Source organism: Hydrogenophaga crocea, from assembly GCF_011388215.1.
GTDB lineage: Bacteria > Pseudomonadota > Gammaproteobacteria > Burkholderiales > Burkholderiaceae_C > Hydrogenophaga > Hydrogenophaga crocea.
Genome location: NZ_CP049989.1, coordinates 1110801 through 1165741 on the forward strand (window position 1 = coordinate 1110801; position 54941 = coordinate 1165741).

The 54941-nt window shown below is 66.1% G+C and carries 58 protein-coding genes (2 of these 58 cut by a window edge); 48 read left to right on the forward strand and 10 right to left on the reverse strand.

What is annotated here, in order from left to right:
* The 18 genes from G9Q37_RS05420 to G9Q37_RS05505 all read left to right on the forward strand — a co-directional run.
* A protein-coding gene (locus G9Q37_RS05420) for a portal protein (RefSeq protein WP_166225645.1) crosses the window boundary here: on the forward strand, positions 1–336 show its 3' portion. The gene continues 2043 nt to the left of window position 1, outside the view; the window shows 336 of its 2379 coding nt (coding positions 2044–2379); its start codon lies off the left edge, out of view; it ends in the stop codon at positions 334–336.
* A gap of 10 nt (positions 337–346) precedes the next feature.
* Complete coding sequence (locus G9Q37_RS05425; RefSeq protein ID WP_166225648.1) at positions 347–763, forward strand: hypothetical protein; 417 nt, start codon at positions 347–349, stop codon at positions 761–763.
* Positions 764–774: 11 nt separating this feature from the next.
* Positions 775–2529: an SGNH/GDSL hydrolase family protein gene (locus tag G9Q37_RS05430; RefSeq protein WP_166225651.1), complete on the forward strand. Its 1755-nt coding sequence runs from the start codon at positions 775–777 to the stop codon at positions 2527–2529.
* A gap of 3 nt (positions 2530–2532) precedes the next feature.
* Positions 2533–3609: a hypothetical protein gene (locus G9Q37_RS05435; protein WP_166225654.1), complete on the forward strand. Its 1077-nt coding sequence runs from the start codon at positions 2533–2535 to the stop codon at positions 3607–3609.
* A 71-nt stretch (positions 3610–3680) separates the two neighbouring features.
* The gene (locus tag G9Q37_RS05440; protein WP_166225657.1) at positions 3681–4487 is read left to right on the forward strand and encodes a hypothetical protein; all 807 of its coding nucleotides are present in this window, start codon (positions 3681–3683) and stop codon (positions 4485–4487) included.
* Positions 4488–4564: 77 nt separating this feature from the next.
* On the forward strand, positions 4565–5776 hold the full coding sequence (locus G9Q37_RS05445) for a P22 phage major capsid protein family protein (protein ID WP_166225660.1): 1212 nt from the start codon (positions 4565–4567) through the stop codon (positions 5774–5776).
* A 55-nt stretch (positions 5777–5831) separates the two neighbouring features.
* On the forward strand, positions 5832–6530 hold the full coding sequence (locus G9Q37_RS05450) for a hypothetical protein (protein ID WP_166225663.1): 699 nt from the start codon (positions 5832–5834) through the stop codon (positions 6528–6530).
* On the forward strand, positions 6530–8155 hold the full coding sequence (locus G9Q37_RS05455) for a packaged DNA stabilization protein (RefSeq protein WP_166225666.1): 1626 nt from the start codon (positions 6530–6532) through the stop codon (positions 8153–8155). The genes G9Q37_RS05450 and G9Q37_RS05455 overlap by 1 nt, the downstream gene beginning before the upstream one ends.
* Positions 8152–8406 (forward strand): hypothetical protein, encoded by a 255-nt coding sequence (locus tag G9Q37_RS05460; protein ID WP_166225669.1) that lies wholly within the window; start codon positions 8152–8154, stop codon positions 8404–8406. Before G9Q37_RS05455 ends, G9Q37_RS05460 begins: the two co-directional genes overlap by 4 nt.
* Positions 8403–8723: a cupin domain-containing protein gene (locus tag G9Q37_RS05465; protein WP_166225671.1), complete on the forward strand. Its 321-nt coding sequence runs from the start codon at positions 8403–8405 to the stop codon at positions 8721–8723. The genes G9Q37_RS05460 and G9Q37_RS05465 overlap by 4 nt, the downstream gene beginning before the upstream one ends.
* Position 8724: 1 nt before the next feature.
* Complete coding sequence (locus G9Q37_RS05470; RefSeq protein WP_166225674.1) at positions 8725–9690, forward strand: hypothetical protein; 966 nt, start codon at positions 8725–8727, stop codon at positions 9688–9690.
* 2 nt (positions 9691–9692) lie between these two features.
* Entirely contained in the window at positions 9693–11003 is a 1311-nt protein-coding gene (locus G9Q37_RS05475) for a hypothetical protein (RefSeq protein ID WP_166225677.1), read from the forward strand.
* On the forward strand, positions 11003–12853 hold the full coding sequence (locus tag G9Q37_RS05480) for a hypothetical protein (protein WP_166225680.1): 1851 nt from the start codon (positions 11003–11005) through the stop codon (positions 12851–12853). Before G9Q37_RS05475 ends, G9Q37_RS05480 begins: the two co-directional genes overlap by 1 nt.
* A 183-nt stretch (positions 12854–13036) precedes the next feature.
* On the forward strand, positions 13037–14497 hold the full coding sequence (locus G9Q37_RS05485; protein ID WP_166225683.1) for a hypothetical protein: 1461 nt from the start codon (positions 13037–13039) through the stop codon (positions 14495–14497).
* Positions 14498–14511: 14 nt separating this feature from the next.
* Complete coding sequence (locus G9Q37_RS05490) at positions 14512–14832, forward strand: hypothetical protein (RefSeq protein ID WP_166225686.1); 321 nt, start codon at positions 14512–14514, stop codon at positions 14830–14832.
* Between the two features lies 1 nt (position 14833).
* Entirely contained in the window at positions 14834–15133 is a 300-nt protein-coding gene (locus G9Q37_RS05495; RefSeq protein ID WP_166225689.1) for a hypothetical protein, read from the forward strand.
* On the forward strand, positions 15130–15630 hold the full coding sequence (locus G9Q37_RS05500; protein ID WP_166225692.1) for a hypothetical protein: 501 nt from the start codon (positions 15130–15132) through the stop codon (positions 15628–15630). The genes G9Q37_RS05495 and G9Q37_RS05500 overlap by 4 nt, the downstream gene beginning before the upstream one ends.
* A complete protein-coding gene (locus G9Q37_RS05505; RefSeq protein WP_166225695.1) occupies positions 15627–16196 on the forward strand; it encodes a DUF2514 family protein in 570 nt (189 codons plus the stop codon). Before G9Q37_RS05500 ends, G9Q37_RS05505 begins: the two co-directional genes overlap by 4 nt.
* 124 nt (positions 16197–16320) lie before the next feature.
* Here G9Q37_RS05505 and G9Q37_RS05510 read toward each other — a convergent pair whose 3' ends face one another.
* Positions 16321–16944 (reverse strand): SGNH/GDSL hydrolase family protein, encoded by a 624-nt coding sequence (locus G9Q37_RS05510; protein WP_166225698.1) that lies wholly within the window; start codon positions 16942–16944, stop codon positions 16321–16323.
* Between the two features lie 168 nt (positions 16945–17112).
* On the opposite strand from G9Q37_RS05510, the gene G9Q37_RS05515 reads away from it, so the two are divergent.
* Both G9Q37_RS05515 and G9Q37_RS05520 read left to right on the forward strand, forming a co-directional pair.
* Positions 17113–17736: a DUF6806 family protein gene (locus G9Q37_RS05515; protein ID WP_166225701.1), complete on the forward strand. Its 624-nt coding sequence runs from the start codon at positions 17113–17115 to the stop codon at positions 17734–17736.
* A 76-nt stretch (positions 17737–17812) separates the two neighbouring features.
* Entirely contained in the window at positions 17813–19117 is a 1305-nt protein-coding gene (locus G9Q37_RS05520; RefSeq protein ID WP_166225704.1) for an MFS transporter, read from the forward strand.
* Between the two features lie 4 nt (positions 19118–19121).
* Here G9Q37_RS05520 and murI read toward each other — a convergent pair whose 3' ends face one another.
* The 3 genes from murI to G9Q37_RS05535 are packed head-to-tail and all read right to left on the reverse strand — an operon-like array spanning position 19122 to position 22115.
* Positions 19122–19931 (reverse strand): glutamate racemase, encoded by an 810-nt coding sequence (gene murI, locus G9Q37_RS05525; protein ID WP_205710726.1) that lies wholly within the window; start codon positions 19929–19931, stop codon positions 19122–19124.
* 11 nt (positions 19932–19942) lie between these two features.
* Complete coding sequence (locus G9Q37_RS05530; RefSeq protein ID WP_166225710.1) at positions 19943–21496, reverse strand: fumarate hydratase; 1554 nt, start codon at positions 21494–21496, stop codon at positions 19943–19945.
* Positions 21497–21518: 22 nt separating this feature from the next.
* Positions 21519–22115, reverse strand: coding sequence for a YqhA family protein (locus G9Q37_RS05535; protein WP_166225713.1), 597 nt, complete (start codon positions 22113–22115; stop codon positions 21519–21521).
* Positions 22116–22262: 147 nt separating this feature from the next.
* Here G9Q37_RS05535 and acs point away from each other — a divergent pair, with 147 nt between their 5' ends.
* Entirely contained in the window at positions 22263–24257 is a 1995-nt protein-coding gene (gene acs, locus G9Q37_RS05540) for an acetate--CoA ligase (protein ID WP_166225716.1), read from the forward strand.
* Between the two features lie 66 nt (positions 24258–24323).
* Here the strand turns inward: acs and G9Q37_RS05545 are convergent, their stop codons facing one another.
* Positions 24324–24629 (reverse strand): c-type cytochrome, encoded by a 306-nt coding sequence (locus G9Q37_RS05545; RefSeq protein ID WP_166225719.1) that lies wholly within the window; start codon positions 24627–24629, stop codon positions 24324–24326.
* 119 nt (positions 24630–24748) lie between these two features.
* Between G9Q37_RS05545 and G9Q37_RS05550 the strand changes: the two genes are divergently transcribed.
* The gene (locus tag G9Q37_RS05550) at positions 24749–24991 is read left to right on the forward strand and encodes a TIGR04438 family Trp-rich protein (RefSeq protein ID WP_166225721.1); all 243 of its coding nucleotides are present in this window, start codon (positions 24749–24751) and stop codon (positions 24989–24991) included.
* Between the two features lie 27 nt (positions 24992–25018).
* Here the strand turns inward: G9Q37_RS05550 and ilvD are convergent, their stop codons facing one another.
* Positions 25019–26716: a dihydroxy-acid dehydratase gene (gene ilvD / locus G9Q37_RS05555; RefSeq protein WP_166225724.1), complete on the reverse strand. Its 1698-nt coding sequence runs from the start codon at positions 26714–26716 to the stop codon at positions 25019–25021.
* 104 nt (positions 26717–26820) lie between these two features.
* Here ilvD and G9Q37_RS05560 point away from each other — a divergent pair, with 104 nt between their 5' ends.
* The 7 genes from G9Q37_RS05560 (at position 26821) to G9Q37_RS05590 (ending at position 34080) form a co-directional block, all read left to right on the forward strand.
* Entirely contained in the window at positions 26821–27741 is a 921-nt protein-coding gene (locus tag G9Q37_RS05560; protein WP_166225727.1) for a LysR family transcriptional regulator, read from the forward strand.
* A 6-nt stretch (positions 27742–27747) separates the two neighbouring features.
* On the forward strand, positions 27748–28551 hold the full coding sequence (gene lgt, locus G9Q37_RS05565; protein WP_166225730.1) for a prolipoprotein diacylglyceryl transferase: 804 nt from the start codon (positions 27748–27750) through the stop codon (positions 28549–28551).
* Positions 28552–28643: 92 nt separating this feature from the next.
* Positions 28644–29312, forward strand: a complete 669-nt coding sequence (locus G9Q37_RS05570; RefSeq protein ID WP_166225733.1) for a GntR family transcriptional regulator — start codon at positions 28644–28646, stop codon at positions 29310–29312.
* A gap of 14 nt (positions 29313–29326) precedes the next feature.
* Positions 29327–30679, forward strand: a complete 1353-nt coding sequence (locus G9Q37_RS05575) for a malonyl-CoA decarboxylase (protein WP_166225736.1) — start codon at positions 29327–29329, stop codon at positions 30677–30679.
* Between the two features lie 47 nt (positions 30680–30726).
* Complete coding sequence (locus G9Q37_RS05580; protein ID WP_166225738.1) at positions 30727–31713, forward strand: Bug family tripartite tricarboxylate transporter substrate binding protein; 987 nt, start codon at positions 30727–30729, stop codon at positions 31711–31713.
* 4 nt (positions 31714–31717) lie between these two features.
* On the forward strand, positions 31718–32503 hold the full coding sequence (locus G9Q37_RS05585; RefSeq protein WP_166225740.1) for an enoyl-CoA hydratase/isomerase family protein: 786 nt from the start codon (positions 31718–31720) through the stop codon (positions 32501–32503).
* A gap of 20 nt (positions 32504–32523) precedes the next feature.
* Positions 32524–34080 (forward strand): malonate--CoA ligase, encoded by a 1557-nt coding sequence (locus G9Q37_RS05590; protein ID WP_166225743.1) that lies wholly within the window; start codon positions 32524–32526, stop codon positions 34078–34080.
* On the opposite strand, the gene G9Q37_RS05595 is transcribed toward G9Q37_RS05590, so the two are convergent.
* Positions 34073–34516 (reverse strand): universal stress protein, encoded by a 444-nt coding sequence (locus G9Q37_RS05595; RefSeq protein ID WP_166225746.1) that lies wholly within the window; start codon positions 34514–34516, stop codon positions 34073–34075. The two genes, G9Q37_RS05590 and G9Q37_RS05595, sit on opposite strands and share 8 nt — an antisense overlap.
* A gap of 114 nt (positions 34517–34630) precedes the next feature.
* On the opposite strand from G9Q37_RS05595, the gene G9Q37_RS05600 reads away from it, so the two are divergent.
* The 9 genes from G9Q37_RS05600 (at position 34631) to G9Q37_RS05640 (ending at position 42299) form a co-directional block, all read left to right on the forward strand.
* Positions 34631–36901 carry a heavy metal translocating P-type ATPase gene (locus G9Q37_RS05600; RefSeq protein ID WP_166225749.1) on the forward strand — a complete coding sequence of 757 codons (2271 nt, stop codon included), beginning with the start codon at positions 34631–34633 and terminating at the stop codon, positions 36899–36901.
* A 14-nt stretch (positions 36902–36915) separates the two neighbouring features.
* The gene (gene ccoS, locus G9Q37_RS05605) at positions 36916–37053 is read left to right on the forward strand and encodes a cbb3-type cytochrome oxidase assembly protein CcoS (protein ID WP_166225752.1); all 138 of its coding nucleotides are present in this window, start codon (positions 36916–36918) and stop codon (positions 37051–37053) included.
* 78 nt (positions 37054–37131) lie between these two features.
* On the forward strand, positions 37132–38580 hold the full coding sequence (ccoN, locus tag G9Q37_RS05610) for a cytochrome-c oxidase, cbb3-type subunit I (RefSeq protein WP_166225755.1): 1449 nt from the start codon (positions 37132–37134) through the stop codon (positions 38578–38580).
* Between the two features lie 10 nt (positions 38581–38590).
* Complete coding sequence (gene ccoO / locus G9Q37_RS05615) at positions 38591–39217, forward strand: cytochrome-c oxidase, cbb3-type subunit II (RefSeq protein WP_166225757.1); 627 nt, start codon at positions 38591–38593, stop codon at positions 39215–39217.
* Positions 39218–39228: 11 nt separating this feature from the next.
* On the forward strand, positions 39229–39366 hold the full coding sequence (locus G9Q37_RS05620; protein WP_166225759.1) for a cbb3-type cytochrome oxidase subunit 3: 138 nt from the start codon (positions 39229–39231) through the stop codon (positions 39364–39366).
* Between the two features lie 12 nt (positions 39367–39378).
* Complete coding sequence (gene ccoP / locus G9Q37_RS05625; RefSeq protein WP_166225763.1) at positions 39379–40287, forward strand: cytochrome-c oxidase, cbb3-type subunit III; 909 nt, start codon at positions 39379–39381, stop codon at positions 40285–40287.
* Positions 40288–40294: 7 nt separating this feature from the next.
* Positions 40295–41755 carry a cytochrome c oxidase accessory protein CcoG gene (gene ccoG, locus G9Q37_RS05630; RefSeq protein WP_166225766.1) on the forward strand — a complete coding sequence of 487 codons (1461 nt, stop codon included), beginning with the start codon at positions 40295–40297 and terminating at the stop codon, positions 41753–41755.
* Positions 41756–41772: 17 nt separating this feature from the next.
* The gene (locus G9Q37_RS05635; RefSeq protein WP_166225769.1) at positions 41773–42057 is read left to right on the forward strand and encodes a nitrogen fixation protein FixH; all 285 of its coding nucleotides are present in this window, start codon (positions 41773–41775) and stop codon (positions 42055–42057) included.
* A 2-nt stretch (positions 42058–42059) separates the two neighbouring features.
* On the forward strand, positions 42060–42299 hold the full coding sequence (locus tag G9Q37_RS05640; RefSeq protein ID WP_166225772.1) for a hypothetical protein: 240 nt from the start codon (positions 42060–42062) through the stop codon (positions 42297–42299).
* On the opposite strand, the gene fnr is transcribed toward G9Q37_RS05640, so the two are convergent.
* Positions 42284–43003 (reverse strand): fumarate/nitrate reduction transcriptional regulator Fnr, encoded by a 720-nt coding sequence (gene fnr, locus G9Q37_RS05645; RefSeq protein WP_166225775.1) that lies wholly within the window; start codon positions 43001–43003, stop codon positions 42284–42286. The two genes, G9Q37_RS05640 and fnr, sit on opposite strands and share 16 nt — an antisense overlap.
* Before the next feature lie 137 nt (positions 43004–43140).
* Between fnr and hemN the strand changes: the two genes are divergently transcribed.
* Positions 43141–44520, forward strand: a complete 1380-nt coding sequence (hemN, locus tag G9Q37_RS05650) for an oxygen-independent coproporphyrinogen III oxidase (RefSeq protein ID WP_166225778.1) — start codon at positions 43141–43143, stop codon at positions 44518–44520.
* 2 nt (positions 44521–44522) lie between these two features.
* Entirely contained in the window at positions 44523–45206 is a 684-nt protein-coding gene (locus tag G9Q37_RS05655; protein ID WP_166225781.1) for a sulfite exporter TauE/SafE family protein, read from the forward strand.
* Positions 45207–45209: 3 nt separating this feature from the next.
* On the opposite strand, the gene G9Q37_RS05660 is transcribed toward G9Q37_RS05655, so the two are convergent.
* The gene (locus G9Q37_RS05660; RefSeq protein ID WP_166225784.1) at positions 45210–46148 is read right to left on the reverse strand and encodes a DMT family transporter; all 939 of its coding nucleotides are present in this window, start codon (positions 46146–46148) and stop codon (positions 45210–45212) included.
* Positions 46149–46430: 282 nt separating this feature from the next.
* On the opposite strand from G9Q37_RS05660, the gene aceA reads away from it, so the two are divergent.
* Both aceA and G9Q37_RS05670 read left to right on the forward strand, forming a co-directional pair.
* Positions 46431–47762: an isocitrate lyase gene (gene aceA / locus G9Q37_RS05665; protein WP_166225787.1), complete on the forward strand. Its 1332-nt coding sequence runs from the start codon at positions 46431–46433 to the stop codon at positions 47760–47762.
* Between the two features lie 114 nt (positions 47763–47876).
* Positions 47877–48458, forward strand: a complete 582-nt coding sequence (locus tag G9Q37_RS05670) for a hypothetical protein (protein ID WP_166225790.1) — start codon at positions 47877–47879, stop codon at positions 48456–48458.
* Positions 48459–48482: 24 nt separating this feature from the next.
* Here the strand turns inward: G9Q37_RS05670 and G9Q37_RS05675 are convergent, their stop codons facing one another.
* Positions 48483–49478: a formylglycine-generating enzyme family protein gene (locus G9Q37_RS05675; RefSeq protein WP_166225793.1), complete on the reverse strand. Its 996-nt coding sequence runs from the start codon at positions 49476–49478 to the stop codon at positions 48483–48485.
* Positions 49479–49674: 196 nt separating this feature from the next.
* Here G9Q37_RS05675 and thrS point away from each other — a divergent pair, with 196 nt between their 5' ends.
* The 6 genes from thrS to pheT all read left to right on the forward strand — a co-directional run.
* Entirely contained in the window at positions 49675–51582 is a 1908-nt protein-coding gene (thrS, locus tag G9Q37_RS05680; RefSeq protein ID WP_166225796.1) for a threonine--tRNA ligase, read from the forward strand.
* 182 nt (positions 51583–51764) lie between these two features.
* The gene (gene infC / locus G9Q37_RS05685) at positions 51765–52307 is read left to right on the forward strand and encodes a translation initiation factor IF-3 (protein WP_240936528.1); all 543 of its coding nucleotides are present in this window, start codon (positions 51765–51767) and stop codon (positions 52305–52307) included.
* Between the two features lie 181 nt (positions 52308–52488).
* On the forward strand, positions 52489–52692 hold the full coding sequence (gene rpmI, locus G9Q37_RS05690) for a 50S ribosomal protein L35 (protein WP_009517525.1): 204 nt from the start codon (positions 52489–52491) through the stop codon (positions 52690–52692).
* Positions 52693–52729: 37 nt separating this feature from the next.
* Positions 52730–53092, forward strand: coding sequence for a 50S ribosomal protein L20 (gene rplT, locus G9Q37_RS05695; RefSeq protein ID WP_166225798.1), 363 nt, complete (start codon positions 52730–52732; stop codon positions 53090–53092).
* Between the two features lie 106 nt (positions 53093–53198).
* On the forward strand, positions 53199–54251 hold the full coding sequence (pheS, locus tag G9Q37_RS05700; RefSeq protein WP_166225801.1) for a phenylalanine--tRNA ligase subunit alpha: 1053 nt from the start codon (positions 53199–53201) through the stop codon (positions 54249–54251).
* Between the two features lie 25 nt (positions 54252–54276).
* On the forward strand, positions 54277–54941 hold the 5' end (the start) of the coding sequence (gene pheT / locus G9Q37_RS05705; RefSeq protein ID WP_166225804.1) for a phenylalanine--tRNA ligase subunit beta. Its footprint extends 1756 nt past the window's final position; only the first 665 of its 2421 coding nucleotides appear in the window; the start codon lies at positions 54277–54279; the stop codon falls past the right edge of the window.

Here is a 54941-nt window from a genome sequence, read left to right on the forward strand (position 1 = left end):
CAATCGGCAGAGCAAGAGGCGATGAGCCGCGTTCAGCAGGCCATGACGCCGCCCGAACCTGTTGCGCCGATGGAGCCCGAGAACGAGGCCGAGGAAGCGGCAGAAGCCGAGGCGGAGGCGCAAGAGATGGCAGCACTTCAAGAGCTTGCCGGGATGGTTCAGCAGCTTGCGGGCCAGAACGAGCAGGTGATGCAGGCCGTGCAAGACAGCGCACAAATGACCGTGCAGGCCATTGCGCAGATGCAAGAGGCGCTTGTGAAAGCTCAGACCGCACCGAAGCGTGCGACCTTGAGCAACGGGCGAACGATCGTTATTGAAAGCGGCCAAGTGGCCTGAAAGGTACTGAATGGCAACGTTCAACAAAATCCCCGGCAGCCGAGAGGCGCTTGTTGAGTCGATCAACTGCGGCTCGGATCAGTGGGCAATCGCCCTGACGAACACGGCTCCGACTGGCACGGCGTTCACGGCTGGTACGTCTGACCTCGCAACGGGCGGCGGCTACACCCAAGGCGGGGCCAACGTCACGACGACCAGCTCGACGGAATCGGCTGGCACGTATCGCCTGATTCTTTCCGATCCGCCGACTTGGACTGCATCGGGTGCGAACATCGGTCCTTTCCGATATGCAACGCTTGTTGACAAGACCGTCAACCTGCAAGTTGGCTATTGGGACTACGGTTCAAGCATCACGCTTCTGTCGGCCAACAGTGACACGTTCACGGTTGACCTTGACAACACCAACGGTGTGATTTCGCTCGGCTGATAGGGGTTTGAATGCCTGCAATCACGCAGCGTCGGACCAAGGGTAGCGAGCTAACCTACAACGAGGTCGACGACAACTTCCAGAAGGTTCACCCGGTTCTGCGGTCGATCCTCGACAGCGCCGCGACTTCGTTCTGGAACAACACGCGCACGCGCGGCGGGATGGCTTCGCCGCCGACGATCACTGTGGGCACATCGACGGCACCCGCAGGGTTCACGCGGTCGTTCGTGTTCGGCGCTGCGGGTGCGCCGTTTATCAGCGGCGGCGGCGTGCCGTCAACCACCTCGGGCATCACCACGTTCCCGGTGTGCACGGTATCCGGCAGCACGAAGGAGCAGGTGTACTGGCGCGTCGAGACGATCCTCGACGGCGACGAGATTGCGTTCCTGTTGAGTTCGGTGACGTCCAACGGCTACCGCTTTCTGGTGGACGGCCAGTACGTCAGCCTCACCGGAACGACCTCGGCGGCTGGCTCGGAACGCTACTACACGCTGACCTTCCCGACCCGCGCGCGCCGTCGCATCGCGGTCGAGGGTCAGGGGGCCATGGTGTTCGGCCAGGCCCGGGTGAAGTTCACCGACACGCTCACGAAGCCAGCCGAAGGTCCGACCATCTACGTGGTTGGCGACAGCAACTGGACAGCCAGCGGTGAGGCTTACGAGGGTGACGGCGCAGGCGCTGTGATCTGGGACCACCTCGGTGTCCGCGTGGACTCTGGCGGCGCGTTTGGCACGGGCTTCATTGCCAACGACAGCGGCACGAAGAACAACTACGCAGCTCGGCGCACGGATTGGACGACCACCAGCCCTGACGTGGTGGTTTTCAATATGTCGATCAACGACTTTCAGTCGCTCCCTTCTAATGCGACGATCAAATCGGCCGTCGCTACAGAGTTGATCGCGGCACGAAGTGCGCTGGGCCCGCAGGTGCCGATCATCGTGTTCGCCGAGTCGATCCAGAGCCGCGAGAGCTGGGTGGGCGCAGGCCTACTTACGAATGTCCAAGGATGGGAAACGGCCGCAGCCGAGGCCGTGAGCGAGCGCAACGACGCGCTGATGGCGTTCATCCCGGTGATAAATTCCAGCGAGCAGCCGCCGTTCCATGGCGTGGATGGAACCGACAGCAACTTCGCGGCCATCTACAACAACGGAACGAACCACCTGAACGCCGCTGGCTATCGCTGGTGGGGCCAGTGGTACGCGCTGCAGCTCATCCGCAAGATCGCCGAAATGGCGGGCGTCGAGCCGCCGACGTTTGAGGTTCCGCAGGCCCCGATCAGCGACTGGTCCGAGCGCCGACTGACGGCGGACGAAGCGCGCACGAACGACACCAGCACTCAGAACTGGTTCTCGTCGGCCGGCAGCCTGCCGCTTCTGGCGAACTCGACCTACGAGTTCGAGGGCGAGCTGTACATGACCCAGGGCTCGACGAGCGCGGGCATCAACCACCTGTTCGCTGCGCTGTCAGGTGCTTCGACCCGCTGGTCTTTCGTGGGCGCAAAGGCAAACGACACCACGCAGGCCACGGCTGTTCGTTCGGGCTTTTCCAACACATTCAACACGGCCCGCAACGTCACGACGGCAAGCACTGTTACCGGCAGCTTTGTCCGCGTGCGCGGCGTGGTGCGCACGACGACGGCTGGCAACCTGACCCCGCAGTTTTCGCAAACGGCGGCGTCCGGCGCGTGCACGGTCCTCGCTGGCACGTTCTTCAAGGTGCGCCGCGTTGGGTCCAGTTCCTTCGTGAACAGCGGCGACTGGGTGTAAGCCATGGCATACGTCGCCAGCGGCTACTGGGCCACCGGTTATGCCGAGGGCGAAAGCGGCGGGACCAACTACACGCTCACCTGTGATACGGGGAGCTATTCACTCACTGGAATTGATGCCCAGCTAAGGAGGGGGTATCAGCTAACGGCAGACGTCGGGGCTTACACCCTGACGGGTCAGGCAGCAACGACCAAGCGGGGGTATTCGCTCACCGCTGATGTGGGTTCGTACAGCCTGACGGGCCAAGATGCACTTCTGCGGCGTGGATACAGCCTGACGGCGGATGTCGGGGCCTATTCGCTCACCGGACAGGATGCACAGCTTCGTCGGGGCTATTCGCTGGTTGCCGATGCGGGGGCCTACACCCTCACCGGGCAAGACGCGACCCTGACGTATTCGGCGGGTGGGACGGCGTACACGCTGACCTGTGACACGGGCTCGTACTCGCTCACGGGGTACGACGCAACGCTGACATACACGCCGGGTGCTGCGAACTACACGCTTGTTTGCGATACCGGGGCCTACACGCTGACGGGCGTCAGTGCTGGAACCACCGCAGCGCGCAGGCTGATCGCGGATACCGGCTCGTACAGCCTCACGGGTCAGGCGGCGGGAACAAGCCTTGACCGCCGGCTGGTTGCTGACGTTGGCGCATACACGCTGACTGGCAACGATGCCACGCTGACCGCTACTGCGACGGTCAATTACACGCTTTCTTGCGAAGCCGGGGCGTACGTCTTGAGTGGTCAAGACGCTCAGTTTGTTGATGGAACTCGGTCGGCTCAACTGTCCCCGGGTTTCCTGTGGATGCTTCGGCGTCGCAAAGAGCTAGAAGACGCTTTGCGCAGCGTGCCGGAGCCCGTTGCAGAGGTCATCAAGGCAGAGGCTCCGAGGGCGCTGGAAAAGCCCAAGGCGCAGGCAAGAAACGAACTAAGGAAGGCTCTTGAACTAGAGAACCTTCCGTATCGAGCGGCTTACACGCAAGCCCTTGAAAGGCTGGTGCAGCAAATGCGCCAGCAGCAAGAAGAAGACGACGAGGAAGAAGAGGCGGTCGCCGAGGCCCTTCTTTACATCCTGTGATCACGCCGTAAGGCCGCACGCCGAAGCGTATTCGGTACGGGTCCAAGACCCTCCTTTAACGAAGGTAAACCATGCCTGACGAACTGTTGGCAGGGCAAGACACGCCCGCGAGTAGCGAAGCTCAAACCCCTGCGCCTGCCCAGCCAATGGCAGGAGCCGAGAACACGGGCGCGGAGACCGTGGAATCTCAGGAAAACCAGACTCCGAACGAGCCGAAGAAGGTAACTCTCACCGAAGAAGAGTTGGCCGACCGGATCGAACGCGCAACAGCCAAGGCAGCCGCCAAGGCCGAGCGCAGGGCACTACGTGAAGCAACGGAGCGACTCAACCGTGCCGCAATGCAACAAGCCCAGCCTGCGCAGCCTCAGAACGATGGAAAGCCTCAACGCGGTCAATACGCGGACGAGGAATCCTACTTTGATGCGCTGACGGATTGGAAGCTGGAGCAACGCGACCGCACCGAGAAGCAAGCGAAGCAGCAAGAGCAGATTCAGCAAGTGGCGCAGAAGACCGAGCGTCTCTATGCCGAGGCCGAAAAGATTCCCGGCTTTGACAGAGACGATTTTGATTCTCTGCCGCTCACGCCTGTCATTGCTCAAGCAATCAACGATTCGGATGTTGCGCCAAAGCTCATGGCTTACATGGCGCAGCACCCGGAAGACGTTGCACGAATCGGAGCCCTGCCACCGGCCCGACAGGCTGTCGAGATTGGCAAGTTGGAAGTAAAGCTTTCAACGACTGCCAAACCCCCCAAGAGCCCCGCACCGATTGACCCAATCGGCGGTGGCTCGTCGCCCGTGAAGTCGCTGACGAACATGAGTGCCGAGGACTACTACCAAGCACGCATGAAGCAGCGGCCCGTTTGGGCGCGTCGGTAAACCAATAGCGGCCTCACCGTCGAGAGACGTCGGGCCACCCCTCCATTTCTAACGCCGAGAGGCGCTGAAAGATTGCAATGACCAACACGCTCGTCACTTGCAGCATCGTTGCCAAAGAATCGCTTGCGATTCTGAAAAACATGCTGTCGTTCTCCGCCAACGTCAACCGTGACTTTGAGTCGGAATTCACCTCCAACATGTCCCGTGGCTACGCTCCGGGTCAGACCATCAACATCAAGCGCCCGCCGCGCTACACCTACCGTTCTGGCCGGGTGGCAGTGCCTCAAGCGACCGTAGAAACGACTGTTCCCCTGACCCTGAACCAAGGCGGCTGCGACATCAACTTCACCAGCATCGAGCGCACCCTGTCGATCACCAAGCTGGAAGACAAGCTGATGGCAGCGATGGCCCCGGTTGCCAACGAAATCGACCGTCAGGGTCTGGAGCTGGCCCGATACAACGTGTACAACGCGCTGAACCCGACCGGTGCCCTGCCTTCGTCGGCCGCAAACGCGATTGCCGCGATGACTTCGCTGGGCCAGCGTCTGGACGAGATGGCCGCTCCGCGTGACCGTCGCCGCGCCCTGATCTCTAACCCCGCTCTGAACGCTGCTCTCGTGCAGGGTTTTGGCGGCTACTTCAACAACCCGTCGAAGATCAGCGATCAGTACAACACCGGCATGCTGTCGGACTCGTTCGGCTTCGTGACCGGCATGGACCAGAACGTGGCCGTTCACACCAACGGCGCGGCGACTGCCACCAACATCAACGGCGCTGGTCAAACCGGCTCTACGGTGACGGTGGTGGCGACCACTGGCGGCACGCTGACCCGTGGCACTGTGATCACTCTGCCCGGTGTGTTTGCGGTCAACCCGCAATCGCGCCAATCGACTGGCCAACTGGCTCAGTTTGTGGTGACCGCTGACGTTACTGTGGGCTCAACCTCGATCCCCATCAGCCCCGCCATCGTGACCTCGGGCGCGTTCCAGAACGTGACGGCCTCGCCGACCACCGGCCAGCCTTATGTCATCGTTGGCGCGGCCAGCACCAACTACGGCTGCAACGTGGCGTATCACAAGGATGCGTTCACGCTCGCCATGGTGCCGATGTGGGCACCCCCGGGCGGCAAGGGTGTGATCGACGTGGCTCAAGAGACCATGGACGGTTTCACTCTCAAGGTCACCGAGTTCTACGACGGTGTGAACGACAACTCGATCATGCGTATTGACGTGCTGTTCGGCTGGGCTGCGACCTACCCCGAACTGGCGTGCAAGTACTACACGGTCTGAGTGATGTGAACAGAGAAGGCCCCTTCGGGGGCTTTCTCGTTTCAGGGGATGTGATGTGACGACCGCTCTGGACATCATCAAGCGTGCGATGCGCCAGATTGGCGTGTTGTCCGAAGGCGAGACGCCTAGCGCCCAACAGGCAGCCGATGGCTTGTCTGTGCTGAATCAGCTTATGGCGTCGCTTGGGAATGCCTCTCAGATGATCTATGCGCCGTCGCTAGATCAGATCCCACTGACGACGAATCAGGCTTCTTACACCGTTGGACCGACTGGCGTCTTCGTCACCGACCGTCCGGTGGAGATTCTTGCGTCGTCGTTCCTGACCTACCAAGGCGTTTCTTACCCCTTGGTTCCTTGGAACCTAGCCGATTACAACCAGATCACCGTTAAGACCATCGGCGGCATTCCAACGGGCTTCTATGCCCTCATGGAGTACCCCAACATCACCGTGACCTTCTGGCCGCTTCCGGCGCAGGGCCCGATGGTCTTCAACATGTGGTCGCTCAAGCAGATCACAGAGTTTGCAAGCCTCACCCAGCAGGTGGACATGCCACCTGGCTACGACCGCACGCTGTCAATGCTGCTTGCGATTGACCTTGCGCCGGAGTACTTGGTTGAGCCCTCGGCCACCTTGGTCCGAAACACTACGCAAGCGCGAAAGATGCTCAAGCGCACGAATGCGCAGATTCCTCGTTTGGTGATGCCCTACGGCATTCCGGACAACAACACGTATCTTGACTGGCGGTCGCTGTAATGCTGAACCCGGTCCCTCTTTTTGGCATTGGAAACAAGGCCAAGTCGGTTGTTGTCTCGGCTCAGGAGCGGCTGAACGTCTACGTTGAACTGAACGACGACCCCGAGAAACAGGTGATCACCATGTACCCGCGCCCGGGTCTGGTGTCTGCGGTGGACTTCGGTGCATTCCCGATTCGCGGGATGTGGCAGAAGGGCGATTTCCTCTACGTTGTTCAACGTGACTCGCTGTACCGAGTGGCGAACGACGGATCAACCCTGCTTCTTGGGACGCTGCTCACCAACTCGGGGCGGGTGGACATCTCTGACAACGGGGTGCAGTTGATCGTGGTCGATGGGCCTTATGGCTACATCTACCTGTTTTCCCCCACTGCGCGGACGATTTCCAGCATCACGCGGGTGACGACAACCGCGACCCTCACCACTGCTCAGGCCCATGGGTTGATGACAGGCATGCAGGTGACGGTCTCAGGTGCCACTCCCTCTCAGTACAACGGCACGTTCACGATCACCGTTACGGGGGCCAACACCTTCACCTACGTGATGGGCTCGGACCCGGGTGCCTCGGCCTCTCCAGTTGGTTCCTACACCGTTTCATCGGGGTTTGCTCGGATCACCGATCCCGACTTTCCCGGGGCGTCTACTGTCACGTTCCTGAATCAGCGATTCATCGTCAACGAACCCAGCTCGGGTCGATTCTTCTGGTCGGCACTGATCGACGGGTCTTCTTGGGATGCGCTGGACTTCGCCACGGCTGAGGCGTCACCAGATGATCTTGTTCGGGTGTTTGCCGAGGCTGGGCAGTTGTACCTGTTCGGCGACACCACCACCGAGATTTGGGGCGACTCCGGCGCTGCTGACCAAGCGTTTGTGAAGATCGGCGGCGGCGCTGTGGAATGGGGTCTTGCCGCTCGGTGGAGCCTTGTGAAATACGCCGATTCCATGGCCTTCCTGCGTAAAAACAGGCTCGGCCAAGTGCAGGTTTGCGTGATGGCTGGGTCTGTGGCGCAACCCATCTCCAACCCTCAGGTGGAGGTCGAATTCACCTCTTACGGGGACGTTTCAAACGCTACGGCTCTGGCCTACATGGTCAACGGGCACGCGTTCTACCAAATCAACTTCCCCACTGTCGGGAAGACGTGGATGTACGACGCGCAGTCGAAAGCGTGGAGCGTGCTGGAGTCCTTTGGTGGGATGCATCGAGCCTCGATGTCGGCTCAGTTGCTGGGCAACATCTACGCGGCGGATTTTGAGAACGGCAAGCTCTACACCATCGAGCCGGACGTTCTGACCGACGACGGCCAACCGATGGTGCGCGAGTTCACCGCACGTCATCAATCCATCGGTGACTTCACCCGGGTTGCTGAGTTGTGGCTTGAGATGCAGCCGGGGGTGGGGAATCAGACCGGCCTGGGTGTTGATCCGCAGGTCATGATGAAAGTGTCCCGCGATGGTGGGAACACCTACGGCAATGAGTTGTGGACTTCCATCGGCAAGGTGGGGGAATACAAGAACCGTGCCGTGTGGCGTCGGCTGGGACAGGCCCGGGATTGGGTGATGCGCTTTCGTGTCACTGATCCTGTGGTCGCGGTGTTTGTTGCTGCGTGGGCGAGGGTAGTCAAGTGAGCTTTGATTTCCCATCCAACGACCCTGTTCTGGACTCCGAGGGCAGGGCGTTTCGCACGTACCTCCAGTGGTTCAACTGGCTGCACCTGACAGCTCAGGCGATCCGCCAGAGTGGCCCGACCGCCGAGCGACCGACCAATCTTCTGTGGGTGGGGCGTCCGTTCTACGACACCACCCTGAACAAGCCTGTTTACGTGTCTCAGGTCCGACCAACGATTGTTTGGCGTGACGCTGCTGGAGTTGTTGCATGAGCCTTGGCATTCAGTTTTTCGGCGGTGACGAAGATGCGGGCAACGTCTTTGTTGTGGAGACGAGAGCGCCTGCCGGTCAGGTGCTTGAGTCGCACGTACACGAACACGCACACACCTCGGTTCTGGTTTCCGGAACCGCGAAGGTCACGATTGATGGCGTGGAAGAAGTCATGACGGGGTATCGCATGGTGACGATCCCCAAGAACACATCGCACAGCGTGGTGGCTGTGACACCGATTGTCTGGCTGTGCTTGTGGGCGGGTGATCTTGCCCCGCGCGAGCAAGCCGAGCAGTCTTTGAAATTGATGGAGGCTTGATATGCCGTGGATCGTAGCGGGTGGCGCTGTTCTTGGCAGTGTTCTTGGCGGTATGGGCTCAAGCTCGGCGGCCAAGAAGCAACAAAGAGCGGCAGAAGCGGCGACCGCCGCGCAACGTGATGCGCTGACACGTCAAGAGCAGTTGCAAGAGCCCTTCCGCGATGCGGGGGTGATGGCAAACAACAAGCTGCTTAGTTTGCTCGGGCTTCGTTCTGAGGCTGACTCGGCCGCAATGTCACAGGCTTTTGACCGTATCTACCGGGAAGAACGCAACATCGCCGATCAAGCCCATCGAGCACAGTATGGCTTCGGGTTTGATGACGCTCCATCGTGGGCGAAGTCAGACCTGCAAACGTGGGATCAGCAGATACGAGACGAGGCGAAGAAGCGCGCTCAAACCGCTGTTGGCTCGGGCACTGGCGGCGCTGGCGATTCTGAGTTTGGCTCGCTCATGCGGGACTTCTCCATGGCGGATTTTGAAGCCGACCCCGGCTATCAATTTCGCATGGATGAGGGCATGCGCGGCGTGGAGGGAGGCGCGGCGGCTCGCGGTGGCCTGTTGTCTGGTGCCGCGCTGAAAGCCATTCAGAAGTACGGTCAAGGTCTTGCCTCTCAGGAATACGGCAACGCCTACAACCGGTACACGACCAACCAGACCAACAAGTACAACAAGCTCGCTGGCTTGGTGAGCTCGGGGCAGGGCGCGACCAATCAACTCACGAACGCTAATGCGCAGTTTGGGCAGCAGCAGGCCAACAACCTCATTGGCGCAGGCAACGCGCAAGCCTCGGGGATCATGGGAATGACCAACGCGCTCGTTGGCGGCATGAATCAAGGCATCAACGCTTACCAGCAGAACCAACTCATGAACCTGATTCGCCAGCCGTCAAGCAGTGGTTGGGGTGGAAGTGCGGGCCGATGGGGCAATGGAACTGTTGACGCCCTTGGCGATGGAGTGTGGGGTTAAGCATGGCACAGATCGATCCGCGCATCGCCATGGGCTTTCAGCCCACGACCCAGCTTGAGTCGCCGATGAACAACCTCGCACGGCTGTTGCAAGTGCAGGGAGCGCAGCAGGCGAACCAACTCAACCAACTCAAGATGGACGAGTACCAAAGCGGCGTGCAGCGCAAAAACAAGCTTGCCGCACTGCTCAGTGGTGACTACGCCACCGATGAGGACCGGGAATCGGCGCTGCTGCGTGGTGGGTTCATGGATGAGGCCAACAAGCTCAAAACGGACCGGCGGGCGAATGCAAAAACTGACGTTGAGCTTGACGAAAAGCGCTTCAAGGTGGCGACCGACCGGTACAACGCATACAAGCAGACGCTTGGTTCGCTGGCTCAGAACCCGAACCTGTCCAAAGACCTTCTTTCCCAGGTGGGGCAGCAACTTGTTGACGCAGGGATCATCCCGGCCGAAATGCACCAGCGTGCTCTGGCTACCATGCCGGACGATCCAAACGTGCTGCGCCAACGCCTGCGCGAAGGCGTTGCGGCTCAGATGGCCCCGGACAAGATGCTGGAGTTCTTTGCTCCGAAGGTCGACAAGATCGACAACGGGCAGCAGATCATGTACCGCGACACGAACCCGAACAGCCCGACCTTTGGGCAAAACGTGGCGGGCGCTCCGGTGCAGAAGATGCAGACGCCTGACAGCATCGCGAGCAATGCGACGGCCATCCTAGGTCAAAACCTGAAGTTCCAGACCGACAGCGAAGCCAATACTGTTGCCGGCCAGGCCATCGTGTCGAAGAAGATTCAAGACGTTGAGCTGAAGCTGCAAGACGACTACCGGACTGAGAGCAAGGGCTTCGCGGAAACCTCGACGGCCATGAAGAAGGTCCTATCGGCGATTGAGACTGCCGACAAGAACCCGGGCTCGGCGCTGTCGGCTGGTACGGCCTTCATGAAGATTCTCGACCCGAACTCTGTTGTTCGTGAGACTGAATTGGGCATGGCGCTGAACGCTTCCGGCTGGTTCGACCGGGCAACCAACATCGTCAACACGCTGCAAAGCGGTCGGGTAATGACCGAGACGCAGAAGAAGAACCTTCGGCAAGCGGCGCAAGACCTCTTTGAAGAAGCCAAAGCCTCACAGCGCGAGATTGACGCAGCGTATGAGCAGCGGGCGCGGGCTTACGGGGCAGACCCGCAGCGGGTGATTGTGGATCGCGGCCAGCGGTCTGGCGCTGCGCCTGGTACGCCTGGCTTGCCATCCGCCGACGCTATCCAGGCCGAAATTGAACGCCGAGCCAAAGCAGCCAAAGGAGGCCGTTGATGGACTTGTCCAAACTCTCTGATGCCGATCTTCTGGCGCTCAAGTCGGGTGACATTTCGCGGGTGTCGGATCAGGGCCTGATGGCGCTTCGTGACGGCCAACGCCAGCAGCGTGTGGCCGCTCAGGTCGAGCAGGACCGTAAAACCTACGACCCAACAATCGGAATGAGCACGTTTGAGCGGACGGTGGCCGGCTATGGCTCTGCTGTCCCTCGCATCATTCGTGGTGTCCGTCAGTACCTGCCAGAAGCTATTGGCGGCATGTCGCCTGAACAAGTTGCAGAGGCCAACAAGCTGGATGAGCCATTGCTGAATACGACGGCTGGCAACGTCGGCAACATCGCTGGGAACATCACGGCTCTTGCGCCGACCGTCGCCATCCCTGGTGCTGCCACCATGCGTGGTGCTGCCGCCATAGGTGCAGTTCAAGGTTTGCTGACTCCAGAGGAAACGGCACAGGCCCGACTGAAGAATGTAGGTATCGGCGCTGCTGCTGGCGCTGGTGGCGTGGCTGCTGCGCGTGCAATCTCCGGCATCGCACAAGGTACAAAAGCTCTTGTTGAGCCCTTCTATGAAGGCGGTCGGCAGAAGATCGCGGGCCGTGTGATCCAGCGATTCGCCAACGATCCGTCCGCCATCGCATCGGCTCAAGGCTCGCGCTCGATCACTGGCGCACTGCCTACCTTGGCAGAAGAAACAGGCGATGCCGGCCTTGCTCGTTTGCAAGATGCCTTGCGCTCTGTTGATCCGCAGATCAGCAACCGTATCGGCCAGCGATTGGCCGACAACAATGCCTCCCGTGTGACCTCGTTGCAGTCATTGGCCGGTGACAGCACTCAGCGAGCAGCGGCAGAGGCGGCTCGTGATGTTGCGTCGCGTGACCTGTACCAGCAGGCTACGAAAGCGATGTACACCGTTGATGACGATCTTGGCGCACTTCTGCAGCGACCCGCCATCAAGCAAGCGATGGAGCGGGCAAAGACACTGGCAGAAAACCAAGGCCGAAAAGTGACGTTTGATGTCACTCCGTCCAATGCGTTTTCCGGCGTTGGCATCCCGGACAACAGCTCAAAGCAGATCACCGGCCAAGCCCTCCAAGACCTGAAAATGGCAATGGATGAGATGCTGACCGACCCTGCATCGGGGTTCACGGGAAAGGCTGGTGACACCATCAAAACCCTGCGCGGTCGGTTGATGGGCTGGATGGAAGAGGCAAACCCAGCATTCAAGGCTGCGCGCACTGCATATCGTGATGCGTCAAAACCGCTGAATGCGATGGACATTGGTGAAGAGGTTGCGCGTCGTGCCACCTCAAATACCAGCGATCTGGCCGGGAACCCTCGCATGCAAGCAAACTCCCTGCTTGGCATGCTGCGCGATGAGGCGGGGCTGATTGAGCGCGCTACAGGGCGCAAAGGTGTTGGACAGTCTCTGTCTGATGTCATGACGCCGGATCAACTCAATCTCCTGCGTACTGTGGCATCAGAGGCAGACCGGACGGCGGCTGTAGCCTCTGCCGGTGCTGGTCCAGGCTCTCCAACCGCTCAGCGGTTGGCGTCTCAAAACATCCTGCGGCAGTTGATCGGCCCTACTGGCTTGCCTTCGTCGTGGGCTGAAAGCGCCATCGCCAACACGGTGATTGGAAAGCCGTTCAATCTGATCTATGGCGGCGTGGCCGAGCCGCGTATTCAGAACGTGCTCGCGGATGCCTTGCTTGACCCGAGCTTTGCACGTAGTGCTGTTGCGGCTGCACAGCCTCGCGGCCCTCTGCTGCCGAACAACGCTCTTACTCAGCTACTCACCCAGTCAGCGCGGGTGACGCCTGCCCAGCTTGTGACCGGGGAGCGGTGAGAAAAGCCACCGCTTCAACTTCCCATCCGGCAAGTATTTCCAGACCAACCGCGATAGCAGCCACGCCACGCTGAACAGCAGCACGGCGACGAATGGCTTTATCAGGATGGCCAGGAAAAGACTCATCCCGAAATTCTAGGGCCTCACCCTCACAGGTGGGGCTTTTTCTTTTGGAGTCATCCCATGCCCCTGTTCCTTTCGCCTGTCTGCAATGGGCAGATTTTTGACGCCAACGGCGATCCGCTGACGGGCGGGAAGATTGAGACGTACTTGGCCGGTTCGTCTACTCCGGCTGCGACCTATGTTGACGACACGGGCAGCACGCCCCAGTCCAACCCGATCATCCTGAACTCGCTGGGATACCCCACCCTCGGCCCTATTTGGCTGACCGGCGGTGTTTCGTACAAGTTCGTCATCAAAGACGCAAGCAACGTCACCCTGCGAACGATTGACGATATCTCGGGCGTCAACGATGCGTCGGTGAGTCAATCGGAATGGGTGGCCTCCGGTTTTACCCCGACCTACATCAGCGCTACCTCGTTCTCGGTGCCTGGCGACCAAACCGCAATTCTCCAGATCAATCGTCGTCTGCGAACTACAAACACCTCTGGCTTTGTCTACTCGACTATTAGCAACTCGGTGTTTGCTGCGGGCAGCACAACGGTTACGGTTTCCAACGACTCAGCCACGCTAGACCCCGGACTTACCGTGGTTGAGTACGGCTTGCTTGGCGCAAAAAACCCATCAATTCCAACCCTCCAAAGCAGCCAGATTGCAGATAAGGCCGTGACGTTTGCAAAGATGCAAGACGTCTCTTCGCTGTCAATATTTGGACGCACTGCATCGGGTTCCGGCTCGGCTTCGGCCCTTACTCCAGCGCAATCTGCACAGATTCTTACAAGCAAAGTTCAACCAATCACGGCATCTGTTTCTTCAAACGCTCTGACGGTCACCATCAATCCGACCACGCTTGATTTTCGCAGCGCAACACTTGGAAGTGGGGCAGTCGATACGGTCAGCATACCTGCCCCCATTTCGTTGACCGTATCTAACGGCTCAACTCTTGGAACGACCAACGCAACTTTAGCGAGACTAGCGGTCTTGGCGATCAACAACGCTGGCACTGCCGAGGTTGCCATCATCAACCTTGCCGGCGGTCAAAGCATTGACGAAACGGGCCTTATCAGCACCACAGCCGAAGGTGGGGTGGGCGCTGCGGATTCCGCCTCTGTCTTTTACAGCGCCGTAGCCAGGACAAACGTCCCATACCGATTGGTCGGCTACATCGAGAGCACTCAAGCCACTGCCGGCACTTGGGCTACTTCTCCCAGCGCTATTCAAGGCATTGGAGGCCTTGCTTTGCTGATGTGGCTCATGGGCTACGGGCAGACTTGGCAAACCGTTAGCCGCTCGTTTGGAACGCCCTATACCAACAGCACCGGACGTCGAATTACGGTTGCAGTAACCGGTGGTTCGGTGAGTGCCGGCACTTTGGTGGTGGTGGTATCTGGCGTAACGATTGCGGACATAGGGCAACCGGCAGGAGATTCGATCCGCCCGTTTGTTTGCTTTGAAGTGCCCCCGGGTGCCACTTACACCGTATCTGGAACTTCCGGATTCCAGTCTTGGGCGGAACTTCGCTGACGGGAAGCACTGACATGGACATCGACCCTCAAGACGCCTTCAAGGTAGCCCGTTCGCCATTTCTGATCGGCCTGCTGGGTGGTGTAGTTGCGCTTCGCACGGTGCCCGGAGCTTCGTGGGGTGAGCGGGCAGTGAACGCGGTCAGCGCCTCGATGCTGGCTGGCTTCTTCTCGCCGGCCATCGCCGAGTACTTCGGCCTGACAACCCCTGCAATGCAAAGCGCGACCGCCTTTGCGGTAGGGCTGTTCGGGTTAAACGCTGTGGCCTTGGTGGTCGCCTACATCAAGTCCATCGACCTCTCAAAAGTCCTTCCGTTCGGAAAGAAAGGGGAGTGACATGGACGCGCTGCTCTACGTGTACGGCATGGTTTCCATGGTCTGCGCGGTGTGCCTCGGGTGGGTGGTTCTCCACCCCGACATTCATGAAGGGCCAATCATCAAAACCGGCTTGGTGACGATGATCTTTTCCCTCGCTGCAACCGGCTATCACGGCATATCCATGTCGCAGAACTGGAGCGCGATGCTGACCGCCTCGGTCACGACAAGTCTGGGTCTGTTGGCAGTGATCCTCGGAATCATCGTGAGGAAGCACAACAGGGGAACGTGGGTCAGCGCAACCGATTGGGGTGAGCCATGATCCCCGACACCGTAGCCCAAGCGGTCAACAAGGCCATGTACATGCTGCCCGCTCAGATGGCAAGCGAGCAGGCAAGGGTGATGGTCTACGCCATCGGGCTACAGGAGTCCCGCTTTCTCCACCGTCGCCAGATGATCGAACGCGACGGCAAGCTGATCCCAGAAGGTCCGGCCAAAGGGTATTGGCAGTTTGAGCGCGGAGGCGGGTGCAAGGGCGTTCTGACCCACGGGGCCTCTCGGTACTGGATGAACCACCTTTGCAATGCAAGGCACGTTCAGCCCGATTCCCTGTCCCTGTGGAACGCCATCGAGTTTGACGACGTTCTTGCCGCTGGCGCTGCCCGGCTTCTGCTGTTCACCGATCCCTTCCGCCTTCCGGCCATTGGTGATGAACAGGGGGCGTGGGACTTGTACGTCAGGGTTTGGCGACCTGGCAAGCCTCACCGGGATACGTGGAACAACCTGTACGGCTCTGCCGTGTCAAAGGTGATTGGATGAACGCCATCGCCGCACTGTTCGGCTTCATCCCCGGCTGGATATGGGCCGCGATCTGCGCAGGGGCTATCGCCACATCCTGCACTCAGACGATGAGGCTTGAGCACGAACAGGCCAAGCACGCAGGCACCCGGGCAGAGTTTTCCGAGTACCGGGCAGACATCGAGCGGCAAAGAGCCGAAGCCATCCAACAAGCCCGCCAACGCGAACAGGAGCTAGCCGATGCAGCTACGCAAGCCCAAGCCCAAGCCGACGCCCTTCGTCAGCAGCTCGACCGTGATCGCGTTGCTTCTGGTGTGGCTTCTCAGCGGTTGCGTGACGCAGCCCAAACAGCCGCCCTCAATGCCGCCGGAGCCTGTTCGGTTGCAACCTCTGCCGCAGTCCGCGATTCAGCCGCAGCTTCCGCCCGAGTGCTCGCCAACGTGCTTGCAGAACTTGACGACCGAGCGGGAGCGTTGGCAGACCTTGCTGACCGGAGCCGAGCCGCAGGGCTCCAGTGCCAAACCCTCTACGACGCAGCGGTGAAGGCAACCGGGATAAACCGCAGTAACACCGATAAACCCCGGTAACTTCACTTGATTTCTATACACATCACCCCCGACATGCACAGATTTCGCTGATTTCTAGACAGGTTGTCTCCTGTGGCTTCGCTCAGTTGCCACTTACCCCCGGGCTTCGGCTCGGGGGCTTTTCTCATTTCAGCATGTCCGCGATGCACGCTGCCAGACGGTTTGCCTTGATGGCGTAGCCCTCGGGGGTGGGGTGGATACCGTCAGCCAAAGGCACGCGGGGCTGGGCGCAGAAGTAGACCCCGGTATGGCTGGCGACCTCCCGCATGGCTGCGCGGCGCTTCTCAAAAGCCTCAACGTCGAACTTGAGGGCGTCCATCAGGGGCGTTCGGGTTTCGCCTGCCGGGTTGGGTTCCTCCAGCATCACGACCAGCCCCGCAGCCTGCGCGACCTCCACCAGCGTTTTCAGGTTCTGGCGGTACTCGCTCAGGGGATATCCCCGGCTGTTGATGCCGTGGTTGATGACGACGATTCGGGCGCTCTCGCGCTTGACCATCTCGGCCCATGCGTAGTTGCGGCCATCGGTCCCGGCGAGTAGCTGTTGCTCGTTCGTCCCGCTGACGCCCCGGTTGTAGACCATTGCACCCGGGCGGCTGGCTGCGTGGGGTTGGCCTTGGGCTTCTTGGGTGCTGTCACCGTAGGCGGAGACCAGATAGCCCCCGGTCGGTTCGGGCTGCGTGGGGATGGTAGAGCCTCCACCGCCACAAGCTGCAAGCAGCAGGGCGGTAAGATAGACGATTGCCTTCAAGGTGGACCTCTTGACGTTGGTTGAACGTCCGAAGTCGCCATCCCTTCCCCGCAAAAATCCCCCGAAATCTCGGGAAACCTAGGCGTTTAGCGGGTTGGCGACCCCGGTTCGAGGCACCAACGCCAGGTCACTGCAGGTCTATGCCGGCCACGCCGGTGGAGTGAGTTCATGAGCAGCCGATACGACGCCCCTTTCGAGATCCACGTGCATGGTGACGTGCCGCTGCGCGAGGATGTGGTGTTCGAGCAGATCCAGGAGGCGCTCAAGGCCTTGTGGCAGTACGCGGGCGGCCGCTCGCTCGCGGCGGTGGCCGAGAGCAGTTACGAAGACGAACCCGGCATCCGCTTCGACGCCGACAGCCACACGCTGCAGATCTGCTGGACCGTGCCGGGCGACGAGGACTTCCGCCAGGCCATCGAAGACGCCTGCATGGGCCTCAACGAGATCGCATCGGCCGGCGCGCCGCTCGAGGTGTCCTTCTACGACACCGAGTACGACGAAGAAGACGAAGAGAACACCGAAGAAGCTCGCGACGATTTCCTGATGTGCTTCGTGGGCCCCACGCCCGCGGCCATCATGCAGGTGCAGCGCGACTTGCTGGTGCAGGACGTGGTGCAGGTGATGGAGCGTCACTTCGATGCGTCCGAACTCGGCGAGGTCGTGGCCTCGATCGACAAGCTCTTCACCCAGCGCTTCGACGCGCTCGTGAACTCGATGCAGCTGGGCAAGCCACCGCGCGGCCACGGCCCCTCGGGCCACGGCGGCCCGCGCAAGCCGCGCCACCTGCACTGACGGCCAGCACCCCCGCCGCGCAGCCCGACTAGACTCGCGGGCATCGCGCGAGCGTCGCGCTGCTGCCGGAGTGTGCATGGCCTTCTTCTCCACCGACGCCCTCAACCCTGGCGTGCGCAAGCGCGAGGTGTTCGGCTGGGCGATGTACGACTTCGCGAACTCGGGCTACACCACGGTGGTGCTCACCGCGGTGTTCGCGGCCTACTTCGTCGGCGCGGTGGCCGACGGGGCCGACTGGGCCACCTTCGCGTGGACCGCGGCGCTCAGCGTGTCGCACCTGATCGTGATGTTCACCATGCCCGCGCTCGGCGCCTGGGCCGACCGCAACGCGGCCAAGAAGCGCCTGCTCATGCTCACCACCGTGGGCTGCGTGGCCTGCACGGCGGGGCTGGCGCTGGTGCAGCCCGGCGCGGTCGCGCTGGGTGTGCTGCTCATCATCGCCTCCAACGTGTGTTTCGCCTGGGGCGAGTCGCTGGTGGCGGCCTTTCTGCCCGAGCTCGCGCGGCCGCAGGCCATGGGCCGTGTGAGCGGCTGGGGCTGGAGCCTGGGCTATGTGGGCGGCATGCTCACGCTGGGCCTGTGCCTGGGCTATGTGCTGTGGGCGCAGGCGCAGGGGCAGAAGGGGGCGCAGTTCGTGCCCGTCACCATGATCGTCACGGCCGCGATGTTCGGCCTGGCCTCGCTGTTCACGCTCGGCCTGCTGCGTGAGCGCGCCGAGCCCCAGCCGGGCCGCGAAGGCGGCTGGCGCGCGTCGCTGCGGCAGTTGCTCGCCACCTTCCGCCAGGCGCGCCACTACCGCGACTTCATGTGGCTGCTGGCCTGCACCGCGGCCTACCAGGGCGGCGTGGCGGTGGCGGTGGCGCTGGCCGCGATCTACGCCGAGCAGGTGATCGGTTTCGCGCAGCAGGAAACCATGGTGCTGATCTTCGTGCTCAACCTCGCGGCCATGGCCGGTGCGTTCGCCTTCGGCTACGGCCAGGACCGCCTGGGCCACAAGCTCGCGCTGAGCCTCACGCTGCTGGGCTGGATCGCCACCTGCATCATCGCGGCCCTCAGCACCACCAAAGGCCAGTTCTGGTGGGCCGCGGCCATCGCCGGCCTGTGCATGGGCTCCAGCCAGTCGGCCGGCCGGGCGATGGCGGGCATGCTGGCGCCGCCCGCGCAGCTCGCCGAGTTCTTCGGCCTCTGGACCTTTGCCACGCGCGTGGCGAGCATCGTGGGCCCGCTGAGCTACGGGGCCATCACCTGGATGACCGGGGGCAACCAGCGGCTGGCGATCGTGTCGACGGCGCTGATGTTCGTGGTTGGTCTGGCCCTGCTGCTGCCGATCGACATGCGGCGCGGCCGCGACGCCGCGCTTACGGCGCCGCCCGCGCGCTGAGCGCTCAGGCCGCGAAGGCCGGCGGCGCCACCGCCGCTGCCAGACCGAGCCAGTGGTGTGCGGCCTGGGCCAGCGGCTCGGGGCGGCCGGTGGCGTGCCACACCAGGCCGCCCTGGCCGGCGTCGGCGCGCGGGCCCAGCAGCTGCCGCGCGCGGCGGGCCACGGCCTCGGCCGGGTCTATCCATTGCAGCGGGTGCGGCTGTGCAGCCTGCCAGGCGGGCAGGGCAAGCGGGTAGTGGGTGCAGCCCAGCACCACGGTGTCGATGTCCGGCGCTTCGTCGAGCAGGGCCTGCAGGTGGCTGCGGCACAGCGCCTGTACCTGGGCCTCGTCGCCGCGCTCGATGGCCGCGGCCAGGCCGTCGGCGGGCCGGTCGTGCACGCGCAGGCCGGGTGCGGCAGCGGCCAGCGTGGTCTGGCGCAGGGCCTGGTAGCGCGCGCTCTGCAGCGTGGCGCGCGTGGCCAGCACGCCCACCGCGCCGCTGCGCGTGAGCGCCAGGGCCGGGCGCACGGCGGGCTCGATGCCCACGATGGGCAGGTCGGGATGCTCGTGGCGCAGCGCGTCGATGGCGACCGCGGTGGCGGTGTTGCAGGCGAGCACGAGCAGGTCGAGCGCTCCCTGCGCGCGCCAGCCGCGCACCAGGCCGGCGACGCGTTCGCGCAGCGCGTCGGCTGGACGCTCGCCGTAGGGCGCCCAGGCGTTGTCGGCGAGGTAGTCGAAGCGCGCGTGCGGCAGGGCCTCGCGCAGCGCACGCAGCACGCTCAGGCCGCCGATGCCGCTGTCGAAGACGCCGACCGCGGGGCCCCGGGGGTTCACGGTGCCGGGGCTCAGGCGCCCGCGACCGCGATGCCCTTGAACTCGCCCGCGGCGATGCGCTGGCTCCATTCGGCCGGGCCGGTCACGTGGGCGCTGGTGCCGCCCGCGTCGACCGCCACCGTCACGGGCATGTCGACCACGTCGAACTCGTAGATGGCTTCCATGCCCAGGTCTTCGAAGCCCACCACCTTGGCGTGCTTGATCGCCTTGGACACGAGGTAGGCCGCGCCGCCCACGGCCATGAGGTAGGCGCTCTTGTGCTGCTTGATGGACTCGATGGCCACCGGGCCGCGCTCGGCCTTGCCGATCATGGCGATGAGGCCGGTCTTCTCGAGCATCATGTCGGTGAACTTGTCCATGCGCGTGGCGGTGGTGGGGCCGGCCGGGCCCACCACCTCGTCGCGCACCGGGTCGACCGGGCCCACGTAGTAGATGACGCGGTTGGTGAAGTCCACGGGCAGCTTCTCGCCCTTGGCCAGCATGTCCTGGATGCGCTTGTGCGCGGCGTCGCGGCCGGTGAGCATCTTGCCGTTGAGCAGCAGCGTGTCGCCGGGCTTCCAGCTCGCAACCTCTTCCTTGGTGAGCGCGTCCAGGTTGACGCGCTTGCTCTTCTTCGCGTCGGGCTCCCAGTTGACGTTGGGCCAGAGGTCGAGGCTGGGCGCGTCGAGGTAGACCGGACCGCTGCCATCGAGCACGAAGTGCGCGTGGCGCGTGGCCGCGCAGTTGGGGATCATGGCCACGGGCTTGCTCGCCGCGTGCGTGGGGTACATGGCGATCTTCACGTCGAGCACGGTGGTGAGGCCGCCCAGGCCTTGTGCGCCGATGCCCAGCGCGTTGACCTTTTCGTAGAGCTCCAGGCGCAGCTCCTCGACCTGCGTGAGCTTCTCGCCCTTGCCGGCCTTGGTCTGCAGCTCGTACATGTCGATGTCTTCCATGAGCGACTGCTTGGCCAGCAGCATGGCCTTCTCGGCCGTGCCGCCGATGCCGATGCCCAGCATGCCGGGCGGGCACCAGCCCGCGCCCATCAGCGGCACGGTCTTGAGCACCCAGTCGACCAGCGAGTCGCTGGGGTTGAGCATGACGAACTTGGTCTTGTTTTCGCTGCCGCCGCCCTTGGCGGCCACGGTCACGTCGATGGTGTTGCCGGGCACGATCTCGGTGAAGATCACCGCGGGCGTGTTGTCCTTGGTGTTCTTGCGCGCGAAGTGCGGGTCGGCCACGACGCTGGCGCGCAACTTGTTGTCGGGGTGGTTGTAGCCACGGCGCACGCCTTCGTTCACGGCGTCTTCGAGGCTGCCCGTGAAGCCTTCGAGGCGCACGTCCATGCCGATCTTGAGGAAGACGTTGACGATGCCCGTGTCCTGGCAGATCGGCCGGTGACCGGTGGCGCTCATGCGGCTGTTGGTGAGGATCTGCGCGATCGCGTCCTTGGCCGCGGGGCTCTGCTCGCGCTCGTAGGCGCGCGCGAGATGGGCGATGTAATCGGCCGGGTGGTAGTAGCTGATGAACTGCAGCGCGCCGGCGATGGATTCGATGAGGTCGTTCTGGCGGATGGTGGTGGGCATGGCGGGTCTCGCGGGAGGGGCTTCAGTGCTTGTCGTTGCCGTGGCTCATGAGGCGGTCGGCCAGGGCGATGGCCAGCGCGCTGAACAGGAAGGCGATGTGGATGATGGTCTGCCACATCAGCACCTTCACGTCGTAGTTGCCGGCGTTGATGAAGGTCTTGAGCAGGTGGATCGAGCTGATGCCGATGATGGCCGTGGCCAGCTTCACCTTGAGCACGCTCGCGTTCACGTGGCTGAGCCACTCGGGCTGGTCGGGGTGGTTTTCCAGGCGCATGCGGCTCACGAAGGTTTCGTAGCCGCCCACGATGACCATGATCAGCAGGTTGGAGATCATGACCACGTCGATCAAGGCGAGCACCACCAGCATGATGATGGTCTCGTTGAGGCCGCTCAGGGCCACGTCGCTTTTGTAGCCGATGCTCGTGACCAGCTTCTGCAGCGCCGCTTCGTTGCCGAAGGCGGCCTCGATCAGGTGGACCAGTTCGACCCAGAAGTGGAAGACGTAGATGGCCTGCGCGGCGATCAGGCCGATATAGAGCGGCAGTTGCAGCCAGCGGCTGGCGAAGATGAGGTTGGGCAACGGGCGGATCGGGCCGGTCGATTTGACGGGGTCGGTCATGGTGTGGAGGATGAACGGCGCGTGGGGCGGCACCGCGGACGTCGGTTATTGTAGGAGCCCGGACCCTGTCAGGCCGCCGTAAGTGCCGGTGCGCACAGTGCCTGCGGCCCGAATTTCCCTCCCACAAGAAGCCGAGGAGACAAGCACATGTCAACGCCTTCGTCGTCGATCGAATCCGTCCTGGTCGAGAACCGCGTGTTCGAACCCAGCGCTGCCACGGTGGCGTCCGCCCGCATCTCGGGCATGCCCGCCTACGAGGCGCTCTGCGCCGAGGCCGCCAAGGATCCGCAGGCCTTCTGGGCCCGGCTCGCACGCGAGAACCTGGGCTGGCACAAGCCCTTCACCCAGGTGCTCGACGACAGCCAGAAGCCCTTCTACAAGTGGTTCGCCGACGGCCAGATCAACGCCTCGTGGAACTGTCTCGACCGCCACATCGGCACCCCGGTGGAAAACAAGACCGCCATCGTGTTCGAGGCCGACGACGGCGCCGTGACGCGCGTGACCTACAAGGAATTGCTGGCCCGGGTGTCGCAATTTGCGAATACCTTGAAGGCCATGGGCGTGCAGCAGGGCGACCGCGTGGTCATCTACATGCCCATGACCATCGAGGGCGTGGTGGCCATGCAGGCCTGCGCGCGCATCGGCGCCACGCACAGCGTGGTGTTCGGCGGCTTCTCGGCCAAGGCGCTGCAGGAACGCATCCAGGACGCCGGCGCGGTGGCCGTGATCACCGCCAACTACCAGATGCGTGGCGGCAAGGAGCTGCCGCTCAAGGCCATCGTCGACGAAGGCATCGCCATGGGCGGCTGCGAGTCGATCAAGAAGGTCATCGTGTTCCAGCGCACGCCCACGGCCTGCAACATGGTGGCCGGCCGCGACGTGCTCTGGCACGAGGCCATCGCCGGCCAGAGCACCGAGTGCGCGCCGACCTTCGTGGGCGCCGAGCACCCGCTGTTCGTGCTCTACACCTCGGGCTCCACGGGCAAGCCCAAGGGCGTGCAGCACAGCACCGGCGGCTACCTGCTGTGGGCCCGGCTCACCATGCTCTGGACCTTCGACCTCAAGCCCGAGGACGTGTTCTGGTGCACCGCCGACATCGGCTGGATCACCGGCCACACCTACGTGGCCTACGGCCCGCTTGCCGCGGGCGCCACGCAAGTGGTGTTCGAGGGCGTGCCCACCTACCCGAACGCGGGCCGCTTCTGGCAGATGATCGAGAAGCACAAGGTCACGATCTTCTACACCGCGCCCACCGCGATCCGCTCGCTCATCAAGGCGGCCGAGGGCGACGAGAAGGTGCACCCGAAGAACTGGAACCTCGACAGCCTGCGCCTGCTGGGCTCGGTGGGTGAGCCCATCAACCCCGAGGCCTGGATGTGGTACCACCGCCATGTGGGTCACGAGCGCTGCCCCATCGTGGACACCTTCTGGCAAACCGAAACCGGCGGCCACATGATCACGCCGCTGCCGGGCGCCACGCCGCTGGTGCCGGGTTCGTGCACGCTGCCGCTGCCCGGCATCGAGGCCGCGATCGTGGACGAGCAGGGCAACGACGTGCCCAACGGCTCGGGTGGCATCCTGGTGGTCAAGAAGCCCTGGCCCTCGATGATCCGCACCATCTGGGGCGACCCCGAGCGCTTCAAGAAGAGCTACTTCCCCGAAGAGCTCAAGGGCTACTACCTGGCCGGCGACGGCGCGGTGCGCAGCGCCGACCGCGGCTACTTCCGCATCACCGGCCGCATCGACGACGTGCTCAACGTGTCGGGCCACCGCATGGGCACGATGGAGATCGAGTCGGCCCTGGTGGCCAAGACCGACCTCGTGGCCGAAGCCGCGGTGGTGGGCCGCCCCGACGACCTCACGGGCGAGGCCATCGTGGCCTTCGTGGTGCTCAAGCGCGCGCGCCCCACGGGCGACGAGGCCAAGGCCCTGGCCAAGGAGCTGCGCGACTGGGTCGGCAAGGAGATCGGCCCCATCGCCAAGCCCAAGGACATCCGCTTCGGCGACAACCTGCCCAAGACCCGCAGCGGCAAGATCATGCGCCGCCTGCTGCGCGCCATCGCCAAGGGCGAGGCCATCACGCAGGACGTGTCCACGCTGGAGAACCCGGCCATCCTGGAGCAGCTCGCGCAGAACAACTGAGCGGCGCGCGCCCAAGAAAAAACCCGCTGCATGGCAGCGGGTTTTTTTTCGGGGGGCGAAGGGCGATTACTTCTGGCCCAGCACCCAGGCCGCGAGCTTCTTGGCTTCGGCTTCGTTCACCTGCGGGTTCGCGGGCATGGGGATCGCGCCCCAGACGCCCGAGCCGCCCTTCTGGATCTTGGTGGCCAGCATGTCGACGGCCTTGGCGTCGCCGGCGTACTTCTTGGCCACGTCCTTGTACGAGGGGCCGACCAGCTTCTTGTCGACCGCGTGGCAGGCCATGCAGTTCTTGGACTTGGCCAGCGCTTCGTCGGCCATGGCAGGGGCCGCCAGGGTGGTCATGACGGCCATAATCAGGAGCGCGCGTTTCATGGGTTTTCCTTTGAGAAGTCGAGGGGCTTGCGCGGGCGATTCTAGCGAGCGGGCGCTGCGTGCCTGGCTGCAACCGAAGTTCTTTGCCGGGTTTTACCCGCGCTTTACCGGAGGCTGTGATGTATCTGCTGGGCCTGGGGCTGGTGCTCTTGTTGATGAAGTACCTCGAGGTCGACCCGGTGGCCACGTGGTCGTGGTGGGTGGTGCTGGCCCCGTTCGCCGCGGCCGCGGCCTGGTGGGCCTGGGCCGATGCCACGGGCTATACCAAGCGGCGCGCGATGGAGAAGATGGAGCTCAAGAAGAAGCAGCGCATCGACAAGCAGCGCGAATCGCTGGGCCTCAAGCCGGGCAAGCGCCGCTGAGCCGCGGCGCCCGCCCGGGGCGCGGCATCAGAAGTCGTCGAGCACCGCGCCCTTGCTGGCGCTGGCCGCGTTGAACGCGAACTTGGCCTGCACGCCGCGCGTGTAGCGCGGCTCGGGGGCCTTCCAGGCGGCGCGGCGTTGGGCGAGTTCGGCCTCGTCCACATTGAGTTCGAGCTTGAGCTGGTGGGCGTCGATGGTGATCGAGTCGCCCTCATTGACCAGCGCGATGGTGCCGCCGGCCGCGGCCTCGGGCGCCACGTGGCCCACCACCATGCCCCAGGTGCCGCCCGAGAAGCGGCCGTCGGTGATCAGGCCCACGCTCTCGCCCAGGCCGGCGCCGATCAGCGCGCCGGTGGGAGCCAGCATCTCGGGCATGCCCGGGCCGCCCTTGGGGCCGAGGTAGCGCAGCACCATCACGTCGCCGGCCTTGATCTTGCCGTCGAGAATGGCCTGCAGCGCCGATTGCTCGTCGTTGAACACGCGCGCCGGGCCGGTGATCACCGGGTTCTTCAGGCCCGTGATCTTGGCCACCGCGCCCTCGGGCGAGAGGTTGCCCTTGAGGATGGCCAGGTGGCCCTGGGCGTACATGGGGTTGCCGATCGGGCGGATCACGTCCTGGTCCTTGCGCGGCTCGTCGGGCACGTCCTTGAGCACTTCGGCGATGGTCTGGCCCGTGATGGTCAGGCAGTCGCCGTGCAGCAGACCCGCGTTGAGCAGGATCTTCATGACCTGCGGGATGCCGCCGGCCTGGTGCAGGTCGACCGCAAGGTACTTGCCGCTGGGCTTGAGGTCGCACAGCACGGGGGTGCGCTGGCGGATGCGCTCGAAATCGTCGATCGACCATTCCACGCCCGCGGCGTGGGCAATGGCCAGGAAGTGCAGCACCGCGTTGGTGGAGCCGCCGGTGGCCATGATCACCGCCACCGCATTCTCGATCGCCTTCCTGGTGACGATGTCGCGCGGCTTGATGTCTTTCTTGATGGCCTCGAGCAGCACCTTGGCCGATTCCTTGGCCGAGTTCTGCTTCTCGTCGTGCGGGTTGGCCATGGTGGACGAGTAGGGCAGCGAAATGCCCAGCGCCTCGAACGAGGAGCTCATGGTGTTGGCGGTGTACATGCCGCCGCACGAGCCGGTGCCGGGAATGGCGTGCTGCTCGATGTCCTTGAGTTCCTGGTCGCTGATCTTGCCCGCGGCGTTCTGGCCCACGGCCTCGAACACGCTCACGATGTTCAGGTCCTGGCCCTTCCACTTGCCCGGCAGGATGGTGCCGCCGTACACGTAGATGGCCGGCACGTTGGCGCGCAGCATGCCGATCAGGCCGCCGGGCATGTTCTTGTCGCAGCCGCCGACCACGACCACGCCGTCCATCCACTGGCCCTGCACGCAGGTCTCGATGCAGTCGGAGATGACCTCGCGGCTGACCAGCGAGTACTTCATGCCCTCGGTGCCCATGGCCATGCCGTCGGAGATGGTGGGCGTGCCGAAGATCTGCGGGTTGCCGCCGGCTTCGATGATGCCTTGCACGGCCGCGTCGGCCAGCTTCTGCAGGCCCGAGTTGCAGGGCGTGATGGTGCTGTGGCCGTTGGCCACGCCCACCATGGGCTTGCCGAAGTCGCTTTCCTGGTAGCCCATGCCGTAGTACATGGAGCGGTTGGGGGCGCGCGACTTGCCCTGGGTGATGTTGTCGCTGCGCAGCGGGATGATCCGCTTGGAGTCCTGGGCCATGGTGTCTCTCTCGGGTTCGTGGGGGGACGGAAAGCCCCGGAGTATGCGGCAGCGCCGCCCGGGCATCCAATGGGATCGGCCCCTGCCACTGATATGCTGGGCTTATGACAGACACCCCGAATCTGCAGCGCGGCGAATGGCGGCAGTGGCGCCAGTTCGCCGTGCTGGCCGAAGAGCTGCACTTCGGCCGCGCCGCGGCCCGTCTGCACATGACCCAGCCCGCGCTGACCCAGGCCATCGCGGCGCTCGAAGCGTCGCTGGGCGTGCGCCTGTTCGACCGCAACCGCCGCCGCGTGGCCCTGAGCGTGGCCGGCCAGGCCCTGCTGCCCGAGGTGAACGAGCTGCTGCGGCGCGCCCAGACGCTGCCCGCGCTGGCGCGCGCGGCCGCACACGGGGAAAGCGGGCGGCTGCGCGTGGCCTTCGTGTCCACCGTGGGCTACGGCCTGCTGCCGCCCTGGGTGCGGCGCTTTCGCGAGCGCTGGCAGCGCGTGGCGCTTGAGCTGGTCGAGGCCACGAGCGATCAGCAGCTCGAAGGCCTGCTGCGCGGCGAGATCGACGCCGGCTTTCTGCTGCACGCGCCGGGCAGTGCGCCCGCGGGCCTGGCGCGCCTGTCGCTCACCAGCGAGCCGCTGGTGCTGGCGCTGCCCGAGGCCCACCCGCTGGCCTCGCGCGCGCGCCTGTCGCTGCGCGCCGTGCTCGACGAGCCGCTGGTGCTGTTTCCGCGCCGCATCCTGCCCGAGCTGCACGACGCGGTGCTGCAGCTCTACCGCGGCGCGGGCCGCACGCCGCAGGTGGCGCAGGAGGCGATCCAGATGCAGACCATCGTGAACCTGGTGTCGGCCGGCCTGGGGCTGGCCTGGGTGCTGCACAGCGTGCGGCAGTTCCAGCGGCCCGGCGTGGTCTACCGGCCGCTGGCCATGCCGGCGGGGCAGGGCGTGCCGCTGTGCGAGACCAGCCTGGTCTGGCGCGAGGGCGAGGCCAATCCGGCGCTGCAGCGCTTCATCGAGGCCCACCGTGCACAATGACCGACCATGTTGATGCATCCCCAGATCGATCCCGTGGCCCTGCAGATCGGGCCGCTCGCCGTGCACTGGTACGGCCTGACCTACCTCGCGGCCTTCGGCCTGTTCTACTGGCTCGCGCGGCTGCGCCTGCGGCACCTGCCGTACGCGGCCATCACCGCGCCGCGGCGCTGGGAGCCGCGCGACGTGGAGGACATCCTGTTCCTCGGCGTGGTGGGCGTGGTGGCGGGCGGGCGCGTGGGCTACTGCCTGTTCTACCAGCCGGCCTATTACCTGCAGCACCCGCTCGAGGTGTTCTACCTGTGGCAGGGCGGCATGAGCTTTCACGGCGGGCTGATCGGCGTGCTGCTGGCCCAGCTCTGGTACGCCCGCAGCCGCGGCCGCCCGTTCTTCGAGGTGATGGACTTCATCGCGCCCTGCGTGCCCACGGGCCTGGCGGCCGGGCGCGTGGGCAATTTCATCAACGGTGAACTCTGGGGCCGCGTGGCCGATCCGGCGCTGCCCTGGGGCATGGTGTTTCGCGGCGCGGGCGAGGCGCCGCGCCACCCCTCGCAGGTCTACCAGTTCCTGCTCGAAGGCCTGCTGCTGTTCGTGCTGCTGTGGCTCTATGCGCGCCAGCCGCGCCGCACGGGGCAGGTGTCGGGCGCGTTCCTGTTCGGCTATGGCGTGTTCCGCTTCATCGCCGAGTTCTTCCGCGAACCCGACGCGCACCTGGGTCTGCTGGCCCTGGGCATGAGCATGGGGCAGTGGCTGTGCGTGCCCATGATCGTGGGCGGCATCGGCCTATGGTGGTGGAGCAGCCGGCGCGCCTGAAGCGCGGCGGCCCAGGGTTTCCCCGGTGAGCAAAGGCAGCGGGGTGCCTCAGAATTAGCTGTAATTACAGGTGATTACGGACCCTTGCTGCCATGCGCGTGGTGCTCAACTCCCTGCACGATGAAGTGGCCTCGCGGCTGCGCGAGCGCATCTTCGCGGGCGAGCTCGCGCCGGGCGGCTTCCTCGACGAGCCCGCGCTTTGCGCCGAAATGGGCATCTCGCGCACGCCGCTGCGCGAGGCGCTCAAGGTGCTCACGGCCGAAGGCCTGCTGCGCCACGAGCCGCGCCGCGGCTGCTTCGTGGCCGAGATCACCGAGCGCGACCTCGACGAAATCTTCCCCGTGATCGCGCTGCTGGAAGGCCGCTGCGCCTTTGAGGCCGCGACCCACGCGAGCGACGCCGAGCTCGCCGCGCTGGCCCACCTGCACGACAAGCTCGAACGCGCCGCGCGCGCCCGGCGCATCAACGAGTACTACGCGGTCAACTTCGCCATCCACGAGGCCATCATCACGCTGGCCGACAACCGCTGGCTCGCGCAGGTGATCGGCGATCTGCGCAAGATCCTCAAGCTCGCGCGGCTGCAGCAGCTGCACGCGCCCGGGCGGCTCGAGCAGAGCCTGTCCGAGCACCTGGCGGTGTTCGCCGCGCTCAAGGCGCGCGACGCCGAGGGCGCCGAAGCGGCCATGCGCACCCACCTCACGCGCCAGCGCGTTGCGCTGCGCGAACTCGCCCGGCAACAGAAATCGCGCCTGAGCGCCTGACACCAAGGGTCCGCATGAACACCGGTCAATGGATCTCCGAGCAGGTTGTGGCGCGGCTGCGCCCCGCCACTGCCCGGGCGGCGGCGCCCGCGCCGCGCTCCACCGAAGAGCGCCTGCGCGCACGCCTGCGCCAGGCCGACGAGGCCTTGTCGCCGCGCGCGCTGCGCCAGGCGCACGAGCAGCTCAAGGCGGTGGTCGATCCGCTGGTGAGCGAGGTCGAGGGCGGGCGCCGTGCGCAGGCCGTGATCGACTGGTACGCGCAGGCCCCGCTGGAGGAGCGGCGCGACCTGTGGCTGCTCATGAGCGAGCGCTTCATGGCCGACCCGCAGAAGGTGAAGCAGGCGCAGGCCGAGTACCTGGCCGCGGTGGGCACGCCGGGCGAGGCCGCGGCCGAGGTGCTCTACCGCCGCGCCACGGTGTCGCCGCGCCGGCGCCTGCTGCAGCGCTTCAGCGCGCACCCGCAGGGCATCCGCTTCCTGGTCGACATGCGCGCCGAGCTGCAGCCCGCGCTGCGCAACGATGCGCGGCTGCAGGCGCTCGACGTCGAGATGGAGTACATGTTCTCGACCTGGTTCGACGTGGGCTTTCTCGAGCTGCGCCGCATCAGCTGGGACTCGCCCGCGTCACTGATCGAAAAGCTGATCCGCTACGAGGCGGTGCACGACGTGCGCGGCTGGAACGACATGAAGAACCGGCTCGACAGCGACCGCCGCTGCTACGGTTTCTTCCACCCCAGCCTCGCGGGCGAGCCACTGATCTTCGTGGAGGTGGCACTGGTCAATGAGATCGCGGGCAGCATCACGCCGCTGCTCGACGAGACCGCCGCGCCGGTGGACCTCGCGCGCGCCACCACGGCCATCTTCTATTCGATCAGCAACACACAGGCCGGCCTCAAGGGCGTGAGCTTCGGCGACGCGCTGATCAAGCGCGTGGTCGATACGCTCAAGACCGAGTTCCCGCGCCTGCGCACCTTCGCCACGCTCTCGCCCATCCCGGGCCTGCGCGCCTGGCTCCACAAACACGCGCCGGCCGAACTGCTCAAGGCCTGGGAGCGCCACGCCGAGCTCGACGAGAAAGCCCCCGAACGCACCGCGCTGCTCGGCTGGGCCGCGCGCTACCTGGGCCTGGAGTTGCATGAGGGCAAACCCGTGGACGCCGTGGCGCGCTTCCACCTGGGCAACGGCGCGCGCGTGGAGCAACTGCACTGGGGCGCCGACCCGTCGCCCAAGGGCATCAAGCAGTCCTACGGTCTCATGGTGAACTACCTCTACGACCTGCGCCGCCTGGACAAGCACCGCGCCATGCTCGCGGCCGGAAAAATCCCGATAGCCGGGACCATCGAAGCCCTCTACCGTAAGCTGTCGTGACACGACCGCCGGGCCAGGGGGCTCATATTCCAACCACAGGAGACACCATGCAACCAGCTTTCAACCGCCGTGCGCTGCTGCGCGCGGCCGCGGCCTCGGCCGTGCTCGGCCCCGTGGGCGTGCGCGCCCAGTCGGCCTGGCCCTCGCGGCCCGTGACCATGGTCGTGCCATTCCCCGCCGGGGGTGGCACCGACGCCTTCGCGCGTCCCATGGCGGCCTCGTTCACCAAGCTGGCGGGCAAGGCCCTGGTCATCGACAACCGCGGCGGCGCCGGCGGCACCCTGGGTGCGAGCGTGGCGGCCAAGGCCGCGCCCGACGGCTACACGCTGTTCATGGGCGCGGTGCACCACTCGATCGCGCCCAGCATGTACCCCCGGCTCGACTACAACATCGAGACCGACCTGGTCCCGCTGATCCTGGTGGCCAGCGTGCCGCAGGTGGTGGTGGTGAACCCGAAGAACGTCACCGCGCCCGACTTCAAGAGCTTCCTCGCGCACATCCGCGCCAACCCGGCCAAGCTCAACTACGGCTCGGCCGGCAGCGGCACCTCGCACCACCTCGCGGGCGAGCTGTTCAAGCAGCAAACCAAGACCTTCATCACCCACATCCCCTACCGCGGCGCGGGCCCGGCACTGGCCGACCTGATCGCGGGCAACGTCGACATGATGTTCGACGGCCTGGGCTCGTCGGCCGGCCACATCAAGGGCGGCCGCATCAAGCCCATGATGGTCTCGGGCACCAAGCGCAACCCGGCCTTCCCCGACGTGCCCTGCGCGAGCGAGGTCGGCCTGCCCGAGTACAACGTGACCACCTGGTACGGCGTGTGGGCCCCCAAGGGCACGCCGGCCGATGCCCAGGCGCGCGCCATCGAGGAGATCCGCAAGGCCTGCACCACCGACGAAGCGAAGGCGGTCTGGGCCGCGCAGGGGGCCGACTTCCCCGACCTCACCGGCCCGGCCTTCGGCCAGTTCGTGAGCGCCGAGGTGCGCAAATGGGCCCAGGTGGTGAAGACCTCGGGCGCCAAGCTGGAGTGAGCGTTTGAGCGTCGACAGCCTGCACCTGGCCCTGGACGACGCCACCGGCGGTGCGGTGGCGCGGCTCACGCTGCGCCGCCCCGCCAAGTTCAACGCCATGACGCGCGCCATGTGGCGCGGCCTGGCCGAGGCCGTGCACCGCGTGGCGGCCATGCCCGCTGTGCGGGTGCTGGTGGTGGCGGGCGAGGGCGGGCATTTCTGCGCCGGCGGCGACATCGCCGAGTACCCGGGCTTTCGCTTCGACGAAGCCAGCCTGCGCGACTTCCACGAGCGCGAGGTCTGGGGCGGGCTGTCGGCCCTGCTGGCCTGCGACAAGCCCGTGATCGCGCAGATCGACGGCCACTGCATGGGCGCGGGCGTGGAGATCGCGAGCTGCTGCGACATCCGCGTGGCGACCCAGGCCGCGCGCTTCGGCGCACCCATCGCGCGCCTGGGCTTCCCCATGGCGCCGCGCGAGGCCGAGCTGGTGGCGCGCGAGGCCGGCCTGGCGACCGCGCGCGAGATGCTGCTGCAGGCCGCGGTGCTCGACGCGCCCACCCTGCTGCAGCGCGGCTTCCTGCACGCCGTGGTGCCCGATGCCGCGGCGCTCGCGGCCGACGTGGCCGCGCGCGCCGAACGCATGGCCGCGCTCTCGCCCGAGGCCGCGCGCCTGAACAAGCAGACCCTGCGCGCGCTGGCCGGCGGCGCGGGCGCCGACGCCCTGGTGGCGCGCGCCTACGCCTATGCCGGCCACGCCGAGCACCGCGAGGGCATCAGTGCCTTCCTCGACAAGCGCAGCCCCGTTTTCTGAGCGACCCCAAGCGTCCATTCATGAGCAACAACCACAACCTCTACGCCGCGCTGCGCGCCGCTTTCCCCGCCGACCTCGATGCCACCGCCGTGGAAACCGTGGGCGGCGCCACCGCCGGCCTGCGCTACAGCTGGCGTGACCTCGACCGCGCCAGCGCCATGATCGCCAACCTGCTCGACAGCCTGAAGCTGCCGCCGGCCTCGCGCATCGCGGTGCAGGTCGAGAAGTCGGTCGAGGCGCTGATCCTCTACCTCGCGGTGCTGCGCTCGGGCCATGTGTTCCTGCCGCTCAACACCGCCTACCAGGCCGGCGAGATCGAGTACTTCGTGGGCAATGCCGAGCCCGCGGTGGTGGTGTGCAACCCGGCCAACTTCGGCTGGGTCAGCAAGATCGCCTTCCATGCCGGCACGCGTCACGTGTTCACGCTCGGCGACGACCGCAGCGGCACGCTGCTCGAACGCGCCTCGCACCAGCGCGACACGCACACCGTGGCGCGCAGCGCGGCGGACGACCTCGGCGTGATCATCTACACCAGCGGCACCACGGGCCGCAGCAAGGGCGCCATGCTCTCGCACGGCAACATGCTGAGCAACGCGCGCACGCTGCAGGCCTACTGGGGCTGGCGCGCCGACGACGTGCTGATCCACGCGCTGCCCATCTTCCACGTGCACGGCCTGTTCGTGGCCATCCACGGCGCGCTCATCAACGGCAGCCCCATGCTCTGGCTCAACAAGTTCGAGCCGCGCGCCACCATCGAACTGTTCCCGCGCGCCACCGTGTTCATGGGCGTGCCCACGCTGTACACGCGCATGCTGGCCGAGCCCGCGCTCACGCCGGCGCAGGCCGCACACATGCGGCTGTTCGTGTCGGGCTCGGCGCCGCTGTTGATCGAGACCTTCAACGAGTGGCGCGAGCGCACCGGCCACACCATCCTCGAGCGCTATGGCATGAGCGAGACCATCATGCTCACCTCCAACCCCTATGCGGAAGACGAGCGCTACCCGGGCCAGACCGAGCGCCGCGGCGCCACCGTGGGTTTCCCGCTGCCGGGCGTGAGCCTGCGCGTGGTCGACGACGCCGGCCGCCCGGTGGAAACCGGCGAGATCGGTGGCATCCAGGTGCGGGGACCCAACGTGTTCAGCGGCTACTGGCGCATGCCCGAGAAGACCGCCGAGGAATTCACCACCGACGGCTACTTCAAGACCGGTGACGTCGGCAAGGTCGACGAGCGCGGCTACGTGAGCATCGTGGGCCGCAGCAAGGACCTGATCATCTCGGGCGGCTACAACGTGTACCCGGCCGAGATCGAGGGCGCGCTCAACGAGATGCCTGGCGTGGCCGAGAGCGCGGTGGTCGGCGTGCCGCACCCCGATTTTGGGGAGGTCGGGGTGGCGGTGGTCATCGCCCGGCCCGGGGCCACGCCCGACCCCGAGGCGCTCATCGGTGCGCTCAAGGCGCGCCTGGCCAACTTCAAGATCCCCAAGCGCTGCTTCGTGGTGCCGGAGCTGCCCCGCAACACCATGGGCAAGGTGCAGAAGAACCTGCTGCGGGATCGCTACAAGGGGCTTTTCACCTGAGCACGAGCACCGGCACGTGCGAGTGCGTGAGCACCTGCTGGGTTTCGCTGCCCAGCAGCAGCCGCTTGATGCCGCGCCGACCGTGCGAGGCCATCACGATCAGGTCGCACTTCTGGCGCTTGGCGGTGCCGATGATGGCCTCGGACACCAGATCGCCCTTGGCCGTGACCGGCTTGACCTTCACCTCGCGCTTCTGGCCGGCCGACTTGATCGCCGTCACCGTGGCCATGGCCTCGTCGTGCCACTGCTTCTCCACGCGCGCCACCTCGCTGGCCGGCAGCGCCACGCCGCCCTCGAAGTACGACTGCGGGTAGCGCGGCACCACCTTGAGCGCCACGACTTCGGCACCGGTCATGTCGGCCAGCGACAGGGCGTGGTCCACGGCCTTCTGCGAAAGTTTCGAGCCATCGGTGGCGACCAGAATGCGCTTGTACATGGAGCTTCTCCTCGGTGGGTTGGGATTGAGGGCTTCAGCGTACCGCCGAAGGCCGCCTGGAAGGGTTGACTTACATCAATCGGTGTTCCCGCCCATGCGACTAAGCTCCACCCCATGAGTTCCGCCACCTGGTTGAGCGACCACCGGGGGCCGCTGACGGTCAACGACGATTTCGCGGTGCTCGACGACCCGGTCGAGCAGTCGGCCTTCACCGAAGCGGTGGAGGCGGAAGGCGCGTGCACGGCCCAGCGCGAATCGGTGCTGGTGGTGCAGGGCATGTACTGCGCGGCCTGCGCCGACGCGATCGAGGGCGCGCTCGACGGTGTCCCCGGTGTGGCGCTCGCGCGGGTGCACGCGGCCACGCGCCGCCTGCAACTGCGCTGGGACCCGGCGGTCACGCGGCTGTCCGAACTGGCCGTGCGCGTGGGCGAACGCGGCTACCGCCTGTTGCCGCTGCAGCAGGCCCTGTCCATCGACCAGCGCCTGCGCGAGACGCGCCAGGCGCTGTGGCGCCTGTTCGTGGCCGGCTTCTGCATGATGCAGGTCATGATGTACGCGTGGCCGGCCTACGTGGCCGCGCCCGGCGACATCCCGCCCGACATCGGCCAGCTGCTGCGCTGGGCCAGCTGGGTCATCAGCGTGCCGGTGGTGTTCTTCGCAAGCGGCCCGTTCTTCCAGCGCGCCTGGGCCGACCTCAAGGCGCGGCGCATCGGCATGGACACGCCGGTGTCGGTGGGCATCCTCGTGACCTTCCTGGTGAGCTCGGCCGCCACCTTCGACCCGAGCGGGCCCTGGGGCCACGAGGTCTGGTACGACTCGCTCACCATGTTCGTGTTCTTCCTGCTCGGCGGGCGCTACCTCGAGGCGCGGCTGCGCGAGCGCACCGCCGGGGCGCTCGACGCGCTCATCAACCGCCTGCCCGCCTCGTGCGAGCGCGAGCGCGCCGACGGCACGCGCGAGACCGTGTCGGTGCGCCGCCTCGCGGCCGGCGACGTGGTGCACGTGCGCGCGGGCGAGGCCTTTCCGGGCGACGGCGTGCTGCTCGACGCGCACGCCACGGTCGACGAGGCCCTGCTCACCGGCGAGTCGCGCCCGCTCGCGCGCCGCTGCGGCGACGCCCTGGTGGCCGGCAGCCTCAACCTCGCGGGCCTGGCGCGCATGCGGCTCGACCGCGTGGGGTCCGACACGCGCTACGCCCACATCGTGCGCCTGATGGAGCGCGCCGCCACCGAGCGGCCGCGCCTGGCCGAACTGGCCGACCGCATCGCCGGGCCCTTCCTGGTGCTGGTGATGCTCGCGGCCGCCGCGGCCGGCATCGCCTGGTGGCAGATCGACCCGTCAAAGTCGCTGGCGGTCGCGGTGGCGGTGCTCATCGTCACCTGCCCATGCGCGCTGTCGCTCGCCACGCCCGCGGCCATGCTGGCCTCGGCGGGCGCGCTCGCGCGCCGCGGCGTGCTGATCCGCCGGCTGCAGGCCTTCGAGGCCATGGCCTCGGTGAACGCGGTGGTGTTCGACAAGACCGGCACGCTCACGCACGACCACCTGGTGCTGCGCGACCTGCACCTGCGCACCGGGGCCGACCGCACCCAGGTGCTGGCGCTGGCCGCAGCGCTGGCTCGCGGCTCGCTGCACCCGGTGGCGCGCGGCGTGATGGCTGTGGTGCCGGCCGAGCTGCCCCTGCCCGCGCTCGAGGGCCTGCGCGAAGAGCCGGGGCAGGGCGTGGAGGCGCGACTGCCCGACGGCCGCCGCGTGCGCCTGGGCTCGGCGCTGTTCATCGGCACCATGCCCGAGCTCGACGTGGACGGCCCGCGCACCTACCTGGCCGACGACCACGGCTGGCTGGCCACCATCGGCTTCAGCGAAGGCCTGCGCGAAGACGCGCGCGCCGCGGTGCAGCGGCTGCGCCAGCTCGGCATCCAGACCTGGCTGATCTCGGGCGACCGCGCCGCGCCGGCGCACCACGTGGCGCAGGCCGTGGGCGTGGACCACGTGCTGGCCGAGGCCACGCCCGAGCGCAAGCTGCAGGAAGTGCAGGCCCTGCAACAGCGCGGCTGGCGCATCGCCATGGTGGGCGACGGTCTCAACGACGGGCCGGTGCTGGCCTGGGCCGACGCGTCCTTCGCGCTCGGCCGCGCCGCGCCGCTGGCGCAGGCGCGCAGCGACGCGGTGGTGCAGGGCGGGCGCGTGATGGACGTGGTCGACACCCTGCTGCTGGCGCGCCGCACGCTGCGCGTGGTGCGCCAGAACCTGGTCTGGGCCGCGGTGTACAACGCGGTCTGCATCCCGCTGGCCCTGATCGGCTGGATGCCCCCCTGGCTCGCGGGCCTGGGCATGGCCGCCAGCTCACTGCTGGTGATCGCCAACGCCTGGCGCCTGAGCCGCTGAACTTCAGATCCGCCATGGACGTGCTCTATCTCCTCATCCCGCTGTCGGTGCTGATCGTGTTCGGCGTCATCGGCCTGTTCTGGTGGGCCCTGCAGGCAGGCCAGTTCGACCACGTGGACCGCGAAGGCGAGCGGATCCTCACGGACGAATGAGCGGCGCTTGACTTAAGTCAAGCCGCCCCCAGGGCCCGCCGGAGACACTCCTTCTGCAACATCCAGAGGAGTATCCGAATGGCCTTCAACGACAAGGCAACCGCGCAAGCCGCGGTCTACAACGACAAGGTGGTCCGGCAATTCGCCATCGCCACCGTGATCTGGGGCGTGGTGGGGATGCTGGTGGGCGTGATCATCGCCGCGCAGCTGACCTGGCCCGCGCTCAACCTGGGCATCGAATGGCTCAGCTACGGCCGGCTGCGGCCGCTGCACACCAACGCGGTGATCTTCGCCTTCGGCGGCTGCGGCCTGTTCGCAGCCAGCTACTACGTGGTGCAGCGCACCTGCCACACGCGCCTGTTCTCCGACACGCTGGCGGCCTTCACCTTCTGGGGCTGGCAGCTGGTGATCGTGGCCGCGGCGATCACGCTGCCGCTGGGCATCACGCAGGGCAAGGAATACGCCGAGCTCGAGTGGCCGATCGACCTGCTGATCGCCGCCGTGTGGGTGGCCTACGCGGTGGTGTTCTTCGGCACCGTGGGCATGCGCAAGGTGCGCCACATCTACGTGGCCAACTGGTTCTTCGGCGCCTTCATCCTGGCCGTGGCGGTGCTGCACATCGTCAACAGCGCCGCGGTGCCCGTGGACCTGTTCAAGAGCTACTCGGCCTACGCGGGCGTGCAGGACGCGATGGTGCAGTGGTGGTACGGCCACAACGCCGTGGGCTTCTTCCTCACGGCCGGCTTCCTCGGGATGATGTACTACTTCATTCCCAAGCAGGCCGAGCGCCCGGTGTATTCGTACCGGCTGTCCATCGTGCACTTCTGGGCCCTGATCTTCACCTACATGTGGGCGGGCCCCCACCACCTGCACTACACCGCGCTGCCCGACTGGGCGCAATCGGTGGGCATGGTGTTCTCGCTGATCCTGCTCGCGCCGAGCTGGGGCGGCATGATCAACGGCATCATGACCCTCTCGGGCGCCTGGCACAAACTGCGCGACGACCCGATCCTGCGTTTCCTGATCGTCTCGCTCTCGTTCTACGGCATGTCGACCTTCGAGGGCCCGATGATGTCGATCAAGACGGTCAACGCGCTGTCGCACTACACCGACTGGACCATCGGCCACGTGCACTCGGGCGCGCTGGGCTGGGTGGGCCTGGTCACCATGGGCTCCATGTACTACCTGATCCCGCGCCTGTACGGCCAGAAGAAGATGTACTCGGTGCCCGCGATCGAGCTGCACTTCTGGATCGCCACCGTCGGCATCGTGCTCTACATCGCCGCGATGTGGATCGCCGGTGTGATGCAGGGCCTGATGTGGCGTTCGGTCAACCCCGACGGCAGCCTCACCTACACCTTCGTCGAGTCGGTCAAGGCCACGTTCCCCTTCTACGTGATCCGCCTCGCCGGTGGCGTGCTCTACCTCGCCGGCATGGGCGTGATGCTGTGGAACACCATCATGACCGCGCGCCAGGGCCGCATCGAGCCCGTGCGCATCCCTGCCGCCCAAACCGCCCACGCCTGAGGTTCGCACCATGGCCAATGCAGAAAAAACCACCGGTTTCTCCCACGAGCGGATCGAGACCAGCAACTTCCTCATGATCGTGCTGATCGTGCTGGTGATCGCCGTCGGCGGTCTGGTCGAGATCGTGCCGCTGTTCTTCCAGAAGTCGACCACGCAACCCGTGGAAGGCTTGAAGCCCTACACCGCGCTGCAGCTCGCGGGCCGCGACGTGTACGTGAAAGAGGGCTGCTACAACTGCCACTCGCAGATGATCCGCCCCTTCCAGGCCGAGACGCTGCGCTACGGCCACTACTCGGTGGCGGGCGAGTTCGTCTACGACCGGCCCTTCCAGTGGGGCAGCAAGCGCACCGGCCCCGACCTGGCGCGCGTGGGCGGCCGCTACAGCGACGAGTGGCACCGCATCCACCTGAACAACCCGCGCGATCTGGTGCCCGAGTCGAACATGCCGGCCTATTCCTGGCTCGACAAGAAGCCCGTGAAGGCCGACGGCCTGCCGCGCCGCATGGAAGTGCTGCGCAGCCTGGGCGCGCCCTACAGCGACGACGAGATCAAGGGCTCGGTGGAAGCCGTTCAGGGCAAGACCGAACTCGACGCCCTGGTGGCCTACCTGCAGGTGCTCGGCACCGCGATGAAGTGAGGGAGGCCGCCATGGACATCAACATCCTGCGCTCGCTGGTCACGGTGATCAGCCTGGGCGTGTTCGTGGGCATCGTGGCCTGGGCCTGGTCGCGCCGCAACCAGGCACGCTTCGACGAGGCCGCACGGCTGCCGTTCCAGGACGAATGAGAGAACAAGATCATGAGCGACTTCACTAGCGACTTCTGGCATCTCTACGTGGCCGGCCTCACGCTGGTCAGCATCATCGCCTGCGCCCTGCTGCTGTGGATCAGCGGCAAGGCCAAGGTCAAGGCGCACCAGGACAACACCACCGGTCACGTCTGGGACGAGGACCTGCGCGAGCTCAACAACCCGCTGCCCAAGTGGTGGGTCTACCTCTTCGTCATCACCGTGGTTTTTGCGCTGGCCTACGGCCTGCTGTATCCCATGTTCGGCCGCTACGCGGGCGTGCTGGGCTGGAGCTCGCAGGGCCAGCACACGGCCGAGGTGCAGCGCCAGCAGGCGGCCATCGCGCCCCTGTACGCCGAGTTCCGCGGCCAGCCCCCTGAAAAGCTCGCGGGCGACGCCAAGGCCATGGCCATCGGCGAGCGCCTGTTCATGAACAACTGCGCCCAGTGCCATGGCTCGGACGCGCGCGGCTCCAAGGGCTTCCCCAACCTCACTGACAGCGACTGGCTGCACGGCGGCGATCCCGCCACCATCACCAAGACCATCACCGAGGGCCGCCAGGCCATGATGCCGCCCATGGCCGCCGCCGTGGGCAGTGCCGAGGACGTGCGCAACCTCGCGCACTACGTGCTCAGCCTCTCGGGCAGCCCGCACGATGCGCTGCGCGCCTCGCAGGGCCAGGCCAAGTTCGCGGCCTGCGCCGCCTGCCACGGCGCCAACGGCAAGGGCAACACCGCGATCGGCGCGCCCAACCTCACCGACGACATCTGGCTGCACGGCTGGGGCGAAGAGGCGGTGGTGCGCGCGGTGACCAAGGGCATCAGCAACCACATGCCGGCGCAGAACCAGCTGCTCACGGCCGACCAGATCCACGTGCTGACCGCCTACGTCTGGGGCCTGTCGAACCGTCCTGCCCAGTGAGCGAGTCATGAGCCAGCCGGCCGACGCAGGCACCCCGCGCGTCATCCCCATCCAGCCCGTGCCCGCCACCCCGGGCGCGGGCGACGAGGAGGTGATGGTCTCGCTCTACGCCTCGCGCCAGAAGATCCATCCGCGCTCGGTGTCGGGCCTGTTCTCTAAGTGGCGCTGGGCCCTGGTCTGGGCCACGCAACTGCTCTTCTACGGCCTGCCCTGGCTGCAGTGGAACGGGCGCCAGGCCGTGCTGTTCGACCTCGAAGCGCGGCGCTTCTTCATCTTCCCGCTGGTGCTCTACCCGCAGGACTTCATCTACCTCACGGGGCTGCTGGTCATCTCGGCGCTCGCGCTGTTCCTGTTCACCGCGGTGGCCGGGCGCCTGTGGTGCGGCTACGCCTGCCCGCAGACGGTCTACACCGAGATGTTCCTGTGGATCGAGCGCCGCGTGGAAGGCGACCGCAGCGCGCGCCTGCGCCTGGACGCCGCGCCGCTGAGCGCGGGCAAAGTCGGCAAGAAGGCGCTCAAGCACGGGCTGTGGGCCGCGGTGGGCCTGTGGACCGGCTTCACCTTCGTCGGTTACTTCACGCCCATTCGCGAGCTCTCGGGGCTGGTTGCCACGTTCGCGCTCGGGCCCTGGCAGACCTTCTGGGTGCTGTTCTACGGTTTCGCCACCTATGGCAATGCCGGCTTCCTGCGCGAGCAGGTGTGCAAGTACATGTGCCCTTACGCGCGCTTCCAGAGCGCGATGTTCGACAAGGACACGATGATCGTGACCTACGACGCCCGGCGTGGCGAGCCGCGAGGCGCGCGCAGCAAGAAGGCCGATCCCCAGGCCCTGGGCCTGGGCGCCTGCGTGGACTGCACGCTGTGCGTGCAGGTCTGCCCCACGGGCATCGACATCCGCAAGGGCCTGCAGTACGAGTGCATCGGCTGCGGCGCGTGCATCGACGTGTGCGACGACGTGATGGACAAGGTGGGCTACCCGCGCGGCCTGATCCGTTACACCACCCAGAACGGACTCGCCCAGGGCTGGAGCCGTGCGCAGATGCTGCGCCGCGCGCTGCGCCCGCGCGTGCTGGTGTACGGCGGCATCCTGGCCGCGATCACGCTCGCGGTGCTCGGCAGCCTGGCGCTGCGTGTGCCGCTCAAGGTCGACGTGATCCGCGACCGCGGCGCGCTGGCGCGCGAGGTGGGGCAGGGCCGCATCGAGAATGTCTACCGGCTGCAGATCATGAACGCCACCGAAGTTCCTCAGACTTACCGGGTCCGGGTCGAAGGCCTGCCGGGCATCGAACTCGCGTCCGACGCGCTGGTGCATGTCGACCCGGCCGAGGTGCGCTCGGTGGCCGCGCGGGTGCAGTTGCCGCCGGGCGCGGCCGGCAGCGGCTCGCACCCCATCGTCTTCGACGTGAGCGCGCCGCAGGAGGCCGGCCTGCAGGTGCGCGAGAAGACCACCTTCCTCGTGCCCCGCTGAATGTCCAGGAGAAAACCATGAACGCCGAATCGAACCCTGTCACCCACCCCGTGCCCTGGTGGCGCGTGGGCCCCATGTGGCTGGTCGTGGGCGGGCCGCTGGCCGTGGTGGTGGCGGCCATCGCCACCGCCGTCATCGCCGTCCACGGCGCCGACCCCGTGATCGACAAGGGCGAGTACGAGGCCACGCTGCAGCAGGCCCGTGCGCTGCAGGGCGCCGAGCGCGAAGCAGCGCTCATCAAGCTGCAACCCGCGCACCAGGCGCGCAACCACGCCGCCTCCCCGGTGGCACGGGAGCCCTGAGCATGAACGTGCGGCGCTCGATGGCGGTGGCCTGGCCGGCCTTCCTGCTGGCCGGGGTGCTCGAGATGCTGGTGTTCGCCCTGGTCGACCCGGGCCAGCTGCACTGGCACGGCCAGGCGCTGGAGTGGTCGCGCGCCGCGGTCTACACGGTGAGCTTTTTTGTTTTCTGGGCCGTCATCGCGGTCGCGGGAGCGCTCACCGCGGTGCTGGTCGCACCGGCCGAGGATCAGCCGCAGGTCTGAGGGTTCACGATGCGCCGCAGCGCCTCGGTGTCCTTGATGTGCACGTAGCGCTGCTTGACCTCGATCACGCCGTCGTCGACGAACTTCGAGAACGTGCGGCTGACGGTTTCGAGCTTCATGCCCAGGTAGCTGCCGATCTCCTCGCGCGTCATGCGCAGGTTGAACTCGGACGGCGAAAAACCGCGCGCCTGCAGGCGCTGCACCAGGTTGAGCAGGAAGGCCGCGAGGCGCTCCTCGGCGCGCATGCTGCCCAGCAGCAGCATCACGCTGTGGTCCCGCACGATCTCGCGGCTCATGATGCGGTGCACGTGGTGCTGCAGCGTGGTGAACTCGCGCGACAGCGCCTCGACCTCGTCGAAGGGCATCACACAGACCTCGGCGTCTTCGAGCGCCACGGCGTCGCACGAGTGGCGGTCGTTGACGATGCCGTCGAGGCCGATGATCTCGCCCGCCATCTGAAAGCCCGTGACCTGGTCGCGGCCGTCGGGGCTGGTGACGCGGGTCTTGAAGAAGCCCGAGCGCACGGCATAGAGCGAGGTGAAGCTGTCGCCCGCGGAGAACAGCGCATCGCCGCGCTTGATGCGCTTGCGCGTGGAGACGAGGTGGTCGAGCTTGTCCATCTCGTCGGGGTTGAGACCCATGGGCAGGCACAACTCGCGCAGATTGCAGCCCGAACAGGCCACTTTGATGCGATGGACGTCCATAAGCATGTGATGATTTCCCTCAACAAGCCCGAGCATACCCCTAGAGACACCGTTTCGGCGCGTGCGATTGACGCGGATCAAACCTTCCCCACAGGCCCTGGGGCACAGTGGGCCCGTCTACATCACCAAAGTCTTCCGTGAGCCACGCCATTTCCGACGACCTGCTCAAGCGCTACGACGTGCCGGGGCCTCGCTACACCTCGTACCCCACGGCCGACCGTTTCGTCGAAGCCTTCACCGAGCAGGACTACCGCCAGGCCCTGGAGCAGCGCCGCGCGGGCTCGCTCGCGCTGCCGCTGTCGGTCTACGTGCACGTGCCTTTCTGCGAATCGGTTTGTTACTACTGCGCCTGCAACAAGGTCATCACCAAACACCATTCGCGCGGCGCCGAGTACCTGCGCCACCTCTCGCGCGAGCTCGAGCTGCAGATCGAGCACCTGGGCTCGGGGCAGTCGGTGTCCCAGCTGCACCTGGGCGGCGGCACACCCACCTTTCTGTCCGACGCCGAGCTCGAAGACCTGATGGCCATGCTCAAGCGCCACTTCCGGCTGGTGCCGGGCGGTGAGTACTCGATCGAGGTCGATCCGCGCACCGTGAACGCCACGCGCCTGCAGACGCTGCAGCGCCTGGGTTTCAACCGCCTGAGCTTCGGCGTGCAGGACTTCGACCCCGCGGTGCAGAAGGCCGTGCACCGCATCCAGCCCGCCTCGCAGGTGTTCGAGCTCATGGCCGCGGCGCGCCGCATCGGCTTCGAATCCGTGAACGTGGACCTGATCTACGGCCTGCCCCTGCAGACGCCCGAGTCGTTCAGGCGCACGCTGGCGCAGCTCGCCGAACTGCGGCCCGACCGCGTGGCCCTGTATGGCTACGCGCACCTGCCTGCGCGCTTCAAGCCGCAGCGGCGCATCGTGTCGGCCGAACTGCCCGGTGCGGCCGACAAGCTCGCCATGCTCTCGGCCTCGCTCGACGCACTCGGCGAGGCGGGCTACGTTTACGTGGGCATGGACCACTTCGCGCTGCCCGACGACGCGCTGGCCGTGGCCAAGCGCCAGGGCCGGCTGCACCGCAACTTCCAGGGCTACAGCACCCAGCCCGACTGCGACCTGATCGCGCTCGGCGTGTCGGCCATCGGCCGCGTGGGCGCGACCTACAGCCAGAACGCCAAGACGCTCGACGAGTACGTGGACCTGCTCGACCAGGGGCGGCTGCCCATCGTGCGCGGCCTCGCGCTCTCGCGCGACGACCTCATGCGCCGCGCGGTCATCATGTCCATCATGTGCCAGGGCGTGCTGTTGTACGAATCCATCGACCAGGGCCACCTGGTGGACAGCCGCCGCTACTTCGCGCGCGAGCTCGAGCAGCTCGAGGACTTCGCCGAACAGGGCCTGGTGCGCATCGACGACGCCGGCGTGCACGTGACCGAGCGCGGTTGGTACCTGGTGCGCGCGATCGCGATGGTCTTCGACCGCCACCTGCAGGTGGACCAGGACCGGGCCCGGTTCTCGCGCATCCTCTGACCATGACGGGTTCGTTGGCCATCACCGCACTGTTCATGGGCCTCGTGGGCGGACCCCACTGCGTGGCCATGTGCGGCGCGGCCTGCGCCGGCATTTCGCGCGCCGCGGCGCCGCGCAGCACGCAGGCCCTGCTGGCCTTCCAGGGCAGCCGGATCGCGGGTTATGCGCTCATGGGCGCCCTCGCGGGCGGCTCGGTGCAGGGCCTGGCCTGGGTGGGCGAGCACAGCGCCGCGCTGCGCCCGGTGTGGACCATGTTCCATGTGGCGGCCCTGCTGCTGGGCGCCGTGCTGCTGTGGCAGGCGCGCCAGCCGGCCTGGGTCGACCGGCTCGGGCAGGGCGTATGGCGCAAGGCGCGCCCGGCCATGGCCGCGCTCGGGCCGCGCGCGCCCTTCGTGCTCGGGTTCGGCTGGGCGCTCATGCCATGCGGCCTGCTGTATTCGGCGCTGCTGGTGGCGGCGTTGAGTGCCAATGCCCTCGAAGGTGCGGGCGTGATGGCGCTGTTCGCGCTCGGCACCTCGGTGTCGCTGCTGGCCGGGCCCTGGCTGTTGCTGCGCCTGGGCGAGTGGCGCAGCGGCGGCATGGGCATACGCCTCGCCGGGCTGGTGCTCATGCTGGCCTCGGGCTGGGCGCTGTGGATGGGCATCACCCAGCCGAGCGGCCTGTGGTGCGCGCCCGGGGCGGCCTGAGGCTCAGCGCGGCGCGCGCGAGGGCAGGGTGGCCAGCAGCAGCCCGAGCAGCGCGATGCCGAAGGCCAGCAACTGCAGCGGTGTGAGCCGCTCGCCCATGAACAGCACACCGATGAGCGCGGCGCTGATCGGCAGCATCACGGTGAACACGCCGGCCTGCGAGGCCGGCACGGTCTTGAGGCCGGTCATCCAGAGCCACACCGTCCACACGCTGGCCGCCAGGCCATAGAACACCAGCAGCAGCCACACGGGCGCCGCCACGGCGCTGAAGTCGAACGCGAGCGCGGCCCAGAGCCCCATGGGGGTGACCAGCGCCAGGCCCCAGAGGTTGATCAGCGCCGAGATGCGCTTGGGCCCCAGGCCCTCGGTGAGGCGTTTGCCGATCACCACGTAAGAGGCCTCGCACACCACCGCCGCGAACACCAGCAGGTTGCCCCACAGGGCACGGCCGCCGTCCACCGCCGCGCCCGCGCCGCCCTTGTCGAGCGAGAACAAGCCGATGCCCAGCGCCGCGCAGGCGATGCCCGCGGTGGTGCGCCGCCCGATGCGCTCGCGCAGGAAGATCCAACTCAGGATCGCAACCACCGCCGGGATGGACGACATCACCACGCCCGCGGCGACCGCGGTGGTCATGCTCACGCCGAACAGCATGCAGACCGAAAACAGGAAGTTGCCCAGGAAGGATTCGAGGAACAGCAGCGCTCGCGTGCGCGGGGTGATTGGCGGTTCGTCGGCGGGTTTGCGCAGCCAGTGCGCCATGGCCACGGCGCCGATGCCAAAGCGCAACCAGGCGAGCAGGAACACGGGGAACACGGCCACCAGGGGCTTGGACAGCGCGACGTAGCTGCCCACGAGCGCCATGCTCAGACCCAGGCTGGCGTAGGCCGTGGCGCGGTGAAGGGAGGTCACAGAGGGAGTGGCTTGCACGGAGGAGGTGCGCATGATGCCTCAGGCCGGGCACGGGCTTTCGCGATGAGGAATCTGCTTTTCATATCGTGAAGCGGGTTCATGCTGCGCCGCGCAAAAATTTCTTGATATGGGAGATGGAATTCCGCATTGAAAAATCGAACTTGTTTGCCATTGATTTTCAACGAAAAAATATTTGTCTTATATAAGACACAAGAGCTCTCGCGGGTCTTCTATAAGACATACAGTGGTGGCACAGGCACCGCCCTTGCATCCCGCAGCGAGGCCTCCGTTTTCACCAACCCAAGGAGAGTTTCCATGCCCCAATCCCTCACCGAGCAGCTCAGCCGCGCTCAGCAGATCGAAGCCCTGGAGAAAGACTGGGCGACGAACCCCCGTTGGAAAGGCATCAAGCGCGGCTACAGCGCCGCCGATGTTGTGCGCCTGCGCGGCAGCATGAGCATCGAGCACACGCTGGCCAAGCGCGGCGCCGAGAAGCTGTGGGAAAAGATCAACGGTGGTGCCAAGAAGGGCTACGTGAACGCCTTCGGCGCCATCACCGCTGGCCAGGCCATGCAGCAGGCCAAGGCCGGCCTGGAAGCCGTGTACCTCTCGGGCTGGCAGGTGGCCGCCGATGGCAACACCAGCGAAACCATGTACCCCGACCAGTCGCTCTACGCGTACGACTCGGTGCCGACCATGGTCCGCCGCATCAACAACACCTTCAAGCGCGCCGACGAGATCCAGTGGAGCCGCGGCATCGAGCCGGGCAGCGCCGAGTTCATCGACTACTTCCTGCCCATCGTGGCCGACGCGGAAGCCGGCTTCGGCGGCGTGCTCAACGCCTTCGAGCTCATGAAGAACATGATCGCCGCCGGTGCCGCGGGCGTGCACTTCGAAGACCAGCTGGCGGCCGTGAAGAAGTGCGGCCACATGGGCGGCAAGGTGCTCGTGCCCACGCAAGAAGCCATCGAAAAGCTGATCGCCGCGCGTTTCGCCGCCGACGTGATGGGTGTGTCCACCATCGTGCTGGCCCGCACCGACGCCGAGGCCGCCAACCTGATCACCAGCGACCACGACGCCAACGACAAGCCCTTCCTCACCGGCGAGCGCACGCAGGAAGGCTTCTACCGCGTGAAGAACGGCCTCGAGCAGGCCATCAGCCGCGGTGTGGCCTACGCGCCCTACGCCGACCTGGTGTGGTGCGAAACCGGCACGCCCGACCTGGGCTTCGCGCGCGAGTTCGCGCAGGCCGTGCACGCCAAGAGCCCGGGCAAGCTGCTGAGCTACAACTGCTCGCCCTCGTTCAACTGGAAGAAGAACCTCGACGACAAGACCATCGCCAAGTTCCAGGACGAGCTGTCGGCGCTGGGCTACAAGTACCAGTTCATCACGCTGGCCGGCATCCACATCAACTGGTTCAACACCTTCCAGTTCGCCCACGCCTACGCCCGCGGCGAAGGCATGAAGCACTACACCGAGATGGTGCAGGAGCCCGAATTCAAGGCGCGCGAGCAGGGCTACACCTTCGTGTCGCACCAGCAGGAAGTGGGCGCGGGTTACTTCGACGACGTGACCACCGTGATCCAGGGCGGCTCGTCGAGCGTGAAAGCGCTGACCGGCTCGACCGAGGAAGAGCAGTTCCACTGAGCCGGATCCATCGGATTCCGAGGAGACAAAGCCGCCCTTCGGGGCGGCTTTTTTTGGGCGGGCGAAACAACTGCGAACACCCGTTCGGCCCGCGAACGGGCAGACTCGCGCCCCATGAAACTGCTGCCCTTTGCCCTTACCCTGAGCGCCCTGGCCTTCGTCCCTTTGGCGGCCGTGGCGCAAACCGCAGTCCCGGCCGCGAAGCCCGCTGCGTCCAAACCCGCCAAACCGCCGCTCGCGCGCTCGGCCGCCAAGGCGGTCGAAGAAATGACGCCGATCGAAGAGGACAGTTCGGTCACGCTCAGCGAGGCGGATCTGGCCATCGCCCAGCGCGTGTACGTGGGCAAGATGCCCTGCGAGCTCGGCGCCTCGGTGCAGGTGACGCCGGCCAAGCGGGCCGGCTTTTTCGTGGTGCAGGTGAGCGGCGGCAGCGGTGGCCGCTTCTACATGCACCCGGTGGAAAGCCGCACCGGCGCCATCCGGCTCGAAGACCCCAAGCGCGGTGCGCTCTGGCTGCAGCTGGGCAACAAGTCCATGCTCATGAGCCAGAAGCTCGGCCGCCGCGTGGCCGACGAGTGCATGAGCCCCGAGCAGGTGGTGTTCGCGGGCGAGCTCAAGAAGAACCCGCCCAAGAGCCTGCTCGAGCCGCTCGACCCGCCGGCGGCAGCGCCCGAGGTCAAGGTCGGCGCGCAGTAAGGGCCGAGGCCCTCAATCCCGCGATCAGTGGGGCGCTGGCTGTTCGCGCACCAGCCGGATGCCCACGAGCGGGTAGCGCGTCTGCACCGTGTTCCAGTTGCGGAAGGCGCAGCGCGTGTAGAGCGGCCAGGTGTGCCACGAACCGCCGCGGCGCACTTTCACATTGCCGTCCGCCGGGCCGGCGGGGTCGTTGGTGGGCGAGCGCGCGTAATAGTCTTCGCCATACCAGTCGGACACCCATTCCCACACGTTGCCATGCATGTCGTGCAGTCCGAAGGCGTTGGGCGCGAACGAGCCCACGGGCGCGGTGAAGGCGTGGCCGTCGCGGCCGGGCAGGGCGCGTTCGCGCCAGGTCGGCCAGTTCGCGGCGGCGTCCTGATCGAAGGTGTTGCCCGCGCGGAGCAGGCCTTCGGGTTCGTTGCCGTGCTGGTAGCGCCCCTTGCTGCCGGCGCGGCAGGCGTACTCCCATTCGGCCTCGGTGGGCAGGCGGTAGGTGCGGCCGTCCTGGGCCGAGAGCCAGCGCGCCAGGGCCATGGCGTCGTTCCAGGTCACGTTGACCACCGGGTGGTCGTCGCCTTGGGGAAAGCCGGGGTTCTGCCACGAGTAGCGCGGCTGGCGGCCTTCGAAGGCGTCGCGCCGGGCGGTGGTGGCCGGGTCGTAGCCGGGGTTGTAGCCGTAGCCACCGGTGCCATCGGCGATCGACTCGGGCACGTGGCCCGATCGCTGCAGGAAGGCGCGGAACTGCCCCACCGTCACCTCGTGCCGGCTCATCTCGAAGGCGCGCGTGATGCGCACGCGGTGCACGGGGGCTTCGTCGGTCAGTCCCTCGAAGCGCGAGCGCTCCAGGCCGGGGTAGGCGGCGGCGAGCGTGTCCACGGGCTCGTCGCTGCCCATGTCGAACGTGCCGGCGGGCACGGTCACGAAGGCGATGCCCAGCGGGCCGGTGGGGGCGGGCGCCTGTGCGCAGGCGCTCAGGAGCGTGGCGAGGACCAAGGCCAGCGAGGCGGTGCGCAGCGTCATGCGCGGAGTTTGTGGGACAATTCCCGTCTTTCGCAATCAGCAAGAACGAGAAAGGCATGTCGGTTATGACACCGCGAACTCAGGAGATCTTCTCCGTGGCCCTTTGAGGCCAGCAGTTCGCGCCTGCCCGATCCCCTCCCTTCTCCCCCACGAAAGCGCGGCCCCTGCCGCGCTTTTGTTTTTCCGGACCCGCACCATGCCCCAGATCACGCTTCCCGACGGTTCGCAACGCAGCTTTCCCGCCCCGGTCACCGTGGCCGACGTGGCCGCGTCGATCGGCGCCGGCCTGGCCAAGGCCGCGCTCGGCGGCAAGGTGGACGGCAAGCTGGTCGACACCAGCTTCACCATCGACCGCGATGCATCGCTGGCCATCGTGACCGCCAAGGACGCCGATGGCCTGGAGATGATCCGCCACTCCACGGCCCACCTGCTGGCCTATGCCGTCAAAGAGCTCTACCCCGACGCCCAGGTGACCATCGGCCCGGTGATCGACAACGGCTTCTACTACGACTTCTCGTACAAGCGCCCCTTCACGCCCGAGGACCTGGCCGCGATCGAAAAGCGCATGGCCGAACTCGCCGCCAAGGACGAGAAGGTCGAGCGCCGCGTGCTGCCGCGCGACGAGGCCGTGGCGCACTTCAAGGCCCTGGGCGAGCACTACAAGGCAGAGATCATCGCGAGCATTCCGGCCAACGAAGACGTGAGCCTGTACCGCGAGGGCGGCTTCGAAGACCTGTGCCGCGGCCCCCACGTGCCCAGCACGGGCAAGCTCAAGCACTTCAAGCTCATGAAGGTGGCCGGCGCCTACTGGCGCGGCGACCACCGCAACGAGATGCTGCAACGCATCTACGGCACGGCCTGGGCCAGCAAGGAAGACCTGCAGCAGTACCTGACCATGCTCGAGGAGGCCGAGAAGCGCGACCACCGCAAGCTCGGCCGCGAACTCGATCTGTTTCACCTCGACGAGCACTCGCCGGGCACGGTGTTCTGGCACCCCAAGGGCTGGGCGATCTGGCAGGAGGTGGAGCAGTACATGCGCCGCGTGTACCGCGACAACGGCTACCAGGAGGTCAAGGGCCCGCAGATTCTCGACAAATCGCTGTGGGAAAAGACCGGCCACTGGGACAAGTACCGCGAGAACATGTTCACCACGGAATCGGAGAAGCGCGAGTACGCGCTCAAGCCGATGAACTGTCCGGGCCACATCCTCATCTACAAGCAGGGCATCAAGAGCTACCGCGATCTGCCACTGCGCTACGGCGAGTTCGGCGCCTGCCACCGCAACGAGCCCACGGGCGGCCTGCACGGCATCATGCGTGTGCGCGGCTTCACCCAGGACGACGGCCACATCTTCTGCACCGAGGACATGATCCAGTCCGAGGTGACGGCCTTCACCGCGCTGCTGCAGAAGGTCTACAAGGACTTCGGCTTCACCGAAATCCTCTACAAGCTCTCGACGCGTCCTGAGAAGCGCATCGGCACCGAGGAGAGCTGGGACCGCGCCGAAGCCGCGCTGGCCGAGGGCCTGCGCGCGTCGGGCTGCGAGTTCGAGTACCTGCCGGGCGAGGGCGCCTTCTACGGGCCCAAGATCGAGTACACGCTGAAGGACGCGCTGGGACGACAGTGGCAGTGCGGCACGATCCAGGTTGACCCCAACCTGCCCGAGCGCCTCGACGCCGAGTTCGTGGGCGAAGACGGCTCGCGCCACCGGCCCATCATGCTGCACCGCGCCATCGTGGGCAGCCTCGAGCGTTTCATCGGCATCCTGATCGAGCAGCACGCCGGGGCGCTGCCGGCCTGGCTCGCTCCGGTGCAGGTGGCGGTGCTCAACATCACGGATTCGCAGGCGGATTACTGTCGTGACGTCGCGAAAGCTCTGCAGAATCAAGGGCTTAGGGTCACGACCGACCTGCGCAACGAGAAAATTACGTATAAAATCCGGGAGCACGCGTTGCAAAAGCTGCCTTTCATTGCCGTTGTGGGCGACAAGGAGAAGGCTGCTGGTGCGGTGGCGGTGCGGGCCCGGGGCAACAAAGACCTCGGGGTCATGCCCCTGGAGGCTTTCTCCGAACTGGTGGCCAACACGGTGTCCTCCAAGGCCTGAGCGCAAAGCCGCTCGCGCCCGGGCACCGACCCGCAGTCGCCGCGCTCGACGCGTACACCCCGCGGCCGCAAGGCCGCTTTTGATTCCATCAACCGCCCCTTTCCAAGGAAGCAACCATCGCTACCAACTTTCGCGACCGCCGCCAGCGTGAAGAACGTGCGCACCGCCTGAACCGGGAAATCATGGCCCCCGAGGTCCGCCTCAACGGCCCCGAAAACGAGCCGCTGGGCATCGTGAGCTTGCAAGAGGCCCTTCGCATGGCCGGCGAGCTCGACGTCGATCTCGTGGAGATCGCGGCCACGGCCAATCCGCCGGTGTGCCGCCTGATGGACTACGGCAAGTTCAAGTACCAGGAACAGAAGAAGGCGGCCGAAGCGAAAGCCAAGCAGACGGTCATCGAGATCAAGGAAATCAAGTTCCGCCCTGGCACCGACGACGGCGACTACAACATCAAGATGCGCAACATCCGGCGCTTTCTCGATGAGGGCGACAAGTGCAAGATCACGCTGCGTTTCCGCGGCCGCGAGATCACGCACCAGGAACTGGGTCTGGCGCTGCTGGACCGCATCCGCAACGACCTCGGCGACACGATCGTGGTGGAGCAATTCCCCAAGCTCGAAGGCCGGCAGATGATCATGATGATCGCGCCGAGCCGCAAGAAGGCGGGCGGACAGAACAAACCGGCCGAGGCGGCAACGCCCGCGGCTACCCCTTCGGCGGCCTGAGCCGGCGAAGCATCCGATTGATCGGTCGAGGTTGGTCCCTCGGCCGATCGAGGCGCCCGCCGCAAGGTGAGCGCCGAACGCCACCCCGCAAGGGGCGGTGACAAAAGTGGCTCGGGGCCCATCAAGACCGCGGTTCGTTGCCGCGGGCGCCTCACGAGCACAAATCAAAAGGAGCATTCCAATGCCCAAGATGAAGACCAAGAGCAGCGCGAAGAAGCGTTTTCGCGTTCGTCCCGGTGGCACCGTCAAGCGCGGTCAAGCCTTCAAGCGTCACATCCTGACCAAGAAGACCACCAAGAACAAGCGCCACCTGCGGGGTGCGGTGAATGTGCATGAGACCAACATGGGTCACATGGCGCAGATGCTGCCTTTCGCCGGGCTGTAAGGCTGGCTTGTAATCACGACGAACAAGGAGAAGCAACATGCCTCGCGTCAAACGTGGTGTCACGGCTCGCGCCCGACACAAGAAAGTTCTGGCCCTCGCCAAAGGTTTCCGCGGCCGCCGCGGTAACGTCTTCCGCATCGCCAAACAGGCGGTGATGAAGGCCGGCCAGTACGCCTACCGCGACCGCCGCACCAAGAAACGTGTGTTCCGCCAACTGTGGATCGCCCGTATCAACGCCGGTGCACGCGCCAACGGCCTGACGTACAGCCAGTTCGCCAACGGTCTGAAGAAGGCCCAGATCGAGATCGACCGCAAGGTCCTCGCCGACCTGGCCGTCAACGATCCCGCGGCTTTCGGCAGCATCGTGGAGCAGGTCAAAGCCAAGCTGGCCAACGCTTGATCCCCGGCCGGGCGGCTTGTCCGCCCGCGGCCGTTCGAAAGGGTTGAGGCTTGAGGGGTCACCCGCCGGCTTCAGCCCTTTTTTCATTGCATCGGACACCCATCGCATGAACGAGTTGGACTCCCTGGTTCACAGCGCGCGCGCCGAATTCGCGCAGGCCGCCACGCCGGCCGAGCTGGAGAACGCCAAGGCCCGTTACCTCGGCAAGGCCGGCCGCATCACCGAGCTCATGAAGGGCATGGGGGCGCTGTCGGTCGACGAGAAGAAGACGCGCGGTGCCGCGATCAACGTCGCCAAGCAGGCCGTCGAGGCCGCACTCACCGAGCGCCGCCAGGCCCTGGCCGACGCCGAACTGCAGGCCCAGCTCAAGGCCGAAGCGCTGGACGTGAGTCTGCCGGGCCGCCAGCGCGGCGCGGGCGGGCTGCACCCGGTGAGCCTCACGCTCGAACGCATCGAGGCCATCTTCGGCTCCATGGGCTTCGAGGTCGCCGACGGCCCCGAGATCGAGTCCGACTGGTTCAACTTCACCGCCTTGAACACGCCCGAGGACCACCCGGCGCGTTCCATGCACGACACCTTCTACGTCGAAGGCGGTTCGGCCAAGGCGCCCAACCTGCTGCGCACGCACACCAGTCCGATGCAGATCCGCCACGCGGTGCAGCACGTCAAGCGCCACCGCGCGGCGCTCGACGCGGGGCAGGGCATGCCCGAGATCCGCGTGATCGCGCCGGGCCGCACCTACCGCGTCGACAGCGACGCCACGCACTCGCCCATGTTCCATCAGTGCGAAGGCCTGTGGATCGGCGAGAACGTGAGCTTCAAGGACCTCAAGGTCGTCTTCACCGATTTCTGCCGCACCTTCTTCGAGAGCGAAGACCTGGTGCTGCGCTTCCGCCCGAGCTTCTTCCCGTTCACCGAGCCCAGCGCCGAGATCGACATCCAGTTCCAGAGCGGCCCGCTGGCCGGGCGCTGGCTCGAGGTGGCGGGCTCGGGCCAGGTGCACCCGAACGTGGTGCGCAACATGGGCCTGGACCCTGAGCGTTACATCGGCTTTGCCTTCGGCATGGGGCCCGACCGCCTGACCATGCTGCGCTATGGCGTGAACGACCTGCGCCTGTTCTTCGACGGCGACGTGCGTTTCCTCAGCCAGTTCCGATAAGCCGACCAGCCGACAAGCGACCACCATGCAATTCCCCGAATCCTGGCTGCGCGCCTTCTGCAACCCGCCGCTGACCAGCCAGCAACTCGCCGACACCCTCACCATGGCCGGGCTCGAGGTCGAGGAGCTGCGCCCCGTGGCCCCGCCGTTCTCCAAGGTCGTGGTGGGCGAGATCAGGGCCGCCGAGCAGCACCCGAACGCCGACCGCCTGCGCGTGTGCCAGGTGGACGTGGGGCAGGGCGCCTTGCTCAACATCGTGTGCGGTGCGCCCAATGCGCGCGTGGGCATCAAGGTGCCGTGCGCGCTCGTGGGCGCCGAACTGCCGCCCGGTGACGACGGCAAGCCCTTTGCGATCAAGCTCGGCAAGCTGCGCGGCGTGGAAAGCCAGGGCATGCTGTGCTCGGCGCGCGAGCTCAAGCTCTCGGAAGACCATGGCGGCCTGCTCGAACTGCCGGCCGACGCCGTGGTGGGCCGCGACATCCGTGAGCAGCTCGCGCTCGACGACATGCTGTTCACGCTCAAGCTCACGCCCAACCTGGCGCACTGCCTGAGCGTGTACGGCATTGCGCGCGAGCTCTCGGCCATCACGGGTGCACCGCTGCAGGCGCCGAGCTTCCCGGCGGCGCCCGTGGCGCTGGCCGAGCGCCTGCCCGTGCGCGTGGAAGCCGCCGATCTGTGTGGCCGGTTCAG

What these genes read in the sequence shown, in the direction of transcription:
- rpmI (WP_009517525.1), top strand. Translation starts at nt 52,489, where the DNA reads ATGCCCAAGATGAAGACCAAGAGCAGCGCGAAGAAGCGTTTTCGCGTT.
- G9Q37_RS05660 (WP_166225784.1), bottom strand. Translation starts at nt 46,148, where the DNA reads ATGCGCACCTCCTCCGTGCAAGCCACTCCCTCTGTGACCTCCCTTCAC.
- ccoO (WP_166225757.1), top strand. Translation starts at nt 38,591, where the DNA reads ATGGCCAATGCAGAAAAAACCACCGGTTTCTCCCACGAGCGGATCGAG.
- G9Q37_RS05550 (WP_166225721.1), top strand. Translation starts at nt 24,749, where the DNA reads ATGTATCTGCTGGGCCTGGGGCTGGTGCTCTTGTTGATGAAGTACCTC.
- G9Q37_RS05455 (WP_166225666.1), top strand. Translation starts at nt 6,530, where the DNA reads ATGCTGAACCCGGTCCCTCTTTTTGGCATTGGAAACAAGGCCAAGTCG.
- G9Q37_RS05445 (WP_166225660.1), top strand. Translation starts at nt 4,565, where the DNA reads ATGACCAACACGCTCGTCACTTGCAGCATCGTTGCCAAAGAATCGCTT.
- G9Q37_RS05640 (WP_166225772.1), top strand. Translation starts at nt 42,060, where the DNA reads ATGAACGTGCGGCGCTCGATGGCGGTGGCCTGGCCGGCCTTCCTGCTG.
- pheS (WP_166225801.1), top strand. Translation starts at nt 53,199, where the DNA reads ATGAACGAGTTGGACTCCCTGGTTCACAGCGCGCGCGCCGAATTCGCG.
- G9Q37_RS05575 (WP_166225736.1), top strand. Translation starts at nt 29,327, where the DNA reads ATGAACACCGGTCAATGGATCTCCGAGCAGGTTGTGGCGCGGCTGCGC.
- thrS (WP_166225796.1), top strand. Translation starts at nt 49,675, where the DNA reads ATGCCCCAGATCACGCTTCCCGACGGTTCGCAACGCAGCTTTCCCGCC.
- G9Q37_RS05515 (WP_166225701.1), top strand. Translation starts at nt 17,113, where the DNA reads ATGAGCAGCCGATACGACGCCCCTTTCGAGATCCACGTGCATGGTGAC.
- G9Q37_RS05545 (WP_166225719.1), bottom strand. Translation starts at nt 24,629, where the DNA reads ATGAAACGCGCGCTCCTGATTATGGCCGTCATGACCACCCTGGCGGCC.
- G9Q37_RS05635 (WP_166225769.1), top strand. Translation starts at nt 41,773, where the DNA reads ATGAACGCCGAATCGAACCCTGTCACCCACCCCGTGCCCTGGTGGCGC.
- G9Q37_RS05520 (WP_166225704.1), top strand. Translation starts at nt 17,813, where the DNA reads ATGGCCTTCTTCTCCACCGACGCCCTCAACCCTGGCGTGCGCAAGCGC.
- ccoS (WP_166225752.1), top strand. Translation starts at nt 36,916, where the DNA reads ATGGACGTGCTCTATCTCCTCATCCCGCTGTCGGTGCTGATCGTGTTC.
- aceA (WP_166225787.1), top strand. Translation starts at nt 46,431, where the DNA reads ATGCCCCAATCCCTCACCGAGCAGCTCAGCCGCGCTCAGCAGATCGAA.
- G9Q37_RS05480 (WP_166225680.1), top strand. Translation starts at nt 11,003, where the DNA reads ATGGACTTGTCCAAACTCTCTGATGCCGATCTTCTGGCGCTCAAGTCG.
- G9Q37_RS05505 (WP_166225695.1), top strand. Translation starts at nt 15,627, where the DNA reads ATGAACGCCATCGCCGCACTGTTCGGCTTCATCCCCGGCTGGATATGG.
- G9Q37_RS05670 (WP_166225790.1), top strand. Translation starts at nt 47,877, where the DNA reads ATGAAACTGCTGCCCTTTGCCCTTACCCTGAGCGCCCTGGCCTTCGTC.
- G9Q37_RS05470 (WP_166225674.1), top strand. Translation starts at nt 8,725, where the DNA reads ATGCCGTGGATCGTAGCGGGTGGCGCTGTTCTTGGCAGTGTTCTTGGC.
- G9Q37_RS05560 (WP_166225727.1), top strand. Translation starts at nt 26,821, where the DNA reads ATGACAGACACCCCGAATCTGCAGCGCGGCGAATGGCGGCAGTGGCGC.
- G9Q37_RS05570 (WP_166225733.1), top strand. Translation starts at nt 28,644, where the DNA reads ATGCGCGTGGTGCTCAACTCCCTGCACGATGAAGTGGCCTCGCGGCTG.
- ccoP (WP_166225763.1), top strand. Translation starts at nt 39,379, where the DNA reads ATGAGCGACTTCACTAGCGACTTCTGGCATCTCTACGTGGCCGGCCTC.
- G9Q37_RS05675 (WP_166225793.1), bottom strand. Translation starts at nt 49,478, where the DNA reads ATGACGCTGCGCACCGCCTCGCTGGCCTTGGTCCTCGCCACGCTCCTG.
- G9Q37_RS05490 (WP_166225686.1), top strand. Translation starts at nt 14,512, where the DNA reads ATGGACATCGACCCTCAAGACGCCTTCAAGGTAGCCCGTTCGCCATTT.
- G9Q37_RS05465 (WP_166225671.1), top strand. Translation starts at nt 8,403, where the DNA reads ATGAGCCTTGGCATTCAGTTTTTCGGCGGTGACGAAGATGCGGGCAAC.
- G9Q37_RS05655 (WP_166225781.1), top strand. Translation starts at nt 44,523, where the DNA reads ATGACGGGTTCGTTGGCCATCACCGCACTGTTCATGGGCCTCGTGGGC.
- G9Q37_RS05500 (WP_166225692.1), top strand. Translation starts at nt 15,130, where the DNA reads ATGATCCCCGACACCGTAGCCCAAGCGGTCAACAAGGCCATGTACATG.
- ilvD (WP_166225724.1), bottom strand. Translation starts at nt 26,716, where the DNA reads ATGGCCCAGGACTCCAAGCGGATCATCCCGCTGCGCAGCGACAACATC.
- G9Q37_RS05600 (WP_166225749.1), top strand. Translation starts at nt 34,631, where the DNA reads ATGAGTTCCGCCACCTGGTTGAGCGACCACCGGGGGCCGCTGACGGTC.
- G9Q37_RS05435 (WP_166225654.1), top strand. Translation starts at nt 2,533, where the DNA reads ATGGCATACGTCGCCAGCGGCTACTGGGCCACCGGTTATGCCGAGGGC.
- G9Q37_RS05485 (WP_166225683.1), top strand. Translation starts at nt 13,037, where the DNA reads ATGCCCCTGTTCCTTTCGCCTGTCTGCAATGGGCAGATTTTTGACGCC.
- G9Q37_RS05580 (WP_166225738.1), top strand. Translation starts at nt 30,727, where the DNA reads ATGCAACCAGCTTTCAACCGCCGTGCGCTGCTGCGCGCGGCCGCGGCC.
- G9Q37_RS05530 (WP_166225710.1), bottom strand. Translation starts at nt 21,496, where the DNA reads ATGCCCACCACCATCCGCCAGAACGACCTCATCGAATCCATCGCCGGC.
- fnr (WP_166225775.1), bottom strand. Translation starts at nt 43,003, where the DNA reads ATGGACGTCCATCGCATCAAAGTGGCCTGTTCGGGCTGCAATCTGCGC.
- lgt (WP_166225730.1), top strand. Translation starts at nt 27,748, where the DNA reads ATGTTGATGCATCCCCAGATCGATCCCGTGGCCCTGCAGATCGGGCCG.
- G9Q37_RS05475 (WP_166225677.1), top strand. Translation starts at nt 9,693, where the DNA reads ATGGCACAGATCGATCCGCGCATCGCCATGGGCTTTCAGCCCACGACC.
- G9Q37_RS05430 (WP_166225651.1), top strand. Translation starts at nt 775, where the DNA reads ATGCCTGCAATCACGCAGCGTCGGACCAAGGGTAGCGAGCTAACCTAC.
- rplT (WP_166225798.1), top strand. Translation starts at nt 52,730, where the DNA reads ATGCCTCGCGTCAAACGTGGTGTCACGGCTCGCGCCCGACACAAGAAA.
- G9Q37_RS05535 (WP_166225713.1), bottom strand. Translation starts at nt 22,115, where the DNA reads ATGACCGACCCCGTCAAATCGACCGGCCCGATCCGCCCGTTGCCCAAC.
- ccoG (WP_166225766.1), top strand. Translation starts at nt 40,295, where the DNA reads ATGAGCCAGCCGGCCGACGCAGGCACCCCGCGCGTCATCCCCATCCAG.
- infC (WP_240936528.1), top strand. Translation starts at nt 51,765, where the DNA reads ATGGCCCCCGAGGTCCGCCTCAACGGCCCCGAAAACGAGCCGCTGGGC.
- acs (WP_166225716.1), top strand. Translation starts at nt 22,263, where the DNA reads ATGTCAACGCCTTCGTCGTCGATCGAATCCGTCCTGGTCGAGAACCGC.
- G9Q37_RS05590 (WP_166225743.1), top strand. Translation starts at nt 32,524, where the DNA reads ATGAGCAACAACCACAACCTCTACGCCGCGCTGCGCGCCGCTTTCCCC.
- G9Q37_RS05425 (WP_166225648.1), top strand. Translation starts at nt 347, where the DNA reads ATGGCAACGTTCAACAAAATCCCCGGCAGCCGAGAGGCGCTTGTTGAG.
- G9Q37_RS05595 (WP_166225746.1), bottom strand. Translation starts at nt 34,516, where the DNA reads ATGTACAAGCGCATTCTGGTCGCCACCGATGGCTCGAAACTTTCGCAG.
- ccoN (WP_166225755.1), top strand. Translation starts at nt 37,132, where the DNA reads ATGGCCTTCAACGACAAGGCAACCGCGCAAGCCGCGGTCTACAACGAC.
- G9Q37_RS05620 (WP_166225759.1), top strand. Translation starts at nt 39,229, where the DNA reads ATGGACATCAACATCCTGCGCTCGCTGGTCACGGTGATCAGCCTGGGC.
- G9Q37_RS05495 (WP_166225689.1), top strand. Translation starts at nt 14,834, where the DNA reads ATGGACGCGCTGCTCTACGTGTACGGCATGGTTTCCATGGTCTGCGCG.
- G9Q37_RS05440 (WP_166225657.1), top strand. Translation starts at nt 3,681, where the DNA reads ATGCCTGACGAACTGTTGGCAGGGCAAGACACGCCCGCGAGTAGCGAA.